45 protein-coding genes, 1 tRNA gene and 1 pseudogene are annotated in these 45,427 nt (G+C 56.1%); 12 read left to right on the plus strand and 35 right to left on the minus strand.

What is annotated here, in order from left to right; translation table 11 throughout:
• Positions 1 to 115: 115 nt before the first annotated feature.
• Positions 116 to 1,129, plus strand: a complete 1,014-nt coding sequence (locus tag ACR0LN_RS21010) for a helix-turn-helix domain-containing protein (RefSeq protein WP_480432475.1) — start codon at positions 116 to 118, stop codon at positions 1,127 to 1,129.
• 316 nt (positions 1,130 to 1,445) lie between these two features.
• On the plus strand, positions 1,446 to 2,444 hold the full coding sequence (locus tag ACR0LN_RS21015) for a LacI family DNA-binding transcriptional regulator (RefSeq protein ID WP_480432476.1): 999 nt from the start codon (positions 1,446 to 1,448) through the stop codon (positions 2,442 to 2,444).
• Here ACR0LN_RS21015 and ACR0LN_RS21020 read toward each other — a convergent pair whose 3' ends face one another.
• Together ACR0LN_RS21020 and ACR0LN_RS21025 are read right to left on the minus strand one after the other, a co-directional pair.
• The gene (locus ACR0LN_RS21020) at positions 2,445 to 3,578 is read right to left on the minus strand and encodes a Gfo/Idh/MocA family protein (RefSeq protein ID WP_480432478.1); all 1,134 of its coding nucleotides are present in this window, start codon (positions 3,576 to 3,578) and stop codon (positions 2,445 to 2,447) included.
• A gap of 36 nt (positions 3,579 to 3,614) precedes the next feature.
• Positions 3,615 to 4,718 (minus strand): Gfo/Idh/MocA family protein, encoded by a 1,104-nt coding sequence (locus tag ACR0LN_RS21025; protein ID WP_480432480.1) that lies wholly within the window; start codon positions 4,716 to 4,718, stop codon positions 3,615 to 3,617.
• Positions 4,719 to 4,829: 111 nt separating this feature from the next.
• Between ACR0LN_RS21025 and iolC the strand changes: the two genes are divergently transcribed.
• The 3 genes from iolC to ACR0LN_RS21040 are packed head-to-tail and all read left to right on the plus strand — an operon-like array spanning position 4,830 to position 7,492.
• Positions 4,830 to 5,810, plus strand: coding sequence for a 5-dehydro-2-deoxygluconokinase (gene iolC, locus ACR0LN_RS21030; protein WP_480432482.1), 981 nt, complete (start codon positions 4,830 to 4,832; stop codon positions 5,808 to 5,810).
• 9 nt (positions 5,811 to 5,819) lie between these two features.
• The gene (locus ACR0LN_RS21035; protein WP_480432483.1) at positions 5,820 to 6,656 is read left to right on the plus strand and encodes a 5-deoxy-glucuronate isomerase; all 837 of its coding nucleotides are present in this window, start codon (positions 5,820 to 5,822) and stop codon (positions 6,654 to 6,656) included.
• Entirely contained in the window at positions 6,653 to 7,492 is an 840-nt protein-coding gene (locus ACR0LN_RS21040; protein ID WP_480432485.1) for a class II fructose-bisphosphate aldolase, read from the plus strand. Before ACR0LN_RS21035 ends, ACR0LN_RS21040 begins: the two co-directional genes overlap by 4 nt.
• A 93-nt stretch (positions 7,493 to 7,585) precedes the next feature.
• Here the strand turns inward: ACR0LN_RS21040 and iolB are convergent, their stop codons facing one another.
• The 10 genes from iolB to ACR0LN_RS21090 all read right to left on the minus strand — a co-directional run bounded on the left by iolB (position 7,586) and on the right by ACR0LN_RS21090 (position 18,552).
• The gene (iolB, locus tag ACR0LN_RS21045; RefSeq protein WP_480432486.1) at positions 7,586 to 8,392 is read right to left on the minus strand and encodes a 5-deoxy-glucuronate isomerase; all 807 of its coding nucleotides are present in this window, start codon (positions 8,390 to 8,392) and stop codon (positions 7,586 to 7,588) included.
• Between the two features lie 46 nt (positions 8,393 to 8,438).
• Complete coding sequence (locus ACR0LN_RS21050; RefSeq protein WP_480432488.1) at positions 8,439 to 9,620, minus strand: phytanoyl-CoA dioxygenase family protein; 1,182 nt, start codon at positions 9,618 to 9,620, stop codon at positions 8,439 to 8,441.
• A 47-nt stretch (positions 9,621 to 9,667) separates the two neighbouring features.
• On the minus strand, positions 9,668 to 10,567 hold the full coding sequence (iolE, locus tag ACR0LN_RS21055) for a myo-inosose-2 dehydratase (protein WP_480432489.1): 900 nt from the start codon (positions 10,565 to 10,567) through the stop codon (positions 9,668 to 9,670).
• Complete coding sequence (gene iolD, locus ACR0LN_RS21060; protein WP_480432491.1) at positions 10,564 to 12,396, minus strand: 3D-(3,5/4)-trihydroxycyclohexane-1,2-dione acylhydrolase (decyclizing); 1,833 nt, start codon at positions 12,394 to 12,396, stop codon at positions 10,564 to 10,566. Before iolD ends, iolE begins: the two co-directional genes overlap by 4 nt.
• Before the next feature lie 85 nt (positions 12,397 to 12,481).
• A complete protein-coding gene (locus tag ACR0LN_RS21065; RefSeq protein WP_480432493.1) occupies positions 12,482 to 13,300 on the minus strand; it encodes an ATP-binding cassette domain-containing protein in 819 nt (272 codons plus the stop codon).
• Between the two features lies 1 nt (position 13,301).
• On the minus strand, positions 13,302 to 14,426 hold the full coding sequence (locus tag ACR0LN_RS21070) for an ABC transporter permease (RefSeq protein ID WP_480432495.1): 1,125 nt from the start codon (positions 14,424 to 14,426) through the stop codon (positions 13,302 to 13,304).
• 81 nt (positions 14,427 to 14,507) lie between these two features.
• Positions 14,508 to 15,449 (minus strand): sugar ABC transporter substrate-binding protein, encoded by a 942-nt coding sequence (locus tag ACR0LN_RS21075; RefSeq protein WP_480432497.1) that lies wholly within the window; start codon positions 15,447 to 15,449, stop codon positions 14,508 to 14,510.
• A 124-nt stretch (positions 15,450 to 15,573) separates the two neighbouring features.
• Positions 15,574 to 16,587 (minus strand): inositol 2-dehydrogenase, encoded by a 1,014-nt coding sequence (iolG, locus tag ACR0LN_RS21080; RefSeq protein ID WP_480432500.1) that lies wholly within the window; start codon positions 16,585 to 16,587, stop codon positions 15,574 to 15,576.
• Positions 16,588 to 16,700: 113 nt separating this feature from the next.
• A complete protein-coding gene (locus tag ACR0LN_RS21085; protein WP_480432502.1) occupies positions 16,701 to 16,898 on the minus strand; it encodes a hypothetical protein in 198 nt (65 codons plus the stop codon).
• Between the two features lie 868 nt (positions 16,899 to 17,766).
• Positions 17,767 to 18,552: a family 16 glycosylhydrolase gene (locus tag ACR0LN_RS21090; protein ID WP_480432503.1), complete on the minus strand. Its 786-nt coding sequence runs from the start codon at positions 18,550 to 18,552 to the stop codon at positions 17,767 to 17,769.
• A 103-nt stretch (positions 18,553 to 18,655) separates the two neighbouring features.
• On the opposite strand from ACR0LN_RS21090, the gene ACR0LN_RS21095 reads away from it, so the two are divergent.
• The gene (locus tag ACR0LN_RS21095) at positions 18,656 to 18,877 is read left to right on the plus strand and encodes a hypothetical protein (RefSeq protein ID WP_480432505.1); all 222 of its coding nucleotides are present in this window, start codon (positions 18,656 to 18,658) and stop codon (positions 18,875 to 18,877) included.
• 44 nt (positions 18,878 to 18,921) lie between these two features.
• Here ACR0LN_RS21095 and ACR0LN_RS21100 read toward each other — a convergent pair whose 3' ends face one another.
• The 9 genes and pseudogenes from ACR0LN_RS21100 to ACR0LN_RS21140 form a co-directional block, all read right to left on the minus strand.
• Entirely contained in the window at positions 18,922 to 20,157 is a 1,236-nt protein-coding gene (locus ACR0LN_RS21100; RefSeq protein ID WP_480432506.1) for an RICIN domain-containing protein, read from the minus strand.
• Between the two features lie 1,176 nt (positions 20,158 to 21,333).
• Entirely contained in the window at positions 21,334 to 22,872 is a 1,539-nt protein-coding gene (locus tag ACR0LN_RS21105) for a glycosyltransferase family 2 protein (protein WP_480432507.1), read from the minus strand.
• Between the two features lie 2 nt (positions 22,873 to 22,874).
• Positions 22,875 to 23,798, minus strand: a complete 924-nt coding sequence (locus ACR0LN_RS21110) for a glycosyltransferase family 2 protein (RefSeq protein WP_480432509.1) — start codon at positions 23,796 to 23,798, stop codon at positions 22,875 to 22,877.
• Positions 23,795 to 24,349, minus strand: a complete 555-nt coding sequence (locus ACR0LN_RS21115; RefSeq protein WP_480432511.1) for a hypothetical protein — start codon at positions 24,347 to 24,349, stop codon at positions 23,795 to 23,797. Before ACR0LN_RS21115 ends, ACR0LN_RS21110 begins: the two co-directional genes overlap by 4 nt.
• Entirely contained in the window at positions 24,346 to 25,062 is a 717-nt protein-coding gene (locus tag ACR0LN_RS21120; protein ID WP_480432513.1) for a hypothetical protein, read from the minus strand. Before ACR0LN_RS21120 ends, ACR0LN_RS21115 begins: the two co-directional genes overlap by 4 nt.
• Positions 25,063 to 25,440: 378 nt before the next feature.
• Positions 25,441 to 25,662, minus strand: a pseudogene (locus tag ACR0LN_RS21125) (IS3 family transposase); the annotation flags it as partial.
• 384 nt (positions 25,663 to 26,046) lie between these two features.
• Positions 26,047 to 26,123, minus strand: a tRNA-Arg gene (locus ACR0LN_RS21130).
• A 21-nt stretch (positions 26,124 to 26,144) separates the two neighbouring features.
• Positions 26,145 to 26,621, minus strand: a complete 477-nt coding sequence (locus ACR0LN_RS21135) for a GNAT family N-acetyltransferase (protein WP_480432515.1) — start codon at positions 26,619 to 26,621, stop codon at positions 26,145 to 26,147.
• A gap of 1 nt (position 26,622) precedes the next feature.
• Positions 26,623 to 26,934, minus strand: a complete 312-nt coding sequence (locus ACR0LN_RS21140) for an ETC complex I subunit (RefSeq protein WP_480432516.1) — start codon at positions 26,932 to 26,934, stop codon at positions 26,623 to 26,625.
• A 152-nt stretch (positions 26,935 to 27,086) separates the two neighbouring features.
• On the opposite strand from ACR0LN_RS21140, the gene uvrB reads away from it, so the two are divergent.
• Complete coding sequence (gene uvrB / locus ACR0LN_RS21145; RefSeq protein WP_480432518.1) at positions 27,087 to 29,273, plus strand: excinuclease ABC subunit UvrB; 2,187 nt, start codon at positions 27,087 to 27,089, stop codon at positions 29,271 to 29,273.
• A 37-nt stretch (positions 29,274 to 29,310) separates the two neighbouring features.
• Here uvrB and ACR0LN_RS21150 read toward each other — a convergent pair whose 3' ends face one another.
• Positions 29,311 to 29,934: a hypothetical protein gene (locus ACR0LN_RS21150; protein WP_480432520.1), complete on the minus strand. Its 624-nt coding sequence runs from the start codon at positions 29,932 to 29,934 to the stop codon at positions 29,311 to 29,313.
• 222 nt (positions 29,935 to 30,156) lie between these two features.
• On the opposite strand from ACR0LN_RS21150, the gene ACR0LN_RS21155 reads away from it, so the two are divergent.
• Entirely contained in the window at positions 30,157 to 30,864 is a 708-nt protein-coding gene (locus tag ACR0LN_RS21155; protein WP_480432523.1) for an ORF6N domain-containing protein, read from the plus strand.
• On the opposite strand, the gene ACR0LN_RS21160 is transcribed toward ACR0LN_RS21155, so the two are convergent.
• The 5 genes from ACR0LN_RS21160 to ACR0LN_RS21180 form a co-directional block, all read right to left on the minus strand.
• The gene (locus tag ACR0LN_RS21160) at positions 30,861 to 31,214 is read right to left on the minus strand and encodes an MmcQ/YjbR family DNA-binding protein (RefSeq protein WP_480432525.1); all 354 of its coding nucleotides are present in this window, start codon (positions 31,212 to 31,214) and stop codon (positions 30,861 to 30,863) included. The genes ACR0LN_RS21155 and ACR0LN_RS21160 overlap by 4 nt on opposite strands.
• 39 nt (positions 31,215 to 31,253) lie before the next feature.
• On the minus strand, positions 31,254 to 31,547 hold the full coding sequence (locus ACR0LN_RS21165) for an antibiotic biosynthesis monooxygenase family protein (protein ID WP_480432527.1): 294 nt from the start codon (positions 31,545 to 31,547) through the stop codon (positions 31,254 to 31,256).
• A 98-nt stretch (positions 31,548 to 31,645) separates the two neighbouring features.
• Complete coding sequence (locus ACR0LN_RS21170; protein WP_480432529.1) at positions 31,646 to 32,068, minus strand: excalibur calcium-binding domain-containing protein; 423 nt, start codon at positions 32,066 to 32,068, stop codon at positions 31,646 to 31,648.
• Positions 32,069 to 32,219: 151 nt separating this feature from the next.
• Positions 32,220 to 32,627: a universal stress protein gene (locus ACR0LN_RS21175; protein WP_480432531.1), complete on the minus strand. Its 408-nt coding sequence runs from the start codon at positions 32,625 to 32,627 to the stop codon at positions 32,220 to 32,222.
• Positions 32,628 to 32,691: 64 nt separating this feature from the next.
• Positions 32,692 to 33,018, minus strand: coding sequence for an antibiotic biosynthesis monooxygenase family protein (locus ACR0LN_RS21180; RefSeq protein WP_480432532.1), 327 nt, complete (start codon positions 33,016 to 33,018; stop codon positions 32,692 to 32,694).
• A gap of 124 nt (positions 33,019 to 33,142) precedes the next feature.
• Between ACR0LN_RS21180 and ACR0LN_RS21185 the strand changes: the two genes are divergently transcribed.
• The gene (locus tag ACR0LN_RS21185; RefSeq protein ID WP_480432534.1) at positions 33,143 to 33,826 is read left to right on the plus strand and encodes a hypothetical protein; all 684 of its coding nucleotides are present in this window, start codon (positions 33,143 to 33,145) and stop codon (positions 33,824 to 33,826) included.
• Positions 33,827 to 33,871: 45 nt separating this feature from the next.
• Here the strand turns inward: ACR0LN_RS21185 and ACR0LN_RS21190 are convergent, their stop codons facing one another.
• The 5 genes from ACR0LN_RS21190 to phhA all read right to left on the minus strand — a co-directional run bounded on the left by ACR0LN_RS21190 (position 33,872) and on the right by phhA (position 39,605).
• A complete protein-coding gene (locus ACR0LN_RS21190; RefSeq protein ID WP_480432536.1) occupies positions 33,872 to 36,160 on the minus strand; it encodes a glycosyl hydrolase family 28-related protein in 2,289 nt (762 codons plus the stop codon).
• 133 nt (positions 36,161 to 36,293) lie between these two features.
• Complete coding sequence (locus ACR0LN_RS21195) at positions 36,294 to 36,695, minus strand: DUF4864 domain-containing protein (RefSeq protein WP_480432538.1); 402 nt, start codon at positions 36,693 to 36,695, stop codon at positions 36,294 to 36,296.
• A gap of 48 nt (positions 36,696 to 36,743) precedes the next feature.
• Entirely contained in the window at positions 36,744 to 38,318 is a 1,575-nt protein-coding gene (locus ACR0LN_RS21200; RefSeq protein ID WP_480432541.1) for a lysine--tRNA ligase, read from the minus strand.
• Between the two features lie 125 nt (positions 38,319 to 38,443).
• The gene (locus ACR0LN_RS21205) at positions 38,444 to 38,797 is read right to left on the minus strand and encodes a 4a-hydroxytetrahydrobiopterin dehydratase (RefSeq protein ID WP_480432542.1); all 354 of its coding nucleotides are present in this window, start codon (positions 38,795 to 38,797) and stop codon (positions 38,444 to 38,446) included.
• A gap of 7 nt (positions 38,798 to 38,804) precedes the next feature.
• Positions 38,805 to 39,605, minus strand: a complete 801-nt coding sequence (gene phhA / locus ACR0LN_RS21210) for a phenylalanine 4-monooxygenase (protein ID WP_480432544.1) — start codon at positions 39,603 to 39,605, stop codon at positions 38,805 to 38,807.
• Between the two features lie 109 nt (positions 39,606 to 39,714).
• Here phhA and ACR0LN_RS21215 point away from each other — a divergent pair, with 109 nt between their 5' ends.
• Together ACR0LN_RS21215 and ACR0LN_RS21220 are read left to right on the plus strand one after the other, a co-directional pair.
• Positions 39,715 to 40,182, plus strand: coding sequence for an Lrp/AsnC family transcriptional regulator (locus ACR0LN_RS21215; protein WP_480432547.1), 468 nt, complete (start codon positions 39,715 to 39,717; stop codon positions 40,180 to 40,182).
• A gap of 83 nt (positions 40,183 to 40,265) precedes the next feature.
• Positions 40,266 to 40,688 carry a tellurite resistance TerB family protein gene (locus ACR0LN_RS21220; RefSeq protein ID WP_170488914.1) on the plus strand — a complete coding sequence of 141 codons (423 nt, stop codon included), beginning with the start codon at positions 40,266 to 40,268 and terminating at the stop codon, positions 40,686 to 40,688.
• 2 nt (positions 40,689 to 40,690) lie between these two features.
• Here the strand turns inward: ACR0LN_RS21220 and dacB are convergent, their stop codons facing one another.
• From dacB to ACR0LN_RS21235, 3 genes are all read right to left on the minus strand, one after another.
• Positions 40,691 to 42,169 (minus strand): D-alanyl-D-alanine carboxypeptidase/D-alanyl-D-alanine endopeptidase, encoded by a 1,479-nt coding sequence (gene dacB, locus ACR0LN_RS21225; RefSeq protein ID WP_480432549.1) that lies wholly within the window; start codon positions 42,167 to 42,169, stop codon positions 40,691 to 40,693.
• Positions 42,170 to 42,236: 67 nt separating this feature from the next.
• The gene (locus ACR0LN_RS21230; RefSeq protein WP_480432551.1) at positions 42,237 to 42,857 is read right to left on the minus strand and encodes a nicotinate-nucleotide adenylyltransferase; all 621 of its coding nucleotides are present in this window, start codon (positions 42,855 to 42,857) and stop codon (positions 42,237 to 42,239) included.
• Positions 42,858 to 42,889: 32 nt separating this feature from the next.
• Positions 42,890 to 43,360: an MOSC domain-containing protein gene (locus tag ACR0LN_RS21235; protein ID WP_480432553.1), complete on the minus strand. Its 471-nt coding sequence runs from the start codon at positions 43,358 to 43,360 to the stop codon at positions 42,890 to 42,892.
• Positions 43,361 to 43,498: 138 nt separating this feature from the next.
• On the opposite strand from ACR0LN_RS21235, the gene ettA reads away from it, so the two are divergent.
• Entirely contained in the window at positions 43,499 to 45,166 is a 1,668-nt protein-coding gene (gene ettA / locus ACR0LN_RS21240) for an energy-dependent translational throttle protein EttA (protein WP_480432555.1), read from the plus strand.
• The last annotated feature ends 261 nt before the right edge of the window (positions 45,167 to 45,427 follow it).

Below are 45,427 nucleotides of genomic sequence, written 5' to 3' on the forward strand. Positions count from 1 at the left end.
CGCCCGCCAGCGCCCGAAACCATCGTCCCGATGGATCACAGGCCGATGATGCACTAACAATCAACTTGGACCAGTCAGATGAGGCTGCTCAAACAAGCATTTGATCCTAAAGAGGGTGACGGGATTGCCTTTCAACTCCACCTCTCAAGAGCATAGCGAGGGCTTTATTCGCCTCACCTTAGCTGCTCCGTTTCTGCAACATCTCATCGACCATGAGATCGATCCGCAACCAGCTTTGGATCAGGTCGGCTTGAAGGCCAAACTGTTGTCTGACCCATCTGTCTATGTGCACTCAGAGCTGGTCTACGGTCTGTTAAATGCCTTCTCAGACTTGTCAGGGGATCGATATCTTGGACTGAATGTAGGTGAGACTTTTGATCTGGAAGGATGGCCTCCGTTCGCCCAGGCCCTGCAATCTACAAAGTCACTGTTCGAGTTTTTTGCCCGTTTCGTGGGGCTTGTACCACAGGAAACCAATTCTGTGCGGCACAGCCTTGTCATTGAAGCAGACAAAGCGACTTATCGTATCGAGAGGCAACAGGAACCAACTGTTCCACCCATTCAGGTGACCGGTTTTGGTGCGGCAATCTATGTACGTCTATTGCAAACCGTCGTCGGAGATTTCTGGGATTCTTCCCGCGTGCGATGGGAAAGCAGATATATCAATGGCTTGCCTGTCGACTACAAAGGGATCGAGGTTGGCCTAGGGACTGATCCCGGAATGCAAATTAGTTTTCCTGTGGAATGGTTGTTTTTGCGCCATGTCTCTGAAGGTTCTGCCAAGCCCTTGGCCTCGCCTCAACAAGATGAAGAAGTAACCGTGGTGGCAGCTTTGCGATCTGTCTTACGCGACAAACTGGATGAAACCGATTTGGGACCAAAGGTGGTGGCTGGATTGCTTGGAATACAGCCGGAACGGTTTCTGAAAGCGCTTCAGCAACAAGGCACAACGCTACCGCGCGAAATCAAACGGCTGCGTGTCGATGTCGCCAAGGAGCACCTCAAGGGAGACCAGATGACAATTACCGAGATTGGTCTGATGCTCGGTTATTCTGACAAGTCCCATTTCACTCGCTTTTTCCGAGGTCAAACCGGAATGACACCAACCAAGTTCCGCCTTGGTGCGTAGTTGCGTTGCGAATACTTGGATTGGTTTTCCTCTACTTAAAAAGTGCGGGTCGACAAGAATTTGCAACACATTTTTAGGAGCCCCTATCTAAGGATCGCAGCGGGACAATTGCCCCATAGCCCCTGCGGCAGTCGATGCAGCGCTGCGTTTAAACCGGAAACGTCTGGACATTCTAGTCTCTCATCACCCACCAATCCACCGATTGACTATTAAACAGCCGCCGCCTTGCAACCGATTGCAAGTTCTGGCCGATGGTGCATAGTATTTCCCCTATGACATCGCTTTATAGCCCTCCTTCATTCTGCGGGTGCTCGTCATGAGTGTTACGCTGAAAGACGTCGCCGCGCTGGCCGGTGTGTCGCGCTCGGCCGTGTCGCGTACCTTTACCGAAGGCGCGTCGGTTTCGGCCAAGACCCGCAACAAGGTCGAAAAGGCCGCGAAAGAGCTGGGGTACAGTCCCAATGCCCTGGCGTCCTCTCTGACCACCGGACGAACCAAGCTGATCGGTCTGATCTCGAACAACTTTCACAACCCGATTTTTCTTGAGGTGTTCGACCAATTCACCCGCGCCTTGCAGGAACGCGGGCTGCGACCGTTGATCGTCAACCTGACGGATGAAACCGAACCTGCCAACTCGGTGCGGATGCTACGGCAATATTCGGTGGATGCCGCCATCGTGGCCTCATCAACCCTGCCACCCAGCTTCGCCAAGGCATTCCACGATGCGGGCGTGCCGGTGGTGCATACATTCGGGCGTTCGGCAACCTCGCCCGAGGTCCATGTGGTGGGAATCGACAATGTCGAATGTGGGCGCATGGCGGCCCGCGAGCTGCTGGCGCGCGGGTATCAGCGTGTGGCGTATCTGGGTGGGCCAAAGGACGCGACCTCGGCCATGGACCGATATCGTGGGTTCATGGAAGAGGTCGAAAAACACCCTGATCTTGAAGTGTCGCATTCTTTTGCCGGCGCCTATTCTTTCGAAGCCGGACGCGCCGAGATGCTGCGCCTTTTGGCGGGCGCCCCTGCCGAGGGTTATTTCTGCGGCGACGACATTCTGTCCATCGGAGCATTGTCTGCCCTGCGCGACCACGGATTAAAGCCGGGCAAGGATGTCGGCGTCATCGGCCTGAACGACATGGAGATGTCGCGCTGGGAGAACATCGACCTGACGACGATTCATCAGCCGATCAAACAGATCATCACCTCGTCCGTTGATCTGGTCGAGGAGATGCTGAAAGAGCCTCAGAGATACCCCGAGGCTCGTATCTTTCCCTGTCGGGTTATCGAACGGGGCACATTGCAGCCCCGCCTATAATCAGCGGAACATCGGCGGGCGCGCGTCTTTCCAGGCACCCTCTTCTTTCCCCGACGCCACGGCAGCGTGGACTGCGGCGATTGAGCGGACTCCGTCCGCCGCCCCCGGCAGGCCATCCCGGATTTCACCCCGGATCGCGTCGGCCAGATCGCAATAGATGTTGGCCACAGCCAACGGAAACCCTTCGGGATGCGCAATGGCGACACGGGACAGGCGCTGCACTTCGTCATGCAACCCGCTTTCCCCCTTTTCGATGATCTGCGTGCGCCCCCCAACAGGCGTATAGATCAGCTGGTTGGGTTGCTCGGATTCCCAATGCAAACCACCTGTCTCACCAAACACCTGAATGTCGAACCCGTGCTGCCGCCCGATGGCCACCGACGAGGTCCACAGACGTCCCACGGTGCCGCCCTCCATACGGAAGTTGATCATGGCGTCATCTTCCAACTCACGGCTTGGAATGGTCGAAGCCATATCGGCAGACAATGTCTTGACCTCGTCGTCACAGATGAAGCTGGCCATGTGCAGTGCGTGGATACCGCAATCGGCAAACTGGCCTGAAACCCCTGCCATTGCAGGGTCATAGCGCCAACGGACACGGGGGTTGTCGGCGTCCGTGGCGTCCCCGTGATGGCCGTGGCTGAAACTGGTCACGACCAAGCGCACCTTTCCAATTTCCCCGGCCCGCACCATCGCACGCGCCTGCCGGACCATCGGATAGGCGGAATAGCAATAGTTCACCGCGCAGATTTTGCCCGAGGCTTCGGCAACGCGGACGATCTCTTCGCCCTCTTCCACCGTCATGGTCATCGGCTTTTCGCACAGCACATGGAACCCAGCCTCAAGAAACGCCTTGGCGATCTCGAAATGAGTCGAGTTCGGCGTGGCGATTGTTACCAGATCAATCCGGTCGTCGCGGTCCTTTTCTCCGGCCAGCATTTCCTGCCAGTCACCATAGGCGCGGTCCGCGGCAACCCCCAGACGCTGCGCGTATTCCCGGCCCACATCCGGGCGATGATCCAGCGCGCCGGCAGCGAATTCGAACATCCCGTCTGCCAACGCCCCCAATCGGTGGGCTGGACCAATCTGGCTGCCTTCGCCGCCACCAATCATGCCCCATCTCAGCTTTGCCATGGTACTTGTCTCTCTTAAGGGTTTACTTTTGCGCGATCAGAAATCGCTTATGTCTTGCCATGTCTGACGCTCGGACGAGGCCAACGCGGCGGCCAGCACCCGGTTGACCTCATGCCCGTCGCGGAAGGTGGGCCAGATCGGTTGGCCGGTATGGATCGCCTCAAGGAAATCCTTTGCCTCGATGATGATCTGATCCTGATAACCGGTTCCATGGCCCGGACCCTGACAGAAGGGTTCGTAATCGGGATGCGCCGGGCCGGTCAGGATTTTGGTGAAACCACGCTGGGCCTCGGGGCCTTCGCGGCGATAGAACCACAGCGCGTTCTGGTCTTCCTGATCGAACCGCAGCGCGCCTTTGGTGCCGGAAATTTCATAGGCGTAGCCCATTTTCCGCCCGGTTGAGATACGGCTGACATAGATATTCCCCATCGCGCCGTTCTGGAACCGACACATAATCTGGGCGTGGTCGTCATTGGTGACCTTGCCGCCGGGGCGGGTGTCGTGGACGGTTTCAACCTCTGCCATCACGGCCTTGATCGGTCCCATCAGGGCCAAAGCGCCGTTGACCATATGCGGGGCGAGGTCACCAATCGTGCCGTTCGCCATGCCCGTGGTGCGCCACGTAGCTGGTGCTTCGGGATCGGCAAAGAAATCTTCGGTGTGTTCCCCCCGGAACCAAGTGATCTCGCCCAGCTCACCATCCGCGATCAGCTTGCGCGCGTATTGCGTAGCTGGCGTGCGGACATAGTTGAACCCGACCATATTGGTGACGCCTGCCGCCTCAGCAGCGGCGACCATCGCCGCTCCGTCTTCCATCGACGCGCCCAGAGGTTTTTCGCACAGCACCGGCTTGCCCAAAGCAAAGGCCGCCTCGGCGATCTGATGATGGGTTTCCTGGGGCGAGGCGATGACCACGGCCTCGACCGCCGGGTCATTGACCAACACCCACCAATCCTCGGTCGCGCGTTTGAACCCATAGGCCACCCGATACCGCTCGGCGCTTTCGGGGCTTGAGGCGCAGATCATCTCAAGACGCGGGCGCAGCGCCGTGTTGAACACCGCCCCTACAGCCGACATAGCGACTGAATGGGCCTTCCCCATATAGCCGCCACCTACGATTCCAATTCCGATTTCAGGCATCTGTAACGGCTCCGAACATATCATTTGCAACCGGTTGCAAAATCAGTATCGTGTGAATCGATTCAGCGCAAGGTCCAAACTTTGCCGACCCCACTTGCCGGAGGATATGACGTGAGCGCTTTGATAGACGGTATCAAAGGAAACCGCTTTGCCGTGCTGGGGCGCGCAGGCATGGACCTGTATGCCGACCCCATCGGCGTGAAAAGCGAGGATGCCGATACGTTCCACGCCGATCTGGGCGGGTCATCCGCGAATATCTGCGCGGGTCTGGTCAAGCTGGGCAGTCAAGCCTCACTGATCACCTCGATCTCGGATGATGCGGTGGGGCGGTTCTGTCTGAACCGGCTGCACCATTACGGCGTGGACACGTCCTATATCCGCGTTCTGGGGGGTGAATACCGCATGTCTCTGGCTGTTTACGAAAGCCGGATCGACAATTTTCAGAACGTCATCTATCGAAATGGCGCGGTCGATTTTCAGGTCACCGTAGAAGACATGGACAGGGTCGATTTCACAGCCTTTTCAGCCGTGATCTCTGCCGGCACGGTATTTGCCGCCGAACCCTCGCGCAGCGCCACGTTCCGCGCCTTTGACAATGCCCGCGCGGTGGGCCTGCCGATTATCTTCGACATCGACTATCGCCCCTATAGCTGGCCCTCGCCCGAGGTGGCCGCAGACGTGCTGTCCCGTGCCGGAGAGGCCAGCGACCTGATCGTCGGCAATGATGAAGAGTTCGGTTTCATGGCTGGCGGCCTCGACAGGGGTTTCGCCAAGGCCAAGGAACTGGCCGAGAAACCGGGCCGTATCGTCATCTACAAGATGGGTGAGAAAGGCGCGGTCACGCTGGTCGACGGGCAAGAAATCCACACCGGCATCTACCCCATAACCGCCGTCAAACCCAACGGTGCGGGTGACAGTTTCATGGCCGGACTACTGGCCTCAGTCGCAGCGGGGCATTCGCTGGAGGACGCAGTCATGCGCGGCTCGGCCTGCGCCTCGATCGTGGTGTCGCAGCCCGGTTGCGCACCTGCCATGCCCACGACGCCGGAACTGGATACGTTTCTGGCAGAACATCCCGGCCCGACCACATAGGAGTTTCCCATGCATATCGCGCCCTACGACAATCAGAACAAACCTATCGTCGACGCCGACGACCCGACGGTGCCGCTGAACTATTTCAACATCGTGAAACTAAAAAAGGGCGATGCATTTGAATATCAGGTGCCGGGGTATGAGACCTGCATTGTGCCCGCGACCGGCAGCGTGGATGTCGACGTCGCAGGCGTACAATTCTCCAAGCTGGGCAACCGGGGCGAAGATGTCTGGGATGGCGAACCCCAAGGTGTTTACGTTCCGGTCGGCGCCAAAGTGCAAATGGTCTGTGTCTCGGACGAGACCGAAGTGTTCATCGCCGGGGCCAAGTACGACAAGGTGCTGGACCCGTTCGACGTGCGCGAACATGACCTTGTGCAATATGGCAGCGACGACACCAAAACCCATCGCAAGATCAAACACATCCTGGGCCAGAAGCAGCATGGCAAGGTGGGTCGATTGTTGGTCAGCGAACTGTTCACCGTTGGTCAGGGCGGCTGGTCCGGCTTCCCCAGCCACAAGCACGATACTAATCGCTTGCCCGATGAGTCTCGACACGACGAGACCTACAATTTCCGCTTCAAACCCAATTGGGGCTCGGGCCTGCAGATGCTGCAGCGCGAGGATAACGAGCCGGGTGACGCTTATCACATCGTCGATGGCTCGACGATCTGCATCGACACGGGCTATCACCCCTGCTGCGTTCTGCCGGGGTATGAGATGTACTATTTCACCATCCTCGGCGGCCTCAGCCAGCGTTCATTGGTGCAGTATTTTCAACCAACCCACGCCTATCAGATCGAGACGATTCCGGGCATCAAAGACATGATCGCGAAGTTCAAATGACCCTCGTCACACTGAAAGACGTCCTGCAACCCGCATATGAGCAAGGCTACGCCGTTGGCGGCCTTGTGACTCTGGGCTGGGAAGATATGCGCGCCTATGTTGCCGCCGCCGAGGCGGAGAATGCGCCCATCATATTGCAAGCAGGCCCCAGCTGCCGCGAACACACGCCGCTGCCCATTCTGGGGAAGATGTTCCGTCACTTGGCTGAAAACGCCTCGGTCCCTGTCGTGGCCCATCTGGATCATGGTTACACGTTTGAAGAGTGCAAGATCGCGTTGGACAGCGGCTTTACCTCGCTGATGTTCGACGGGTCTCGCAAGCCCTTGCAGCAGAACATCGACGAAACCGCCGCAATTGCCGAAATGGCCCATGCCGCTGACATCTCGTGCGAGGGCGAGATCGGGTTCGTCGGCTATTCCGGCGGAGAAGGATCAAACGGCACTGACCCGGCCGAGGCAGCTCAATTCGCGCGCGAAAGCGGCGTGGATGCAATGGCAATTTCGGTCGGCAACGTCCACCTGCAACAGAACAAGGAAGGCGGTCTGGACGAAGACCGCATCCGCCAGATCGACGCCGTGACCGAGGTGCCTCTGGTCATCCACGGCGGCTCTGGCGTTCCGATCGACCAGCGCAAGCGCCTCGCCCGCGAAACCTCGATCTGCAAGTTCAATATCGGGACCGAGCTGCGCATGGCATTTGGTGCCGCCCTGCGCGAGGCGGTGAACAGCGACCCTGACAGGTTCGACCGCGTGACCATCTTGAAGGAAACGCATGACCCGGTCGAAGCCGCCGCGCGCACCGTTATTCGCGCCTTTGGAGCGCCACCGCAAAGGTAAAGGCTTGGCGTAGATCGCGCACCCCGATGCACCCTGCCCTTTCGGCAGCGAAGACGGACGCCTTTCAGGCTGGAATAGCGGCAATCTCGGGCGTCATCCGTCGCGTTCCATGATCCATTCGACCTCGGGGGCCGGGACGAACCGCCATTTCCGTAACGGGCCAGCCATGACGTTCAGATAATACATCTCGAACCCATAGGGGGCTCCGCAAGGGTGATGACCACGCGGGACGGTCACAACATCGCCATCCGACACCGCCATCGTCTCATCCAACTGACCGTCATCTGTATAGACCCGTTGGATGCCGAACCCGTTGCCAGGGTTCAGGCGGTGGTAATAGGTTTCCTCCAAATAGGTAATCCGGGGGAAATCATCCTCATCATGGCGATGGCTGGGATACGAGGACCAGTGGCCGTTCGGTGTGAACACCTCTGTCACCAGCAGGCTGTCGGCATAATCCTCAGCCTCCATCGCGATGTTGTTGATGTAGCGTGTGTTCACGCCCTTGCCGCGCTCGGTCAGGGTGATGCCGTCGGGGCCGATGCGGCGCGCTTCGTGGCCGCCTTTGCCGGGGGCTGAACACACGGCAATGACACAATCCGTTTCCGCCACGGCCTCCCATTCGGTGCCATTGGGCAGGTAAAGACAATGGGGCGGCGTCTTTTCAAACACAGTCATCCGGTCCCCCAGAACGCCCCAATCCTGCCCGGCCCCGGTAATCTGCGCCTTGCCTTCAACCATGACCAGAATAACCTCACGATCGCCGGTCGCCTCGGTGGCTTTGTCGCCTGCACGCAGGTGAAAAAGGCCGAACCCAACATACCGCCACCCAGCGCTTGCCGGAGTGATGTCGTGGACCTTACCGCGGGTTCCAAAGGGTTTTTTAAGCAGATCTGCCATGTTTTTCTCCTTGGAGGGCAGCACCGAGGACCGCCCGGTTCTTGTGTCAGGCAGCTTGCCTTTGATGCAAGGCCGAGAGCGCCTCGGCCAGTTGCGCTTCATCCCAGCATTCACTGATCGCACGGCGCAGAATGTCAGCCTGACTTGCAGGCGCATTGCCCCCGATCGGTGGGTCCGTGTCCAGGTTGGTCGGGAACGGATACCCTTCAGCGGTCGCAGCAATCGCGGCGTCCAGTTCCGCAACGCTCAGATCGCCGCGTTGTTTCAGCGCGACGAGGCAGGGGAACACTGCTTGTGACATGGCCCGACGGTCAATCGCCTCCATCGCGCGCCCGAAGGCCGATGAGATTTGCAGCAGGTTCGCCATACGGTGAATTTCGGCACTGCTATTTTCACCTGCCGCGTGGAACAGCGCTGGGTTGAAAAACACCGCATCGCCTTTGGACAGAGGTAGCTGAACATAGGTTTCCTCGAAATGATCCCGATGGGCGGCATCGTGAAACGCCAGATAGCCCGGCGGATAGAGCTGCGAGAACGGCAACAGCTTCGTCGGCCCGCTTTCCACTGGCATGTCGCAATGGGCAACCGCGCCCTGCAACGTCAAAGAAGCGGTGACAAGGTGTGCATGTGCGGGGAACCGAGCGGCACTATCCGCGCTTTGGAATCCAAGGTGGTAATCCCGATGTGCCTGTTGCGCCTTACCGCCGGGGCGCACCTGATTGACCTGTGCTGTCATCTGATAGTACGGCCCAAGCCACGCTTCGCAGGCGGCGGCGATGGACGTGTTCCCAAAATACAACGCGAAGCCTTCGGGATCGCGCAGGCATTGCTTTTGCAACGCATTCCAGATCCGGTCATTGGCACCCGACGCGGCAAAGTGATCGCCTTCACCGGCTCCACTCCGACGCTCCTCGTCGATGATCTGATGAAACACATCCGTGGCCCGATCAACAACCGACGTATCAGGATAGGCCCCTTTCAGAGCGATCACCCCGGCGGACTTGTCCAGAACCCACCCCCATTCTACCAGCAAGGCTCGTCGCTTGTCGGGCTGTTCCAGCACCGGACGCAATGCCCGCATGTCATAGACGGGCACATTCTTTTCAACCGATGCGGCATAGGGCACCGCGTCAACCGAAAGGTTCTGAGAGGTCAACACCTTGAATTCATCCAGATCACAGGACTCCCGGTCAAAATAGCCGACATATCCAAGCTCTTGATTCACCATGACGTGCTCCTTTCTCATGGCTTCGGTGTTGCCCTTGGGGCGGTGTGTTAAGCGGCGATCTCCAATCCTGCCTGCGTGCAAACCTCGACAATGTGGTCGTAGCCCATCTTGGAATACTCATAGGGAGGCGCTTTGGCCGGGTCCTGCTCGGCCTCGACCACAATCCAGCCGTCATAGTCCATCGACTTGAGTGCATTAGCAACGGCTTGAAAATCAATGCAGCCATCGCTGGGTACGGTGAAGGCCCCGGCAATCACTGCATCCAGAAAGCTGCGGTTGTTTTCGCGCGTGTCCTGAACGTTCACCGGGCGTATATCCTTGAAGTGCACGTGATGTACCCGATCGCCCCATCGGTTTAGCGTTGCCATAACATCGCCACCGCCGAACAGCATATGGCCGGTGTCAAAACACAGCTTCACCTCGGGGCCTGAACCCTCCATCAGCCAGTTCACGTCATCTTCGCTTTCGATGATTGTGCCCATGTGATGGTGATAGGCCATGGTCATACCCTGATCGGCCATCCATTTCGCCAGTTCGGTGATCTTGGCAGCATAGGACAGAACCTCATCCCTCGACAACTTCGGACGGTCGTTGACCGGCGTGCCGATCTGCCCCTGCACAGTGTTGGAACACTCGGCATAAACAATGCACGGGCTGTTCAGGGCCACGAACTGCTCGACCTGTTCGCGCACGGCCTCGCGTTCCGTCGAGAAATCGTTGACCAGCGACGCGCCGGAACACCAGCCGCCGCAAAGGGCGATATCGTTGCCTTCGAGGTAAGCGCGCAGCCCTTCGGTATCGCTGGGCATCCGCTGTCCGCGTTCGACACCTGTATAGCCGATCTCGCGCGCCTCTTTCAGCGCCTGCTCCATCGTGTAGGCGGCAGTCAGGTCCGGCAGATCGTCATTCTGCCACGCGATCGGAGAGATCCCGATTTTCACGCTCATTTCGTGTTTCTTTCCTTGATGGCGACTTCATAGGCCGCACGTTTTTCGTTCACTTCGGGACGGATGCTGACCTCGGGCACCGCCACTTCCCACCACGTGCCGCCATATTCTGTGGACGGGTAGGGATCGGTGTCGATGACCACTACATAGGGGCCTTTGATGTCACCGCGTTTGGCCAGCGCGTCCTCAAGCTCGGCAATCGAGCTGACCTTGACCGAGGTTGCCCCCATTGCCGCCGCGTGGGCCGCGAAGTCGATGGCCGACGGGGTCTCATGTACGGCGTGATCCAGCAGGTTGTTAAACTCGGCCCCACCGGTGCCCATCTGCAAGCGGTTGATGCAGCCGAAGCCCCGGTTGTCGGTGATTACAACGGTGAAGGACACACCCATCATTGCGGCGGTCGCCATCTCCGAGTTCGCCATCATGTAGGTGCCGTCACCGGTAAAGCAGATCACATCCCGATCCGGCTGGGCCATCTTGATGCCCATCGCCCCGGCGATCTCGTACCCCATGCAGCTGAACCCGTATTCCATGTGATAGGCGCCGGGTCGCGGTGCTTTCCATAGCTTGTGCAACTCGCCCGGCATGGTACCCGCTGCACACATCACAACGGTATCATTATGTGAAGCTCGCTGAACTGCGCCCACCACCTGCATATCGGTGGGCAGAGCATTGCCGTCACCGGGCGCGTCAGTCAGCTTATCGACCTTACCAAACCATTCCGCCTTCAGAGTGTCTGCTACAGGCTCGGCCCGATAGCCTTGCAACGCCGCTCCCAGCTCTTCCAGCCCGACAAGCGCGTCGGATTGCAGCGGCATCGCTCCATGCTTCTCGGCATCGTAAGCGGCGGTGTTCAGGCACACCATCTCACGCTCGGGGTTCGAGAACAGACCCCATGAGCCGGTGGTGAAATCCTGCAAGCGCGTGCCAACAGCCAGCACCAGATCAGCCTCGGCGCAGACGTCATTGGAAGGCTCGCCGCCGGTCACTCCAACGGGTCCGAGGTTCAGCGGGTGATCCCATGCCAGTGCCGATTTACCCGCCTGCGTTTCGGTGATCGGAATGTTGTGGGTTTCCACAAAACTCTGCAACGCGTCGGTTGCGCCCGAGTAATGCACCCCGCCTCCGGCCACGATCACCGGGCGCTTGGCCGCCTTGATCGCGGCGACAGCGCGGGCCAATTCGCCTTCATCCGGGCGGATACGGCGCTGATACCAGACGCGCGGCTCGAAGAAGGTCTCGGGATAGTCATAGGCTTCGGCCTGTACGTCCTGACAGAAAGCGAGCGTCACCGGTCCGCAATCTGCAGGGTCCGTCATAGTGCGGAAGGCGCGCGGCAGGGCGGTCAGCAGATGCTCGGGCCGTGAGATGCGGTCGTAGTACCGGCTGACCGGGCGGAAGCAGTCATTGGCGCTGACAGTGCCATCGCCAAAATTCTCGATTTGCTGCAGCACCGGATCGGGGCCGCGTGTGGCGAACACGTCGCCGGGCAGCAATAGAACCGGCAGGCGGTTCACATGCGCCAACGCTGCGGCCGTCACCATGTTGGTCGCCCCCGGCCCAATCGACGACGTGACCGCCATCGCCCGTGTCCGCCGCATCTGCTTGGCATAAGCAATGGCGCAATGGGCCATGGTCTGCTCGTTATGCCCGCGATAGGTCGGCAGGCTGTCTTTGACAGCGTGCAGGGCTTCGCCCAGCCCTGCCACGTTGCCGTGGCCGAAAATGGCCCAGACGCCTGCGATGAAAGGCTCTCCGGCCTCGTTCATCTGCGCGCCCAGATAGCGCACCAAAGCTTGCGCTGCGGTCAGTCGGACTGTTTTGCCCATTGTGATCCCTTTCAACACAAGGCCGTTTTGGCCAATCCTGAATTTTCGTTAGATGTTGGGCCGTGGCCCTGAATGGGGGAACGGCTTAAACCGTTCCACCCAGCGAGCCTTCCAGCTCGGCCAGTTCCTGACCACCTGCCATCAAATCCTGCAACTCTTCGGGCGTGATCTCTCCACGCCTTGCCGTACCCAAGGTCTGACCCCGATTGAGAACGGTGAACCGATCCCCCACAGCCAACGCATGACGCACATTGTGGCTGATGAACACCACGCCCACACCCTGACTGCGCACCTTGTCGATGGTCGCCAACACGTTCGAGGTCTGACGCACCCCGAGGGCCGAGGTTGGTTCGTCCAGGATCAGAATCTTCGCACCGAAATGCACAGCACGAGCAATCGCCACTGTCTGGCGTTCACCGCCTGACAATGTGCCCACGGCCTGATCCGGGCCACGCAGGTTGATGCCCATCTTGCGCATCTCTTCCATGGTGATCTCATCGGCCAGCTTCTTGTCGAAGAAGTTGATCCCGGCCACTTTGCGCGTCGGCTCGTTGCCCATGAAGAAATTACGGCTGACGCTCATCAACGGGATCATCGCCAGATGCTGGTGCACCGTCGCAATCCCTGCCGCAATTGCATCGCGTGGGTCTTCGAAATGCATGGGCTTGTCTTCGAAGAAGATCTCACCCGCCGTCGGTTTATGCACGCCGGACATGGTCTTGATGAAGGTCGACTTGCCCGCACCGTTGTCGCCGAGAAGGCAATGGCATTCACCCGGCTTCAGATCAAAACTGACACCCGCCAGCGCAATCACCGAGCCAAAATGCTTTTGAATATCGACCATGCGAATGATCGGCTTTTGACCCTGCGCGTCGCCGTGATGGAATTTGGTATCTTCGGTCATCTCAGCGTTCTCCTGTGATGATGCGACGGATATAGGTGTTCAGGATCACAGCACCCAGTAGGATCACGCCCAGGAAGACCCGGAACAGCGAGCTTTCCACACCGGCAAAGAACAAGCCCTGCTGGACCACGCCAAAGATCAGCGCGCCCAGCGCCGCGCCCAGAACCGAGCCATATCCGCCTGTCAGCAAGGCACCACCAATGACCACGGCAATGATCGCCTCGAATTCCTTCAGAAGACCACGATCGGCCCCGGCTGAGCCGAACTCCATCACCTGACAGGTGGCAAAGACGGTTGCGCAGAAAGCGGTGAACATAAACATCAGGATTTTGACTTTGTTAACCGGCACGCCCGAGTTCCGGGCCGCCTCGGCATCGCCACCAGCGGCAAAAATCCAATTGCCGAACTTGGTCTTGGTCAACAGCACATGGCCAAAGATGATGATGACTATGGCCCAGATGATCAGCATGGGAATGCCGTCTACGACGGGCTGGCCCTGACGTGACCCCCGCTCGAAAACCTCAATCACGCCGTTATCGCCGAGCCAGACAAATAGCCCCTGCCCGACCTTGCCGCCAAAGACCGACGCCAGCCAATCGCCCTCGGCTGCATCTTTGATCCCACCGATGATGGTTTTGCGCTCGATTGTCTGCGGCAGGTAAATCGTAAAGCCGCGCAGAATGAACAGAAACGCCAGCGTCACGATGAAACTGGGCAGACCCGTGCGGACAACGATGTAGCCGTTCAGCGCCCCTATGGCGACGCACAGGACAAAAGTGACCATAATCGCCATCCAGACCGGCCAGCTCATGGTGACCGAGAAGATGGCGATCATCATCCCCGCGAACCCGATCATCGACCCGACAGACAGGTCAAATTCACCCGCGATCATCAGCAGGCAGGCACCTACTGCGATGATCATGAATTGTGCGGAAACAACCGACCAGTTCATCACCCCTTGGGCGGTGAACATGCCACTGTCGAAGGCAAAAAGCAGGAAAAAGGTGAACACGGCGACGGTACCGACCATCCCACCCAATTCGGGACGGATCAGAGCGCGGCGCAGCGGTGAGATTTCTTTGATCCGTTCGTCGCCGCCTGCCGTGGATTGAGCTGTCTCAGACATCGTGGTCCTCCCTCGCGCGGGGTTCTGAGTTTTTGGGGTGCAGCGGGCACACCGAACAGGTGCCCGCTGCGCCAGAGAAGATCAGCGGTATTCGCCCGCGAACTCTTCGATCTTGGTCAGGCCGTCAGCGGTTACAAAACCCGGACCCGAGTTGATGTTGTTGCCCGGCAGAACGCCATAGCGGTGGTAGTTGGTCAGCACCACAACCGGCAAATAAGCCTGAAGGAAGGGCTGCTGGTCGATACCCCACTGGATGGTTCCGTCCTTGATGCCTTTGACGATTTCACCGCCCAGATCGAACGTGCCGAAATAGATGTCTCCGGCCATACCGTTTTCCTGCAGCGCCAGAATGGTCGGATCAGCCGAGGTCGGGCCAAGTGTCAGCACCGCATCCGTATCGGGGTTGGCCGACAGATAGGCCAGAACGCGGTTCTTGATCTCGGCAGGGTCCTGCCCCGCGTCGATCATCTGCTCGCCGAGTTCGACACCCAAACCATCCGCGAAGCCCTGACAGCGCTCCTGACTGGACGGCTGCACGATATAGTGGTTCACGCAGAGGAACGACCCGATGCCGTCAGCCTTGGCCCGCTGACCTGCAGCAAGGCCCGCGTCATATTCAGGCTGGCCCACATACATCAGGGCACCTACTTCGCGGGCCTTTTCCGGCGTACCGGTGTTCATGATGATAACGTCGATCCCGGAATCAACTGCAGCCTTGATCGGACCTTCCAGAATATCGGGATCGGCCAACGTGGTAATGATCCCGTTCGGCCCTGACGCCGCAGCCTGATCAATGATCCGTGCCATATCGGCCAAATCGCCTGTAGGCGGGTTGCGATATTCCACCTCGACACCCATCTGCTCGCCCGCAAGCGCGATGCCGTTTTTGATCGTATTCCACCAGCTGTCGCTGTCAGGGGCGTGGCTGACCAGAATGTACTTCTCCCCTTCCGCAGCAGCGCCGGTAACAGACGCCAGCGCCAATGCGCTGGCAGCCAAAGCGCTCTTTACGAACTTATTCATTTGGTTTCCTCCCATAAGAACAGTTTGTCTTTTTGCCGGGGTCTCAGCCCCAATCATTCGGACGGACCGAATCTCCTCCACTCCGGAAGCTGGCGGAGCTTCCCCCAAGTTTCCGCATATCGGCTCATTTTGCAACCGGTTTCAAAATTTCATCCATGACCACCGGCTGACCGGACTTTGCAGATCGGGTCGCGGCCTCGGCCATAGCAAGCGCGGCGACGCCATCCTCAAGCGTCACGGGCATCGCAGAACCGGCCTGCAGAGCCTTTACGAAAGCATCCCATTCCGCCCGGTAAGCAGGCATATAGCGCTCAAGGAAAAAGTAAGTGGGTTTCGCCCCGGTCACACCATCAGCGGTCGACTTGACCACCGCATTCTCCAGAATGTTATGCGCCTGCAACAACCCACCTGAACCCAGCATTTCGACCCTCTGATCATAGCCATACACGGCCCGGCGCGAGTTCTTGATCACCGCGATCTGACCATCCGCGTAAGTCATTGTAGCTACAGCAGTATCCACATCCCCAGCACGCCCGATCTCGGGGTCGACCATCGAGGTGCCAACAGCCGAAATCTGAACCGGCAACTGCCCCATCAGATAGTTCGCCATATCGAAATCATGGATCATCATGTCCCGGAACAATCCGCCCGAGACCTTGATGTAACTGACCGGTGGCGGCGCCGGGTCGAAAGAGGTGATCGACAGCATCTCGGGCGCCCCAATTTCACCCTGATCCGCGGCAGATTTCAAAGCCGAAAAACTGGGGTCAAATCGGCGATTGAACCCCACCATCACCGGCTGGCCAGTTTCCGCCGCCGCGGACTGACACGCCCGTGCCCGCTCCAAACTGAGATCAACGGGCTTTTCGCACAAAACTGCCTTACCGGCCCGGGTTGCGGCCTCAATTAGATCAGAATGTGTGTCTGTAGGCGTAGCAATCAGAACCGCATCAATCGACGGGTCGGCAATGATGTCCATAGAGTCGCGCGCCATGGCACCTTGTTCGGCGGCAAGGCTTTCAGCGGCATCAGGAATTGCATCGGAAACCGCGCAGAGATGGCTTAGTGGGTGCCCAGCAATGGCCTGCGCATGTACACGCCCAATGCGCCCGGCACCAAGCAATCCGACTCTGAGCATGGAGGCCTCCCGATTCTTTATTTCGGGGACACCATGAGTCTCTTTGCAACCGGTTGCAAGAATTTTTTCACAAAAACAGTTGTTGGAAAGTAGCCAGTCGAGTTTTCAACAAATCAACTTGGTCGCACAGCAACTAATACAACGTCCAGTTCGTCTTCCAGTGCCTGCAGTTTCCGAAGGTCTTCTTTCGGCAGAGCGGCAGAATCCGCATCCACGGCGGCAAGCGCCACAACGGGGCTGCCAATCTCTTTTTCAAGCGCCCGTACAGCTTCCAGTTTGTCAGCTTCCAGCGATGCAATTGGGTAAAGCATGGGATTCTCCTGTCTAACTCTGACAGTGAGTATACCCGATTTTCTTTATTTTCCGAACAATCCGGCAATCCCAGTAAGACTCGAAACCTCAACCAGTTGATTTGAGGTCAGGTGGGGTGGAAATCAGAGCAATCACCACATCCACCCACCTATCCAATCTCAAAAAGGGACAATTCGCTATTTTTTCAATAATATTGAGATGATTGCCGTCAGTCATCAATCGTATTTAGCGGACCATCAGCAACCAGCCAATCTTGTCTCCCAACAGAAACAGCTCGCAAAAAACTTTCTGATCGGGCTCTGTCCAAACTGGTGCCGCCTGAAGGTGAGCCCCTCGATTTATCCGATACCATGTGCTCTGGGCTGCGTGGGGGGGTGTATTCCGCCTGAACGTTGTGGATGTATGAAAAACGCGCAATGGCGGGACACAATGCAAGCATATTTTGGGCACATGTTGCGCATGGCCACAGCCGGCACAGCGAGAGGATGACATAGCCAGACTCTCACAGGCGCGTGCAATTGCACTGGGCATTGAGGCAAAAGCCGCATGAGGCTTCGACCAGGTTTTAGTGGCGCAAGAATAACGAATAGAAAAAGGGCGAACCGCAATGCGCGCGCCAACGGTTCAGGAAGTCATCAAACTTTGTTCGGAACCTAGGTTATACACCCTGAAGACCGAGGACGTGCGACAGCGCCGGTTAAAGTTGGCGCTTGCAGAACACTTACCCGGTCGAAGGAGTGACCGACGAAGACCTTCTTTATATCGTGGTATCCAACAGCCCTTAATTGGGCACTTACGCTGAAATTGGGCTAAAATTGAACCGCAATATGCTCGCCAGCATGTCTTCTATCGGAGCTAAATCACCAATCACCTCGGCCACCAGTCAGAACATTGACCGGCATCAGCTTGTGGCGGTCGATAGGATACACAGTAGTATCGCGCCGACGCACGAGTGTTGTTTGGTGCGTTACCCGACCAATCGTTTTGCTCTTCACCACTAACCCAGATGTTGGCGAAAATCTTCTGGGGATTGGAAGGGATTGGAGTTTCATCAGACGTCACTCGCAAAATCTCTCGCCCATCCGCGTACCAGGTCAAGCTATCTGGAAACCATTCAAAAGCGTACAGGTGAGGCTCATCGGCTGCATCAAATCCAAGATTGACAGTTCTGACCGACAGCCTTTCTCCATCTACGAATGTTCCAAGCAGAACTTTGGTTGTATCGCCGCCCAAAAACTCAAAGTCGATTTCGTCATGAGGCGCATGGAAATGCGGGCCGGTATAAGTGAAAAATGATGAAATTACGCCCTCACCGCGAGCAGCGGTCATAACAACTTCATAGCGACCAAAAGATGTTTGCCCAGGACGCTGCACTTCACCGCCTTCGTATTGCTTTCCCGATCCGTCTTCCGCCGGGTAAAGATTCAGTACGAGCGATTTATCTTCCATATCATAGTGTACGGCTTTTCTGGACCAAGCCGTATCGATCCACGCCGCCTGGTTTTTGTAACTGGAAATGTACCAGTTCTCAGACCCTAGATCATCCGAGCGAGATATAAAGCCCGAGGCCTGCATTTCCGCAGCGCCAACTGCCAAGACCGTAGATAGCGACACCATCGCGAACAACGCCATAATCGATTTTGAAAAAAACATGCCGTGAACTCTCGCATCAATTAATTCACGCTTAACCTACAGTTCATTTAGCCACCTAAATTTCTCCACATTACATGAGCATATCTTGTTTAGGAGGATTTGCATGAATCACAAAATAGCAAAAGACGCCCTGTATTCGGCAAGCATCCTGACGGAATGCTTCAAATCGAATGTTGGAGACAATCCATGGCTTCAAGCTAACCCTGAAATCGCCATAACGGTAGAAAGGGCTGTTCTGGCAATGGAAGAAGCCTGTGAGGCAATAAGGCAAAAACAATCAGACGACCTGCGCGACGCAGATTCAGAACAACGCCTGACAGGATAACCTTCTTCTTATCGTCACTCGACGATGAAATTCTTAAGGACCTACTACCCAACTATGCGCCATTGCTGGTCAACCTCACCCGTGAATTCCACTTGACGAGTGACAGTTTCGCCTACACTCGACTGCTTGGTATCATTAGATGATAAACATAAGCCGCTGTGACGGTTGCGAATAATAAATGCACTATTCGCGGTATCTGCCGAGGCAGATAATTCCAGATGCCATTCTTGTTGGCGATTGTCCCCGCTTCCTTGTGTCCAGATACCGATTTCGTGACCAACATTATAACCCCGGCCTGGGTTCTCCAGAACGTATTTTGGTGATGCTGAACATCTGAACAGGAAAAACTCGTTATCCTTTTCAATAACCCAGTCGAAATTGATTGAGTCGGTATACTGAGTCGTTTCCACTTTGTCGCCATTTTGTGTTCCCCGGTATCGCAGCCACAAACCGGTTTTGAGATTACGGACACGGTAGGTTTTTCCTAGCTCAATTGGCGTTTGGCCCCACCTTTTTTCAAGTCCATCACCTGCCATTTGCGCGTGGCAGATTGAGGAAAAATTCGTTACACCATATCCACCGTAAGGTTTTTCGCGGGCACTGATGCTTTCCGGAGAGCCGGCATTAAAAGCGTATGCACCGCAACCTTCATAGAACATATGAAATTTGTTGCCGAGTTTTATCACTGACGGAGACCAGATTGCGCCTTCATCTACCGAACCAGCTGGACCGCGCATCAAGATTGGATTTTGTGAGTACTCTTCCCAAGGTTTTGTGGCAACCTTGTTGATTTCCTGCCGCCATAGCCCAATCCCTTCCGGGTAATCTTTGTGAACACCGCCGCCCGGAATAAATGCATAAATATGGCCGCCCTCGACAAACATACGCGCCGTAACCCAGCTTTCGTCGTCAAAGTCATTGTCCAGGATTGTGTCGGGCATTGGAAAGGCCAGGTCGTATGGTGCAGTCCACTTCAACCCGTCACTAGACGTCCGAACAACGGCTCCAAATCCGAATCCATCCGTATCCAGCGCTGCCGATAGCATCACAAACTTTTCACCGTCGTGGGTAATTCCCATCCCCCCAGTATGGATCGAATTCGCGAAATCATCCGAGGCGTCCTTCAGAAGCCCAACTTGAGTGAAGTTTAAACCGTCGCGTGATTTCCAAAGCAAAGTCGGCGGCCACGAATTTATGCCGTGGCCAGTGCCCTTGGCGCCTTTGAGAATGGTATACAGGTAAACTTCGTTGTTGTAGACGCAGGCCTCAGGATTGGACAAACGGCGTGCGGCCTTGCCCCAACCCGTTCCAGAGCCGGTAAAATCGACATCATCTGGGTGCAGGATGTAGTCCGACTCCTAGTCCCAATTGGAGTACGCGTTGAATTCGCCAGTGCCCTGACGCCAAAGTCCGACCGCGTGGTTGTTGTTGTCGGTACCCACGTGCCCACGAAAATACAAATGGACTCTTCCGTCGAACACAACCGCGCCGGTATTGAGCAGGCTTGAGCCAAACCAATTGAGTTTATTGTTCTTCTGCCCCCCAAGAATGACGGCCCTGCTCGATTGGCGACTAAATCGAATCATGAAGTTTCCCAAAACCTAGTTCGCTTGGTCTCACGAAGTGCAACACGCTGCTTTGGCGGGCTCAAGTTGGAGTGGGAAAAAACAAATGCTTTGCACTTATTTTACTTTGGAATCGGGATTCCCCACTGTTCAGTCAGCAACTTTGCAGGTTGGCGGGTTCAGAAAAGTCTTTGACTAAGTAGAACGCTAGCAAGAAACCCAAGTTAACCAAAACGTGGTGCAACCCTATGTTGCTGTTGCGACGCGCTCGACTCTTATCCCCACTTTAACAACGCAAACCCCCTCAAATCGCGCCGCAACTAACGAGTAGCTGCGTCAGATGATTGAATGGTGGCTGCTTCCTTAATCAAGCGCAATGTGGTCAGTTGGCTCACTCCAAGTACAATTCGATTGTCTTGAAATTCGTGGGGCGGCACGTCGAACTAATAACCCCCTCAAATCCAGTTGGAAAAACCAGAACGTTCTAAAATCAAAACACGCCGCCCACGCGTAGAGTCTCACATTGTGGCAAAATTGTGTCCACGTCTCACTGCGAAACACACCGTTTACGAAATGGAAACGAAACGTTTTGCTCAATTTCACCAGCTACGGGGAACCCCCAATATCGAGATCGGGTTCATTTCATTATGTTGGTGTTAACGGAGAAAATGCACACTCCTCCGGCACCCCCAGGATAGAGGGGCTGGCTTTACCCCCTCGTCCAGCCCCTCGCACCACTCATCGCCTCAATGAGGTTGTGACGACCAACTCCGATAGTCGGCAGCGTTTCGAAAGCCCACTCTATTAATCAATTCAAGTACACTTACTATTGTTGGGGGGCAGCGAACCACTGCAAGGGGAGTTTCTTCAAGCATCAACCATTGTGTCTAGTCACGACACCAATCTTTCTTCGGCGTCGAGTGGTGGCAAGGGTACACTCACCTGCTTTTGACTAATTGCTGGCTTAAACATTACCGAGACATCATTTTGCATCTGAGTGGGTGAATCCAATTGCGCTGAGTGCTCAAATACAACCTCGTCATTGCAGACCATTGTCAACTCGACGCCGATATCGTCAAGGTCTTGTGCGGGTAAATTGATCAGAATTGCGTTAGGGACATCCATTAGAATTCTCTGATTCAAAATCAGTGCCTCACGAAGATACGAGAGATACTCGCCTTTGTAGATCAAGGAATAGAATACGTTGAAATTGTTGGTAGCAGACGAGTCTGCCGCATCAGTTTGCTCACCTCGAAAGCGAGGCTTGAAATAGATCAAAATATCGCCATCCATTTTAGTAGGACGCGATACATCGGCTACAATAGCACCTGGAGTAACAACGCTGTCGTCGTCATCATTGGGCGCCATATTATTAGCAACGACCGGGTCTAGCCGCCACTCACCCCCTTGCGCGTTTACAGTACCCTTTTGGTCAATTTTTAGGTTTGCGCTCAGAATATATTTCTTGCCAGGCGATGCATCAGTATCAACGCTTGTCGGGCAAACTTCATTATTAACGTCGGAAATCAGAAGATGATTTTGAGGAACCATTTTCTTCTGGGTTTCCAGGGCCGCGGCCGAGTAATAGTTTTGGTAACCCATTTCCGGAGCCCGGTTTTTCCCGGTCGCATTTTTGACAAGCAGACCGTGACCAATCTCCAAATACTGATTGAGCCCCCATTTGTTCAAAAAAAGCTCCCACCCAACACTCCGGTTGCGCAACTTACTGTACGATTTCTGAGCCGGATGATGGTGTCGAGCTACAATTTCCGGAGTATAAACGACACGCCAATGGCCCTTCATCTTTAGATTTAGGTAAAAATCTTCGTGCTCTCCGTTCGATTTGAACAGCGGGTCCCACCTTATTTCACTGCTGAACATGGATGTTCTGAACACTGCAAAATTCATTACAGCATCGCATTCAAAATAACGTATGCCATCGATGGTTTTTGGCTCTGGCGCAAAATAATGAACGGGTGTTGCGACCAGTTTACCGTTCTTGGCATCGTAGTTTAAAAACAACTCCCAAAATCGATTCTCTGAATAGACTTCACCATCCACCTGGTGGATATCTATTAGTCGACCACCCACCACGCCAACGTCGTGTTCGTTTGACAGCACTTTCAGAGCAGGCTCAAAACTTGTATCCGGCCCTAGAATAAAGTCATCGTCACAAAGCACAAAGAAGGGTTCTTTCACCAAATCAACGGCGGCATTGCGAGAGGCGCAAACCCCGGCATCCTTCTCCATCCAGGCAACACTACAGTTATTATTTTGGTAGAACTCGACCTGCTCTTTGCTGCGCGGCGACTGGTCCGCGACGTAAATTGGCATGTCCGGGAAATAGCGACGAACGGATGCAATTAAGCGTTGTGCTACATGAGGCCTGGATATTGTGGCAAATACCAACGCTAAGTCTTGATTGCCCATTTTTACCTCGCCCCTTTTAGGACCTTACAGGCCGCCAGTGAGTATCCAAGGTCGTACAATTGCCGCAAAGCAGATTCGAAGTGCTCAACACGGCAATTTGAGAGCGCAATCTCCCATGCATTTTCACTCATGGGCAAATTCACCAGCGTAGACTGAGGTACTTCGCAGTTGTTGCTTCGCAAGTATTCGTTGACATGGAATGTCGTAATACCCTGCCAAAAAAACCTTCGGCGGAACCAATCTTGCGTCATTCGCTGAGGTGAAATCTGGTGCGCCACCCGAATTTCAGGATCAAAAAAGAATCTGTACCCATCCCGCTTTAGCAGAGCGTTAATGGCGTTCTCTCCTGAAAGCAGATTGTCCCCAACTCGCCCCAACTGTTCGGGAAAAGCCCCGTAGTCTAACAAGGGCTTAATACGGTAGGCACTGTTTGCTTCGCAAAGCCATTCGTCAGCAACCAGATGTCTCGCAAAATTGGACCACCCCAAGCAAACCGATAGCGGATGGAGAAAAAACTCGCCTTTTAGCCAATCTGGCCTGTGACCATTCCAAATTGGATCCAGCTCACCCCCGACTGCGACGGTATTATCGTCCAATTTCTCAAACCGCTCGACTATCAGTTCGCACCAGTTGGGCGCCGGAATGGCGTCGTCGTCCGTAAACGCAGCGATTTCAGCTTTTGCTTCTGTCATTCCCCGGTTACGAGCCGCAGCAAGGCCCTGCTTCGCCTCTCGACACAATCGCAAATTAGGATGCTTCCGCGCATACGCAGCCGCGATTTCAGGGGATCGGTCGGTAGAAGCGTTGTCCACCACAACAATCTCAAAGTCCTCGTGAGGCAGGGTCTGAGATACAAGCGCATCGAGACATTGGGGAAGCGTGTCTTCCCGATTAAATACGCAGACGATTACTGAGAGTTTTGTCATTTCCCTGCCTGACTCCAGTTCGTGACGAACACATTGAGCATTGATATTGTGAAGTTCACCTCTTCACGCGAAGGGATAAATATTATGAGCTTCGCTCTATCCACTTCACCGGACACCTCGCACCAGGTCGAAAGAGTTTCCTGCACAAAGGTCTCTTCCTCTGGTACGTGGATTTCTCCCATTGAGAAGTCGGTTCTCACGTTGTCTTTTGAAACAACCCGGAAGATCGCCTTATATGTCCCCGGGATAGAGCTTTTCAGGGATACCAATGTCGTAACCTGAAATTGTCCGCCAACTTCGGTAATATCGACGCTATGGACAAATGACATCCATTTGCTTTTTGCGACATCTTTCAACGCAACATCAAAGACGTAGAAGTGATCCGGCGGCGAAACCGAAATGCTCTCTTTCTCACGCTGCCTTATATAAGCCCGAGATTCATCCGACTCCGCCCCTATCTCGAAAGAGCCGTGAAAAGTTGCGAACGGACTTAATTGCTGCCATTCCCCCACTGTTGTGGGAATCTTGAAAATTGATTGCGATGCGTTCATTTTTCTACGTCATCCAGTTCCGAACGTTGGTCAACATTACTGTTGCACCTGTGGTTGAGCTCTTCGTACCGTCTCGTTCCATCAAGAATCTCTGGATAATCCCGAACCAGTTCTTCCCGAGTGATAATGAACGAAACGGCGGAGGTATCTTTGCTTTCCTTTTTTTGTGCCTCGAGGTCGTTGACGCGGGGCCACTGCTTTAAGAAGGTCGCAAAAGAGGGATTCAATTTAGCGCCTACCAACCTTGCGGCGGTGTGCATGTTGAACAAATCAGGTGATTCCAGCGGTATCATTAAAAGGCGACTACGTTTTTCAACGTGCTCATAAAACTCAAGGTTGTTCATCCAGTTCTTCACAACCCTATCTGGCGACATGCCCCATGGTTTTATGTTGCCGTGCGAGTTTACAATCTTTTCGACAGGTCTATACGTCGCAATTACAATGGCTTCCGGGAAGGTCTCCATGAATTCATATGCATCATCGTCCACTCCCGGATCTTCCAGTTTTAGCGTTTTGACACTGTGGATAACGGGAAAATCAGCCGCGCGGCCTTGCTGCTTCAGCTGTGCGTAGGATGGGGAGAGTTCTCCGTTAGAATCACGAGCAGAATGAACCTTGGCAATCGGGTAAATGCTCCCACCGGTAAGTTTATCCAGGAGCTTAATTGAAAACTCGCTTCCAGAGCGGCTGCCAGATGCTACTAAATACTTCAATCCTTAGCGCCTTTTCTTGCTCAACAACGTGTCGTTTTCAGTTAGGCACAGCCTTGGTTCGACCATCAGCCAAAAAGGACCAGCCGACAGGTCAAGACCGCAATTTCAAGCCTCAGATCGAGACTACCCACAACTTTAGGGAGAGTCGAGGCAATTGCGTCATTGAAACGAAGTCCTGTATGTACCCCTTGACGGAGACCTTATTGATAGCCTTGCCAAGCTGGCATGTTTGTAAGTTCGGTTAACTTTCAGCTTTTGAATTGTCAACTCGCACACCGCCCGAACAGTGTTTGTTTGCTACATTGTTAGATCAGTATCTGCGGCCGTAGAAGATTTCTCCGCTCAGCTGTTCGTCGCTGAACCATGGGTTGAAGCCGCAGCAGCCTCCTGAAAGATCAGCTTGTCCAGCGTGAGGTCGGATATAGCCTTTCTTCGCCGCTCTTTCTCCTTCTAAGGCCGTTTGAGTTCCCTAAATTGCTCGGTTCGCATTCCGTCATTCTGCGCGCGCCAGCGGAAGTAAGTCTGTTCAGTTAAACGAACCTCGCGGATAGCATCAACTCGTGCCACATATTGCCCGACGAGCACCTCAAGCTGTCGCAGTTTCGTAAAAGCTTCTGTGACTTATTTCGGTTCGTCCGCAGTCCGATCCTCTGCTTTCTTAATCCCAACGGCGGACAACTTCACTGGGGGGATCACAGGCCAGTCAAAAAAGGCTGAATTACCAGCCGTGAAACTTTGAATGATTGGGCTTATTGGCTGCGACACGGCGCTGGCTATAAAATCTGAACCCTGACTGAAAACCAATCTGAGATTTTATCTTTCAGGGGTCATCCTCAAGCCGAAGGCCACCGGCGCATTCTCAAGCACTGCTCAGACAACGGCGAAATGCGCACAAATCAGCGCGCTTGCCCCCATTTTGCCACCTACAACCAAGATGTGGAGTTAATTCTCTGGCTGGTACCTACCATAAGCCTTTGATAATAGTGGCGATCCCTGAAGGACTCGAACCCTCAACCTGCTGATTAGAAGTCAGCTGCTCTATCCAGTTGAGCTAAGGGACCGCTGCGCCCTTCTTGCGGTTTTTACGGGCGGGGTTCAAGACCCAAGCGCATGAAGGCTGAATTCGGATCGGACTCGTATCCAAAAATCGGTCCGCAATAGGAATAGCCTAACGCTTCGTAGAGCCTGCGCGCGGCATCATATTCGGAAAGATGCTCTGCACCGGTTTCCAGAACCAACGCCGAAACCTTTTCGGATCGAGCCTGCTGGGCAAGATGCTCCATCATCGCACGCGCAAGACCGCGCCCCCGGGCTTTTGATAGGATATGCACCGATTTCACTTCAGCAGTACCATCCGGCAGCACCTTGAGCGCACCACAACCCACTGGCTGACCGTTTTCATACATCGCCCAAAACCGAATCCCCGGCCCAGCCAATGCCTCGGCGTCCATAGTGTGGTTGCTCTCCGCAGGCCCGGCCGTTTCGCTATGGGCGAAATGTGCCTCAACCACCGGGCGCAGCGCGTCCGAGATTGGATCTGCCTCGCGGATGTCAATCATATTAGTGGGTCCAGGGACCGCGCCGGTCGGTGGCGAAATTCTCACCATAGCCACGAGCGCGCAGGTTGTGTTTGCGCTTGTGCGGCTCACTGACCTGCGCATCAATCCCGTTGTCCTTGGCGTAGTCCAACGCCTCTTCCTTGGTATCGAACTTCAGGCGCACCTGGGTCTGCGTATCGTTGGACGAGGTCCAACCCATCAGCGGATCAACCTCACGCGCTGACGCAGGGGCATACTCCAATACCCATTTGCGGGTCTTGGCCATACCCGAGGTCATCGCGTTTCGCGAAGGCTGGTAAATCCGTGCGCGCATGTCGCCTCTCCGTACTCACTTGGCTGGGATGTTTATGCGTCAGGCGGGCGGCGCGGACAAGTCCGCATTTGTCGCAATTCAAGGGTTTGGAAATGCCCTCTTGAACAAGAACAAAAACAGACCAAAATCAGGCGCGAAAGGAATCTCCCCTGATGGCCTATGCTCATTCCGACAAGACCCAGTTGACCGCCGAAGATGTCCGCGCCCGTTTGAAACTGGAGGGCGGCAAAGAATTCGTGATGCATACCGAATTCAACCCGGCAGGTGACCAGCCAACGGCGATCAAGGAACTGGCAGGCGGCGTTCTGGACGGCGAACGCGATCAGGTTCTGTTGGGCGCGACCGGGACGGGTAAAACCTTCACCATGGCGAAGGTGATCGAAGAAACCCAGCGCCCTGCCATCATCCTTGCGCCCAACAAAACGCTGGCGGCGCAGTTATACGGAGAGTTCAAGGGCTTCTTCCCCGAAAACTCGGTCGAGTACTTCGTCTCCTACTACGACTACTACCAGCCCGAAGCCTATGTGCCGCGGTCGGACACCTATATCGAGAAGGAATCCCAGATCAACGAACAGATCGATCGGATGCGCCACTCGGCCACACGGGCGTTGCTGGAACGCGATGACGTGATCATCGTAGCCTCGGTCAGCTGCATCTATGGTATCGGTTCAGTTGAGACATATGGGGCAATGACGCAGGACCTGAAAGTCGGCCAGGATTACGACCAGCGGCAAGTGATGGCCGATCTGGTCGCCCAGCAATACCGCCGCAACGATCAGGCGTTTCAGCGCGGGTCCTTCCGGGTGCGCGGCGACAGCTTGGAAATCTGGCCCGCCCACCTTGAGGACCGCGCGTGGAAGCTGTCCTTCTTTGGCGAGGAACTTGAGCAGATCACCGAATTCGACCCGCTGACCGGTGAAAAGACCGACACGATGGAGCAGATCCGGGTCTATGCGAATTCCCACTACGTGACGCCGAAACCGACGATGCAGCAGGCAATTATCGGGATCAAAAAGGAACTCCGCATCCGGCTGGATCAACTGGTGGGCGAAGGCAAACTGCTGGAAGCGCAACGGCTGGAACAACGCACCAACTTCGATCTGGAGATGCTTGAGGCCACCGGCGTCTGTAACGGGATCGAGAACTACTCACGCTACCTGACAGGCCGTGCACCGGGCGAGCCGCCCCCAACACTGTTCGAATTCATCCCCGACAACGCAATCGTCTTTGCCGACGAATCCCACGTCTCCGTCCCGCAGATCGGCGGCATGTACCGGGGCGACTATCGGCGCAAATTCACGCTGGCCGAACACGGCTTCCGCCTGCCGTCCTGCATGGACAACCGCCCCCTCAAGTTCGAGGAATGGGACGCCATGCGCCCGCAATCCGTCTTTGTCTCGGCAACGCCAGCGAAATGGGAGATCGAACAGACCGGCGGGGTGTTCACCGAACAGGTCATCCGCCCCACCGGCCTTTTGGACCCCGAGGTCGAAATCCGCCCCGTCTCAATGCAGGTCGACGATCTGTTGGACGAGGTGCGCAAGGTCACCGCCAACGGTTTCCGCACGCTGGTCACGACGCTGACCAAACGCATGGCCGAGGATCTGACCGAATACCTGCACGAACAGGGCATCAAGGTGCGCTACATGCACTCGGACATCGACACGCTGGAACGGATCGAAATCCTGCGTGACCTGCGGCTGGGCGCGTTCGATGTGTTGGTCGGCATCAACCTGCTGCGCGAAGGGCTCGACATCCCGGAATGCGGTCTGGTCGCCATTCTGGACGCGGATAAAGAGGGCTTCCTACGCTCGGAAACATCCCTGATCCAGACCATCGGCCGCGCCGCGCGGAACGCCGATGGCCGGGTGATCATGTATGCAGACAAGATCACCGGCTCGATGGAACGCGCGCTGGAGGAAACCAACCGCCGCCGCGCCAAACAGCTCGCCTATAACGAGGAACATGGCATCACGCCCGAGACGGTTAAAAAGAATGTCGAGGACGTTCTGGCCGGTCTCTACGAAGGCGACGTCGACATGAACCGCGTCACCGCCACCATCGACAAACCAATGCACGGCGCGAATTTGGAAGCGCATCTGGACGGCCTGCGCGAGAAGATGCGCAAAGCCGCCGAGAACCTTGAATTCGAAGAAGCCGCCAACATCCGGGATGAGATCAAACGTCTGGAAGCGGTCGATCTGGCCGTCGCCGACGACCCCATGGCGCGCCAATGGGCGGTCGAGAAAGCCTCGGAAGACGCAGTGAAATCGCGCGGGCGCTCAACGGCTGGGCGGCCGGGCCAGCGGGGCGGGAATGTGAAGCGACGGAAGCGGTGAATGGCTTATAGCCATAGGTAGTTTCGATTTTTAGACGCTATTCGGTATCACCTGCGTTACCAGTTTGGCCGTCCGACACATATAAACCGCAGGTCTTTGATCCATCTCCAATGTCCACGCAGGCCACTGATTTCGTTGTATCTATCGCCACAACCGGACCGCATTGCCTAATGGCGTCAACATCTAAGCAAATAAACTGACCGATATCGGGCGTAAGAAGATCTAGCATCGCTTGAGCATGAGTTTTTTCGGAACCCATTTTCACACCGTCCATTACGGACAATTTTCCATCCCCGAACCAGTCGTTGTCCATGAAAATAGCGCCTTTTAAGAAGCTAGTAGGAACCAAACCTGAAGATGCCCAGTCTTTTTTGTCCTCCTCCGAAATTGTTACTCCTGTGCCTTTTTCTAGCCCATTGATAGCAAATCTTCTTGCCGGCAAATAATTTGCATCTTCTTTGTAATCGCCAGCCAATATTCCAAGGCTCAGTTTTGCGAGTTCCAAATCGAGTTCACGATCACGGTTCAGGTAGCCGAAGTAGCTTGCAGCAACTGTGCCGAGCACACCCAAAACGCCACCTGCGAAAAATGACAACCACGCTGCCAGCCGCGTAGCCCTTCCCTCTATGCTTGCTATTCTTTCATCAATTTCATTTGCCATAAGATTACGACTCCAAATCGAAAGAGATTGTACGACGTTAGTCAGATGCCAATACTAATGGAGCTAGACTACCTGAAACCTATTGATGTTAAAGCCCTTTCGTCGCTCACCTAACCGGTCGTCTTTTCTTTAAGCAACCCAATCGCCCAACACGCCACCCTTGCAGCCCAGCGCCCTCTCCTCCACGTTTGGAATCACAAATTGTGATTCCAAACGGTTGCCATGACGAACCCGACCCCCCTGCCCAGCACGCATAAGGTCCAGAGCGCCATTCACCGGGTGCGCGGTGTCCGCGTGGTGCTGGCCGAGGATCTGGCGCAGTTCTACGGGAAATCCGTCAGCGCCTTCAATCAGGCCGTCTCGCGCAACAAGGACCTGTTCGAGGGCTACCGGTTTCAGTTGACCGATGCCGAGGTCGCCGATTTGCAATCACAGAATGTGATCTCAAAGCCCAAGGGCCGTGGCGGGCGGCGGGTCAATCCGTGGGTCTATACGGATTACGGCGTGGCCATCGCCTCGGCCCTGTTCAAGGACCCGCGCGCCATCAGGATCACGCGGATGATCACCGAGGCCTTTGTTGACGGTGCGAACGCGCTAGCCGAAACCCCGCGCAGCCTGCCGGAAATCCTGCCACCCGAGAACGCCCCTGCACCCTTGTTACCCAATGGTGAGCAACTGCGCGATCTGGCCGAAAACATCCTCGATTCCGGTCAGCAGAGCCTTGTCGACTACATCGCCAACCCCACCACCAAGCGCCAGCAGGCGGTGGCGGTGATCATGAAGACCCTGGCTGAGACCGCAGGCGAAGAGGTGCGCACCCAGCACGAACGCCTGCGCCTGAACATCGCCCAGCGCCTGGCGACCGGGGATTATGCCGATGACGATGATCGCAAACGGCTGCTGGACCTGTTGCACGCGATGAAGGGTTAAAGCCCCAGTTCCGTCCGCAGCTTCTTGGTCAGCTTGGCGACCACCAGATCATAAGACGTCACGATATGCTCGCGCAGAGAAGCATCGCTCATCCCGCGTTCTTCATAGACCTGCAGCCATTTCATCCCCCGCGACGCCAGATAGGGCGCTGGGCGGATGCCGGGCTCATCAGACAGCACCTCAAAGGCCAGATCGGTCGCCTTGAAAGTGAACGCGTCCCGCCCGTCATTCCAGCCGCAGATCGCAAAGACCTTACCGCCGACCTTCCACACGTCCGCATTACCCCATTGCACCACATGCGTGGTGGCCTTGAGGCAGGCGCAGAAGGTGTTGAACTGATCACGGGTCATCGCCTGAACCTCGGCGATCACCCAGTGGTATGCAAGCGGTTAAAGGGCTTTATCCCAATGGACAACCACATCAAAACCGGCGGGCGATGGCGGGCCTTCGAGGAACTCGGCGAAATGGCCCCACAGCTCGGCCACTTTGGGCGCGTTTGCATTCGAGGTTTCTTCGCTTTGCACCACAGCAACGACGAAACCCGTGCCGTCTTCGTTCATGACATTGGTAAAACTGTGCATGCCATCCATGCCCATAATCTGATCTTTCAGTTCATTCATCTTCGCCTCGGCCGCATCCCGCATGCCGGGCTTCATTTTGAACTGAGTAATACGTGCAAACATGTCTTTCCTCCCTGTCTGGGCGAAACCCCACAATGACGGCCAAAAACGGCACGTCGCGCGCAGTGTAGCACAATGTTAGGGAAACGCGCAGGGCAGGTTCAGGGACGCACGAACTTGGCGCTTCCCACCGTTCGGGAGGGCGAGGATTCCGGCTGCTGCGCCGCTGTGTTTGGTTGAACAGGCGCAGCGACCGTGCCACAGGCCACGCCATCACCATCGGTGTCATTGCGCGGATGATAACCGGGCTCGCCGACAAAAAACGGCCCCGGAGCTATGGGGGCGACGACCTCGCAACCTGCTAGGGCGATCAGATGCAGCAAGGCCTCCTCCCGCTCGAACTCGGACGTTCGAATAAACACACCCATGGCAATGACGGCAGTTGTTACCGGCAGCATAAGGATCATCAAAATGATCCGAAGCGGTGACAAGGCACGTTTGCGCGTGACCTCGGCCCGCTTATGGCGCTCCGCAGCGCTTGGGTCAAAAAAAAGGGGTTTCAGAACGCGCTTCCTGGATGACATTCCGTCGTCTTACCCCAAATTTGTGGCTAACTCGAGACGCCCCACCTTATACGTCGAAAGATGAGGTTTTGTTGCAGATGACATACCTAAGCGAGAGTCCACGTCCTCGCCTTGTTCTGATCTGTGGCCCGCGCGATGTTTCATGCCCCATTCAGCGCACCACGTGAACTGCACAGGCTGCGTGACGAACCACATGGTTTGTCGTCGACCCCAACAGAAGGTCCTGCATACCTGGCCGGTGCGACGCCATGATGATCAAGTCGGGTTTATGAGTTTCTGCCCAATCCAGAATAGTGCGCCCAGAATGCCCTTCGACCACGACTCCCGCGGCATGTGGTAGTTTGGCCGCCAAATCATTCAATTCAGTCTGTAGCGCCTTACGTGCTTCGGTCAGGTATTCAGGCGGCATATAAGAGATTGCATAGTTCGGGATATGCTCAACCACATGCAACAGCGTTACCTGAGCGTCGGGTGTCGCCAGAATCTCAGCCAGTTTCAATGGTCCCGAAATATCCCGTTCGGCATCGAAAGAAATGGGAACAAGAATGTTGTGATACATGGCGTGCACCTCCGTTTTCTTGCACCATCATCTGCGGTAGAGGGCGTTAAAGCTTTGATCCAGGTCAGGAACTACCAAAAGTTTCGGCCACGTCGTACATCACCGGTTCAAAGCTTTTGCACAGCTCGTTGATCTTGCGGTTTCGATCGCGCATTTCGGGGGTTCTCAGCATGGCCAAGAAGTCCTCGCGACGTTCCCATTGCGAGTAATTGGCAATCCGTGTCTGGGCGTCATTCACATGCAAACCGGCTGAAATGAACCCCGGCTGTTTCGAGATAAATCCGGCATAGGCGTCGGTAAGAGCCTCAAGCAGATCATGGCAGGTACCCGGTGTCATTTCAAATGTGGTGATGACGGTCTGGACGCTCGCGTTCTTGGAAATTTTCGGCATCTGGATTCTCCCTTAACTTTCGCAAGCCTAACACAGGAATTGGAAAGGTCTCGTGTTTCCTTTCCGCACAAGAGCTGTTTGTTGGTTTCCAAAAAATGAACAAAAAACTAACCATTGGTTAACCATGCTGGCGGATGCTGCGCGCATGTGCCGGGTCGTCTTTCTTTTTTCTCTGCTGCTTGTTGCGACCCCGGCTTTGTCGGGGGCATGGCTGCTGGAAAAGGGCAAAGCGTTCACAGCAACCTCTGTAACGGCCGTCAAAGACCCCTGCGGCATGTATGACTACAAAACCGCATTTTATGCAGAATTCGGGTACATGCCCAAACTGACAATCGGACTGGATTTCGAAGAGAACCGAGACGTCTATGGCCATGCACTGTTGTTCGCTCGGCTGCCTGTTTCCGATTTTGGAAAATGGGGTCGTTTTGCAATCGAATTCGGTGCAGGTGCCCATCACAGGCAACGGGACGCATGGGCGCTGTACAAACTGACCCTTTCATATGGCAAGGTGTTTAACACGGGCAGGGGAAGTGGTTGGACAGCCATTGATACTGCGGTCGAGTACCGGACACATGACGCAGTGTTCCGCAAACTGGATATCACGACCGGACTTTCTGCTGATCGGCTTTTCAACCCGTTGCTCCAAGTCGAAACGACTTACACCCCTGATCGACCGCTATTCTGGAGAGCACGCCCTTCGATCATGATCCGACCTCGGGACAGCAAAGCCACGTGGGTGCTGGGCCTGGAACGCACTCAGGCCCGCTCTGATACGGGCCTGAAACTTGCGCTTTGGAGCGAATTCTGAACACGGCGAATTGATCACTCTTGGCAAGAGGCGATCATCTGCGGGTCAACGCTCCATTCGGATGATAGCAGAAACTTCGCCTCGCACCGATTCAGGCCAGCGCAGATTTATGGCATCCTTTTCTGCACCCTTTTCCATCTCTGCATAAGGTGCGCCAAATGTTGTCGAACCAAAGACCGTTCTCAGAGGGCCAAGAACGGTGACCGCATCGCAACTGCGCGCAAAGCCGTTGAACGGCAATCCACCGGCAGTTTGAACCGTCCATACGCTTGAGGCCGAATTTTGCGCGTGTCGAACGCGGGTTGGGTTGGCGACTTTCGTCGTGACCCCGTGGAAGGTATTGTCCTGAAACGTCACATCCCGATGCGCCAGCCTGTTCAAGTCGGCAAAAGTGGTGTCCACCCGTTCCGCACGGTCGATGTTTCCGTTTGTCGAACGGAACTTGTTCCCGGTTACCACTACTCCGTTCAAGAAATGCCCGGCCCCGTGCGGACGAATAACGATGCAACTAAACCACGGGGCAACTTCGCTGGAGTAGAAAATATTGTCGGTAATCGCCATCGAACTGAACGAGAATCCGGCAGTGTAGACTGGGTCCGCGTCCCGTTCATTGGTCCACTCGACAAAGCAATTGTCTACGTAGTTCTCCGAGATGGTCGAACTGTTGTAGGTCCCAATCATGACCAGGCCAGCGCTGCGCACGCCTTGCGGGATGCTGTCACCTTGGAAAAAGTGATTGCCCAGAATCATATTGTTAGGGCCACCCAATACGGCAAAGTGCAGGAACCGCACGGCCCGGTTGTGACGTAGCTTTACATCATTCGCCGTGGCGTTCAGCGCGATAGACTTACGGTTTGAAACGTTGAAGGACTCTTCTGTCGACAAGAACTGGCAATTGTCGATCAGCATGCCCTGGCACCCTGTCCCGATCGAGGTGATCCCGCGATCTTTAGGGCGGCTGATGAAGCAGTTCGAAATCGCAAAGGTGCTGCCAGACGGAGCCAGCCGGATACCGCTGCTGCGGCCATTGCACTGAAACTCGATCTCTTCCATTCCGAACTTCCGTAAGGTGCTGAAGCCGGTGAAATCCAGCAAGTATTTGAAGGATTGGAACGTGAAGGTCTGGGTGCCCGAGGCGTCATAGATCGGCGCGTTCAGCGTGATCTCACCCGCGCCTTCATTCTTGGAACGGACGTAAATTTCGCGCCCCACCCCGTTGCCCTCGACCAGTGCGCCGACAGGAATGTTAGCAACATTGGCGACGTTGGTTAGGCGGGTTGGATCGGATGGGTTGTAGGTCGCGACCGAGGTGAAGGTCTCTGTATCCCAGGCCGAGCTGCTTTTCACGTCGAACTGTCCGTTACGGATCACGCGGCGGGTTGAAAATCCGCTTTGCCGGTTTGGAACGGCGGCAGCCATATCAATGGGTTCCGTGACTGACACCTTGCGCCCGCCCATATCCAACGATTCATGGTCGGAGTTGTTGAGCAGCGCCTGAAAGGCCTTTTTGAAGGCCAGCATTTCGTCGCCAAACGCGTTGATATAGGTCGGCAGGTCGAAATTCTTGGTAAGTAGCAGCATCTTGTCGTCGGGCATTGTCACGGTGCCCTCGAAATCCATCTCGGACGCCATCGACGTGTTTTCTGCCAACAGATAGGTGCCCTCGGGCACAAAGACGCGACGCCCGTTTGCGGCCTGATCCGCAGCCTCGAACGCAGCCGAGTCATCTGTGACGCCGTCACCCACAGCTCCGAAATCGCGCACGTCGACAAGGCTGATCAGATCCCGCAGAAACGCCCCGGTGATGTCTGTAATCTCGATATCGTCAACCCGGACAACGGCGCCATTCGCACCATCAATATCCAGACCAAAATGACCGTACAAAGCGTCAACTCCCCACGGCATGTCCACACCGGGGCGCTGACCGGTGCCGACAATGGCCGTGATCTCTTGCACCGAGCCATAGCCCGAAAGCTGCGTCGCCGGCCCCTGCTCGACAACGCCAGTGACACGCACATCCCCTGCACCGCCAGCCCAACCGGCGATGCGCACCTCGGGCAACGGGCCACTGATGGCTTTGACCCGCGCCTTGATCTGCAAATAGCACCCCGGCAACAGCGGCGTTTGACCCATATACCGCAGAGTTTGCGTGGTGTTGACCTTGAGAATTTCCAGACAACCGCCGAAATCCGCGTCAGCTGGAACAAACGCGCCCGAGCCTGACCCATCATAGGTTGGAGAGCCCGGCGTTCCATCGCCACTGGACCATACGTTCAAACCGTTTGCGAATGCAGGTGGCATGAATACGATGCCGTCGGTGATTGCCTTGTTCATAGAAATCCCTTTCCCAGTCGCGCCGCAACGGCGCGCATAAACCCAGTGCTCAGAGACATCGCCCCGAACGCAAAAGCCTGAGTACCGAAAAGGGATTAACCGCCGCTCATGTCACCGTGACGGTGGTGTTGCTTCAGGCCGCCGGATCGGCGTTGCCCAGCAACTGAACTCCATTGATCTTCCAGCCATTGTCTAGTGGCACCATCTGGTAGTCTAGGATATGAACCCCGCCATCACCGTCGGTGATCATCACCTTCTGCCACAACGCTCCGGCTATCTCGCGCAGCTCCAGAAAGCGGACATCTGCCGGGCGCCAGACCATCGGATAGCCGCGCTTTACCATCACGCCGAAATTCTCTGGGGTTTGGAACAGGCGCTGGATATTGGGGCTAGCGAAAGTAAAGGCGGTGGCAAAATCGTCCGCCTTAAAGGCCTGAATCTGGGCTGCTATATTCGCCTCGATCTCAGCGTTTTGGGCAAACGCACCCGAGGCCAATCCAGCACTCAGGGATACAGCAAGCAATAGTCGACGCATGGGGCCACCTCCTGCATCAACAGTAGCCCCACGCGGTATCAGGTCAAATCAGACCAGTTCGCCTGCCAACGCCTTGTCGATCAGGGTGATGGTTTCAGGCACGCCGTAAAGGGCGATGAAGCCGCCAAAGCGCGGCCCCTGCGATGCCCCCAGCAGCACCTCATACAACGCCGTGAACCAGCCACGCATCGGGTCAAACCGCTCACGCCCGATGGAATAGACCACCGATTGCAGCGCCTCGTCTTCGATGGGACCCTCATAGGTCTCCAACGCGGCTTTCAGAGCCTCCAAGGCCTCGCGCTCCTGATCCGTTGGCGCACGATGCTGACGGGTCGGTTTGACGAAATCGTTGAAGTACCGCACGGCGAACCCGGCAGCCTGATCCAGATCGGGATGCGTTTCTGCTGTGGCTTCGGGCGCATAGCGGCGGATAAAGCCCCAAAGCGCCTCTTTATCCTCTGCACCCGAAACGGACGCGAGGTTCAGCAGCATCGCAAAGGGCACAATCAGGGTCGATTCCGGAACGTCTCCGCCGTGAATATGCCAGACGGGGTTGTTCAACTGCGCCTTCAGCTCCTGCCCCGGATAGGCCCGCAGTTGCTGATGATACTCATCCACTGCTTTCGGGATCACGTCGAAATACAGGCGCTTGGCGGTCTTGGGCTTTTGATACATGAAATAAGACAGGCTTTCCGGCGCGGCATAGGTCAGCCACTCCTCCATCGACAACCCATTGCCTTTTGACTTGGAAATCTTCTGCCCCTGCTCGTCGTTGAACAGCTCATAGCTCAGCGATTCCGGCGGCTGCTTGCCCAGCGCCCGGCAGATTTTCGACGACTGCGTGACCGAGTCGATCAGGTCCTTGCCCGACATCTCGTAATCCACGCCCAGCGCGGCCCAGCGCATCGCCCAATCCGGCTTCCACTGCATCTTGACGTTGCCGCCGGTTACCGGGATCTCGATCTTCTCGCCATCCGGTTCCTGATAAACAATCGTGCCCTTTGCCACGTTGCGCTCCAGCGTCGGAACCTGCAGCACATGGCCGGTTTTCGGACTGATCGGCAGGAAGCACGAATAGGTCTCACGCCGCTCCGGCCCAAGGGTCGGCAGCATGATTTCCTGAATCTTGTCAAACCGCTCCAGCGCAGTCAGCAGCGTCTCATCGAACTTGCCGCTGGTGTAGTAATCGGTGGCCGAAGCGAATTCGTACTCGAACCCAAAACTATCCAGAAAATCACACAGCATCGCGTTGTTGTGCTGCGCAAAGCCTGCATGCGTGCCAAACGGATCGCGCACCTTGGTCAGCGGCAGATGCAAGTCTTCTTTCAACTCTTCCTGCATCGGCACATTGGTCGGCACCTTGCGGAACCCGTCCATATCGTCCGAGAAACAGATCAGTTTGGTCGGAATGTCGCTGATCTGCTCAAAAGCATGGCGCACCATGGATGTCCGCGCGACCTCACCAAATGTGCCGATATGCGGCAGGCCCGAAGGGCCATAGCCGGTCTGAAACAGGACATATCCCTTTTCCGGAGCCGCTTTCTGATAGCGTTTGAGCACCCGGCGCGCCTCTTCAAAAGGCCAGGCCTTGGACGCTATCGCGGTTTCACGCAGTTCAGACATTTGATTTTAAGCTCCATCGGGAAAAAACAGCGCCGGTCGCCCCATGCAACCGACCGACCCCTCCTATTGTGCCGGTGCAGCATGAGTCAATAAACTGCGGTTTTTTTCCTGATGAGAAAGCCGAATTACGCTGTTAACTGGTCCAGTTTTGCCGCCCAGATGAAATCATTCTCGCTAAGGCCGCCGATTTCATGCGTGGTTAGTTTAACGCCGACGTAACCCCAGCCAAATGAAACATCGGGGTGATGCCCCTGTTGATCTGCTAACCATGCGCAGAGATTGGCCAGATAGGTCGCCTTGGCGAACCCTTTGAACTTGTAGTGACGGCTCAGCGTCTTCGCGTCAGCATCCAGCTTCCAATCGGACGTCAGCTCGGCCATGTGTGTATTGGCCTCGTCGCGGGTCAATGCAGGCACGCCACCAGAACAAGGCACGCAGGTACGATCCGATAGGCTGCAGGTTTCTCCTGTTAGGGTCATGATCTGTTCACTCCGCCGCTGTTGCTTTTTCCGGGAACTTGTTTGGCAGCAACCCAAGGGACTGTGCCTGACCTACATCGGCCAGCAAGTCTCGGTCGGCGGCCGCAAACAGCTCCTCAGGTGAGTCTAGCACGAAATAGCCCATCTGGTGCATGTCGATCCGATACGGAGTCCGCAGGATCGTCATGATATCAAACGGATCACGGTCGGGAATGTCGCTTTCGACAGCATAGACCAGTTCCGTGGGCGAGGACGCAAGCCCTGATCCCAACGCTTTGATCTCACCATCCTGACGGCGCAGGCCGAATTCAATCGAGAACCAGTACAGCCGGATGAGCCAGGCATAATCCTTGTCACCCGCCTGCACCCCAGCCTTGCCGATGGCATGGCTAAAAGCGGCAAAACGCGGATCGCTCAGCAACGGCGTATGCCCGAATATCTCATGAAAGATATCCGGTTCCTCGATATAGTCAAAATCTTCCCGCGAGCGGATGAAGGATGCGGCGGGAAATACCCGGTCCGCCAACATGCCAAAGAATGTCTTGAACCCGATCAGCGCCGGCACCGGCTGCACCCGCCAACCAGTCATATCCAGCAAACGCTCTGATATATCCGCGCAGGAAGGGACGCGGGTCTTCGGCAACTCCAGCCGCTCCAGCCCGGCCAGATAATCGCGTGCCATATAACGCTGCACATTCTCTTGCTGTGCAGCGTAGAGGTCAGCCCAAACGGCATCCTCTTCTGGCGTATAGGCGATATGGCCCCGATCGTCGGCTACCTTTGCAACGTACTTGGTCGACTTTGGCATCCCTTTTCCTCCTCAGGGAAAAGTATAGCCACGCACAGCGATAGTTATGGTTTGGTTTTCTAGAGATTTTGGCTAAATTTGGAGAATACATCTCGCAGGATCGTTATTGATGAAACAAACCCTTCAACCCTCCGATATCGCCATTTTACAAGAGCTCCAAACCGATGGCCGCTTGTCGATGCAGGAACTCGCCGACCGGACCGGCCTGTCGGCCTCGCAATGCTGGCGGCGGGTGCGCGATCTCGAAGCATCCGGCGTGGTGTCCGGCTATACAGCGCAGGTCCGGGCAAAATCTGTCGGTCTTGATGCCATCGCCTATGTCCATGTCGCCTTGCGCGATCACCAAGAAGACAGCATCACCTCATTCCTGCGACTCGTCGAGACCGAGCCGCAGATCGTCGAATGCGCCTCGATCACTGGGGATCATGATTTCATTCTGAAGGTGTATGCAAAAACACCCGAAAATCTCGAACATTTCATCATGCAGCGGCTACTGAAATCCGGTCTGGTTCGTGATACACGCAGCAATTTCGTGCTGCGCCAGACCAAAACACGTGGGCCGTTGCCCATTCTCTGACCGGGCAAGCGGCGAAATCCGTTGAACCTGCCCGCCAGCCCTCCTATCGTGCGAGCGCAGAAAAGCCCAATCAGGACGACACCATGACCGAACAAGTACCCCACCCGATGTCCCCACAGGATTGCCTTGTTGCGATCATGGTCGCGGTATCTGCGTCGGATGAAACTATCCGCACGGCCGAGCTGGTCAAGATCGAAGGCGCGGTCAATATGCTGCCGGTGTTTGCAGAATACGATATCGACCGGACGCGTCGAGTGTCGCAAACCGTCTTTGACCTGTTCGAGCAGGAAGACGGCCTGGACGCCCTGTTCGGCCTGATCCGCGAAAACCTGCCCGAGCGGTTGAACGAAACCGCGTATGCGCTGGCCTGCGACGTGGCAGCAGCGGATGGGTCGCTGGCGGAAACCGAGCTGCGTCTACTGGAAGAAATTCGCTACGAATTAAATATCGACCGCCTACATGCCGCAGCGATCGAACGCGGCGCACGCGCACGGCACACAACCTGAGCTTAGCTTCCGGCCAACGCACCCCAGCGTTCAATCAGCGCCCGCTGCAGTTTTCGCGACCTTTGGTTCCAACTGCGGGCCCCATCAGGACGCTCGCGCAGCGCTCGGGGGATGGTCGCGCGATGCTCCACGTCAGCGGTAAAAACAGCAAAGGCCAATTCCGAGCCATCTGGTGCGGTGATAAACCCACCCAATCCCGACACGAAATTCAGCGTTCCGGTCTTGGCGTCGACCCTTATCGGGTGATCCTTGACCGGGCGGCCCTGACTATCGGCCAAAGTGAATTTTTTCAGCAGCGGTCGCAATTCCCCATTCTTCCGCGCCGCCACAAGGGCTGTGACCAGCGCCTCAGGCGCCATGCGTGACGAACCGCCAAGACCTGAGTGATCCACCATGGCGAACCCGGTTACGCCATAGGTCTCAGCCGCCCAGCGGTTCATTTCTGCAGCTGAATCCTCCAGGCTCTGAATCTCTGCACCGCGTGCCTTCGAGGCCGCCATCCCCACCATTTCGGCCGTCAAGTTTGTCGAGTATTTCAGCATGCCCCGCAGGATACTATCCAGCGGGTCACTCTGATGTACCACCAGAACAGTACCCTGCGGCGCTTGCCCCGTGATCTGTACGCGCCCCAGGACAATACCGTTAGATCGCGCCAAAGTCCTAAACACATCACCCGCGTAAAGCGCAGGCTTGCGAACCGGCAACCACCGCGCGCCACCATTGCCCAACGCGCCACTGGCCACGGTCCACCGATCCTGACGCGCGCTTGGCTGATAGGTGTAGATCGGCAAACTACGCTTTTCGACCCGCATCGACGCCATGTCGACCGATGGCGTATAGCGGGCGGTGCGGGCATCCATTGTGACGCTATAATCATTACCCGAGCGCTTCCATTCGAAATGCACACGGTTGAAATTCAACGAGATACCGCTGACCGCCGGGCTATAGCCCAAATGATCCGGCTGCCCCGGATCAATACTGAACTCATAGGGCAACGCCCCGTCATAGACTTTGAATGCGCCCCGCACTTCGGTAATCCCAGCTTCGCGCAGGTTGGCCGCCATCGTTGCCAGATCGTCGGTGTCCAGCAGGGGATCTCCACCACCCACCAGGATCAGATCGCCGTCCAATATGCCGTTCGTGATCGGACCATCAGCAATCAACGCAGTTTCAAACCGGTAATCCGCACCCAGAACATCCAACGCATAAAGCGCGGTCAGCGCCTTTGCGACGCTGGCAGGCGGCAATCCCTGATCTCCACCAAATGCCTCAAGCTGGGTGCCGGTTTCCGCGTCTGCGACAGCAAAGACAACCTCGCCTTTCAGCCCCGCTGCCTGAATTAAGCGCTCGGCACCGCTGGGCAAGTCCCCGCGCAGCTGTGGGCGCAAAGAGTGCAAAGGGGCGTCGGCCAAAGCCGTGCCCGACACAATCGAGGCACCAAGACCCGCAAGAAATAAACGACGCGAAATACGATCGACCATGGGTCTATTAGAATCCCAGAGCTTAAATGCAGACAATCACTTGATTAAGATTATGCGCCGACAGGAGTCATTCCGGCAACACCTCATCGCGCCAATCTCCGCGCCTGCGCAACTCGGTCGAGCTGACATCGACCATCGGCACGTTCACAAAACACCACGCCGGAGCCTGCGCACGCCCAAGCAGATGCCGCGCCTGCCCGTCGATGCGGTAGCGGGCGTACAGACGTGCCGCGGGGGACATACGCGCCGATATCCGATCTCCCGGCCGAGCCACCACGCCCACAGGCACGCTGTCCATGATCAGCCGCCAGTCTTTCCAGCGATGGAACTGCGCCAGATTATCCGCGCCCATCAGCCAGACGAACCGGACTTGCGGATAAAGCCGCCGCAGCGCCGCCAAAGTGTCCGACGTCGCTCGCGTCCCCGTCAGCGCTTCGATCTCCGTTACTTCAACGCTCGGGTGCTGCATGATGCTTTGCGCCGCATCGACCCGTCGCTGCAACGGTGCCGGTCCACGCTCTTTCAACGGATTCCCCGGAGACACCAGCCACCACACCCGATCCAACCCAAACGCCTTCATCGCCTCACGCGTGACATGCACATGCCCCTGATGCGGCGGATCAAAAGACCCGCCGAACAACCCAATGACCTGCCCGGGCCGCGCGTATGGAATATCGCATCGCTCCATGCCCTGCTGATGTTCAGAACTGAAGCAGCTTGTCAATTAACAGGTTGCACCGGATCACCCAACCGGACATATCCGGGCTGGACAACTTCGGCACACCACCCCCCATGCCCACGCACAGCAGAATAGCCACCTTTACCCAGTGCCTCCTCCATCCGGCTACACGGCGCGCAGATCACGGTGAGACGCAGAACAGTCTCGCCCACCTGCACCTCGCGCCCCTTGAGCGCTGCGAGATTGATCCCAGAAACCACTAGATTCCGCCGCAGAGTGTCAGGCGCGACCGACCTTTGCCCAAGATACGAACCTATCGCCGCCAAATGCTCGTGTTGGATCAAGGTCACCGCCCTCTTACCCGCGCGCCCTCGGTCCCCGTCCAGCCCGCCAAAGGTAATCATCGCGGTTTCCACATCGATCATCCCAGCCCGCCGCTCGGGTCGCAGGCCAATCCACTCCACCCGACCTGGCTGCGCCCAACCCTCTATCAATTCTGCCAGTTTCGACAAATCGCACCCCGTTTCCAACTGCGCCTGTTTAGACTGAACCGCATCCCTGCGAAATTCACAAAACCACCAGCTTGCCCCGCCCGCCCGCCTCGGATATCCAGCGTTTCAACCCAATTTCCCCGACCCAGAGGACGCGACATGGCCGCCTATCAATATGTCTACCACATGCAGGGTGTCTCAAAGACCTATCCCGGTGGCAAGAAGTGCTTTGAAAACATCCACCTAAGCTTTCTGCCCGGCGTGAAAATCGGTGTCGTCGGCGTCAACGGCGCGGGTAAGTCGACACTGATGAAGATCATGGCTGGCCTCGACACCGATTTCACCGGTGAGGCATGGGCGGCTGAGGGCGCCAAGGTCGGTTATCTGCCGCAGGAACCGCAGTTGGATGAATCGCTGACCGTCCGCGAAAACGTCATGCTGGGTGTGGCCACGAAAAAGGCCAAGGTCGATCGCTTTAACGAGATCGCCATGGAGATCGCCGAGAACTACACTGACGAACTGATGGAGGAGATGACCACCCTGCAGGACGCGATCGACGCGGAAAACCTGTGGGACCTCGACAGCCAGATCGACGTCTCGATGGAGGCGCTGCGCTGCCCGCCGGATGATGCCAACATTGCCAACCTTTCAGGTGGTGAGAAACGCCGTGTAGCGCTCTGCAAGCTGCTGCTCGAAGCGCCCGACATGCTGCTGCTCGACGAACCCACCAACCACCTGGACGCCGAGACCATCGCCTGGCTGCAACAGCACCTGATCGACTACAAGGGCACCATCCTGATCGTCACCCACGACCGGTATTTCCTGGATGACATCACCGGCTGGATCCTCGAACTCGACCGCGGCCGAGGCATCCCCTACGAGGGCAACTACTCCGCATGGCTGGAACAAAAGGCCAAACGGCTGGAGCAGGAAGCGCGCGAGGACAAGTCCAAGCAGAAAACTCTCCAACGCGAGTTGGAATGGATGCGTCAGGGCCAAAAAGCCCGTCAGGCCAAATCCAAGGCGCGGATCAACGCCTATAACGAACTGGCCGAACAGTCCGAACGCGAAAAGCTGACCCGCGCCCAGATCGTCATCCCCAACGGTCAGCGTCTTGGCGGCAAGGTGATCGAGGTCGAGGGCCTGTCGAAACACATGGGCGACAAGCAACTGATCGAAGGGCTGGACTTCGCCCTGCCCCCCGGCGGCATCGTCGGCGTCATCGGCCCCAACGGTGCCGGTAAATCGACCCTGTTCAAAATGCTCACCGGTCAGGAACAGCCCGACAGCGGCACCATCACGCTGGGCGATACGGTCGAGCTGTCCTATGTCGACCAGTCCCGCGATGACCTAAAAGACAACGATACCGTGTGGGAGGCGATCACCGGCGGTGCCGAGATCATCCAACTGGGCGACGCACAGGTCAATTCCCGCGCCTATTGCTCGTCATTCAACTTCAAGGGCGGCGATCAGCAGAAGAAGGTTTCATTGCTGTCAGGCGGTGAGCGCAACCGCGTCCACATGGCCCGCCTGCTGAAAGAGGGCGGCAACGTCCTGCTGCTCGACGAACCGACCAACGACCTTGACGTCGAAACCCTGCGCGCGCTGGAAGACGCTCTGGTCGATTTCGCCGGCTGTGCCGTGGTCATCTCGCACGACCGCTTTTTCCTCGACCGGATTTGCACACACATTCTGGCCTTTGAGGGCGATGCCCATGTCGAGTGGTTCGAGGGCAACTTCGAGGACTACGAAGAGGACAAAAAGCGCCGTCTCGGACCAGATGCGTTGGAGCCCAAGCGGTTGAAACATAAGAAGTTTGCGCGGTAGATGCTATCTCCTTGATACTACCTCAACGAGAGATATTGTACTCCTACATATTTTGTTTGGAGTACAATACTGCCAAAGAAACTAGTGATTTTTGGTAATGGTCTTGGAAGATCTTTCGACGACAATTTTTATCAGTTGGAGAGAGCTCTAAAAGCCTCATGGGACGCTGACTGGGCCTCCCCAACTGAACTGGTCCACCGTTATGTTTAGGAAACGGAGGACCACGAATGGCAAACAAGAGACCAAAGCCCGAAGAGATTG

It is taken from the genome of Ruegeria sp. AA6, assembly GCF_056542865.1.

Bases quoted from the DNA above. Each gene is read 5' to 3' on its own strand.
- uvrB (WP_480432518.1), top strand. From the start codon at position 27,087: ATGGCCTATGCTCATTCCGACAAGACCCAGTTGACCGCCGAAGATGTC.
- ACR0LN_RS21175 (WP_480432531.1), bottom strand. From the start codon at position 32,627: ATGTATCACAACATTCTTGTTCCCATTTCTTTCGATGCCGAACGGGAT.
- iolB (WP_480432486.1), bottom strand. From the start codon at position 8,392: ATGGCAGATCTGCTTAAAAAACCCTTTGGAACCCGCGGTAAGGTCCAC.
- ACR0LN_RS21230 (WP_480432551.1), bottom strand. From the start codon at position 42,857: ATGGAGCGATGCGATATTCCATACGCGCGGCCCGGGCAGGTCATTGGG.
- ACR0LN_RS21090 (WP_480432503.1), bottom strand. From the start codon at position 18,552: ATGTTTTTTTCAAAATCGATTATGGCGTTGTTCGCGATGGTGTCGCTA.
- ACR0LN_RS21025 (WP_480432480.1), bottom strand. From the start codon at position 4,718: ATGCCTGAAATCGGAATTGGAATCGTAGGTGGCGGCTATATGGGGAAG.
- iolD (WP_480432491.1), bottom strand. From the start codon at position 12,396: ATGGGCAAAACAGTCCGACTGACCGCAGCGCAAGCTTTGGTGCGCTAT.
- ACR0LN_RS21205 (WP_480432542.1), bottom strand. From the start codon at position 38,797: ATGACCCTAACAGGAGAAACCTGCAGCCTATCGGATCGTACCTGCGTG.
- ACR0LN_RS21170 (WP_480432529.1), bottom strand. From the start codon at position 32,068: ATGTCATCCAGGAAGCGCGTTCTGAAACCCCTTTTTTTTGACCCAAGC.
- ACR0LN_RS21075 (WP_480432497.1), bottom strand. From the start codon at position 15,449: ATGAATAAGTTCGTAAAGAGCGCTTTGGCTGCCAGCGCATTGGCGCTG.
- ACR0LN_RS21215 (WP_480432547.1), top strand. From the start codon at position 39,715: ATGAAACAAACCCTTCAACCCTCCGATATCGCCATTTTACAAGAGCTC.
- ACR0LN_RS21150 (WP_480432520.1), bottom strand. From the start codon at position 29,934: ATGGCAAATGAAATTGATGAAAGAATAGCAAGCATAGAGGGAAGGGCT.
- ACR0LN_RS21105 (WP_480432507.1), bottom strand. From the start codon at position 22,872: ATGGGCAATCAAGACTTAGCGTTGGTATTTGCCACAATATCCAGGCCT.
- ACR0LN_RS21140 (WP_480432516.1), bottom strand. From the start codon at position 26,934: ATGCGCGCACGGATTTACCAGCCTTCGCGAAACGCGATGACCTCGGGT.
- ACR0LN_RS21195 (WP_480432538.1), bottom strand. From the start codon at position 36,695: ATGCGTCGACTATTGCTTGCTGTATCCCTGAGTGCTGGATTGGCCTCG.
- phhA (WP_480432544.1), bottom strand. From the start codon at position 39,605: ATGCCAAAGTCGACCAAGTACGTTGCAAAGGTAGCCGACGATCGGGGC.
- iolE (WP_480432489.1), bottom strand. From the start codon at position 10,567: ATGAGCGTGAAAATCGGGATCTCTCCGATCGCGTGGCAGAATGACGAT.
- ACR0LN_RS21165 (WP_480432527.1), bottom strand. From the start codon at position 31,547: ATGTTTGCACGTATTACTCAGTTCAAAATGAAGCCCGGCATGCGGGAT.
- ACR0LN_RS21110 (WP_480432509.1), bottom strand. From the start codon at position 23,798: ATGACAAAACTCTCAGTAATCGTCTGCGTATTTAATCGGGAAGACACG.
- ACR0LN_RS21065 (WP_480432493.1), bottom strand. From the start codon at position 13,300: ATGACCGAAGATACCAAATTCCATCACGGCGACGCGCAGGGTCAAAAG.
- ACR0LN_RS21035 (WP_480432483.1), top strand. From the start codon at position 5,820: ATGCATATCGCGCCCTACGACAATCAGAACAAACCTATCGTCGACGCC.
- ACR0LN_RS21155 (WP_480432523.1), top strand. From the start codon at position 30,157: ATGACGAACCCGACCCCCCTGCCCAGCACGCATAAGGTCCAGAGCGCC.
- ettA (WP_480432555.1), top strand. From the start codon at position 43,499: ATGGCCGCCTATCAATATGTCTACCACATGCAGGGTGTCTCAAAGACC.
- ACR0LN_RS21180 (WP_480432532.1), bottom strand. From the start codon at position 33,018: ATGCCGAAAATTTCCAAGAACGCGAGCGTCCAGACCGTCATCACCACA.
- ACR0LN_RS21070 (WP_480432495.1), bottom strand. From the start codon at position 14,426: ATGTCTGAGACAGCTCAATCCACGGCAGGCGGCGACGAACGGATCAAA.
- ACR0LN_RS21095 (WP_480432505.1), top strand. From the start codon at position 18,656: ATGAATCACAAAATAGCAAAAGACGCCCTGTATTCGGCAAGCATCCTG.
- ACR0LN_RS21050 (WP_480432488.1), bottom strand. From the start codon at position 9,620: ATGGTGAATCAAGAGCTTGGATATGTCGGCTATTTTGACCGGGAGTCC.
- ACR0LN_RS21085 (WP_480432502.1), bottom strand. From the start codon at position 16,898: ATGCTTTACCCAATTGCATCGCTGGAAGCTGACAAACTGGAAGCTGTA.
- ACR0LN_RS21220 (WP_170488914.1), top strand. From the start codon at position 40,266: ATGACCGAACAAGTACCCCACCCGATGTCCCCACAGGATTGCCTTGTT.
- ACR0LN_RS21160 (WP_480432525.1), bottom strand. From the start codon at position 31,214: ATGACCCGTGATCAGTTCAACACCTTCTGCGCCTGCCTCAAGGCCACC.
- ACR0LN_RS21115 (WP_480432511.1), bottom strand. From the start codon at position 24,349: ATGAACGCATCGCAATCAATTTTCAAGATTCCCACAACAGTGGGGGAA.
- ACR0LN_RS21020 (WP_480432478.1), bottom strand. From the start codon at position 3,578: ATGGCAAAGCTGAGATGGGGCATGATTGGTGGCGGCGAAGGCAGCCAG.
- ACR0LN_RS21040 (WP_480432485.1), top strand. From the start codon at position 6,653: ATGACCCTCGTCACACTGAAAGACGTCCTGCAACCCGCATATGAGCAA.
- ACR0LN_RS21200 (WP_480432541.1), bottom strand. From the start codon at position 38,318: ATGTCTGAACTGCGTGAAACCGCGATAGCGTCCAAGGCCTGGCCTTTT.
- iolG (WP_480432500.1), bottom strand. From the start codon at position 16,587: ATGCTCAGAGTCGGATTGCTTGGTGCCGGGCGCATTGGGCGTGTACAT.
- ACR0LN_RS21015 (WP_480432476.1), top strand. From the start codon at position 1,446: ATGAGTGTTACGCTGAAAGACGTCGCCGCGCTGGCCGGTGTGTCGCGC.
- dacB (WP_480432549.1), bottom strand. From the start codon at position 42,169: ATGGTCGATCGTATTTCGCGTCGTTTATTTCTTGCGGGTCTTGGTGCC.
- ACR0LN_RS21135 (WP_480432515.1), bottom strand. From the start codon at position 26,621: ATGATTGACATCCGCGAGGCAGATCCAATCTCGGACGCGCTGCGCCCG.
- ACR0LN_RS21190 (WP_480432536.1), bottom strand. From the start codon at position 36,160: ATGAACAAGGCAATCACCGACGGCATCGTATTCATGCCACCTGCATTC.
- ACR0LN_RS21185 (WP_480432534.1), top strand. From the start codon at position 33,143: ATGCTGGCGGATGCTGCGCGCATGTGCCGGGTCGTCTTTCTTTTTTCT.